The sequence below is a fragment of the Sphingomonas sp. CCH15-F11 genome (genome assembly GCF_001557005.1).
Lineage (GTDB): Bacteria > Pseudomonadota > Alphaproteobacteria > Sphingomonadales > Sphingomonadaceae > Sphingomonas.
In genome coordinates, this window is the sequence record NZ_LSKG01000013.1 from 1 (window position 1) to 43,551 (window position 43,551).

The following is a 43,551-nucleotide window of genomic DNA, read 5'->3' on the forward strand; positions in this document are numbered from 1 at the left end:
GGCCTGGTGGCTCGGCGGGGTCGAGCCGATGTGCGGCGTGACGATATTGCCGAGGCGACGTCCCGAACGCGCGCCGGAAGCGGGTGGAGAAATAATAGGGACTCGCGAAACCGGATCGTGCCGCGACGACCGCAAGCGGCGCGCGGGTGGATTGCAGCAGTCCGGCCGCGTGCATCAGGCGGGCGCGCTCGACAAAGGCCTGCGGGGTCGTGCCAAGCTGCGCCTGGAACATCGCGCTCAGCCGCGACCGCGACAGCCCCGCCAGCGCGGCCAGTGCCGGGCCGTCGAGCCGCGCGGCCGGGCTGGCCTGGACATGGTCGATGACGCGGCGCAGCCGCGGATCGACCGTCGCCTCGGCCGTGCGATCGGCGGCGTCGATCAGGACGCGTTCGAGCCGGTTCATCGCGTCGAGCCGGCCAAGCGCCGTGCCGTCGAGCGCGCGCGCCAGCCCCGACAGCTGCGGCCGCAGCCGCGCGAGCAGATCAGGCCGCCGCAGCCGCATGATTCCGGGGGCAAGCGCCGGCCAGGCCAGCCAGCGCAACCAATCCTCGCGCGGCTGGAAATGAACCCACACGTTGCGCCACGTTCCGGAATCGTCGCGATGGCCGTAATCCTGCGGGGACCCCGGACGGAAAAGCAGAAGATCCCCCGGTTCCAGGGTATGGCGCACCCCGTCTGCGCGGACGAAGCCAGCGCCCGCCAGCGTCGCCACGAGCAACCAGTCGCGGGTGCCCGTCGGCCGCACCGCGCGCGAGACGACACCGGGGCGCTGGCGCTGATCCCCCGCCAGGATCGGCGCGGCGGGCGGATCCGTCGGCTCTGCCGTCACACGCAGGCACTCATTCGGCGGCGACCGCGCGCGTCTCGCCATAGCCAGGGGTCACGCCCGGAATGCGCGGCGGGATCGGCTGAAGGATACGGCGCCGCGCCGGCGTCAATCGCGCGAGCAGGTCGTCGCTGTATCGGAAGCCGTGCCGCGTCGCGCCCCAGGCCGGGCCGTAGCGATAAATGACCACACGGCGATCGCCAGCATTGGTGCGCCGCGCCGCGCCATGCGCGATCGCATCGACGAACAGCAGCGCGTCGCCAGCATTCAGATGGACCTCGATCGCGCCCTCAACCGTCTCGTCCTCGTCCTCGCGACGCGAATCGAACGTGCGGGCGAAGACGGGGTGGGCGATATTGCTCTTGTGGCTGCCCGGCAGCACGCGGGTCGCGCCGTCGCCCGGCCCGATGTCGGTCAATGCCAGCAGGATATTGACCTGTGCACAACGGAACTGCCCGTTCACGAAGCGGAACTGGTTGCGCACCACGCCGTCCTGTCCGCCCGAATGCAGCGGAAAGTAGCCGCCGGTCCGCCGGACCGATGCGAAACATTCGTCGATGAACAGCCCTTCGACATAGCTGCCCTGTTCCCCGCAATAGCGCGCGACCCGGTCGATCCAGGCGGGGTGATCGATCAGCGCCTCGAACGGCGACCCGGCTTCGACGATATTGTGCAGCTCGACCCCGGCATGGCCCGAATTGTCGAGCCGCTGGACATTGCCCCACCAGTCGCCGCTGGCCAGCTGCGGAAACGCGTCGAACGCGCGGTTCAGCTCGCCCAGCAGATCCGGCGCGATCGCGTTGCGCAGCACGAGATAGCCCTGCAGGTCGAACGCGAAATCCTGGGCATCGTGCGCGGTCGGTATCATCGGAGCATCCTTATCGATTGTCGCCAGTCTAAACCGGCGCGGTCCCGGCGAAAATCGGGCGTTGACGCAAAGACCTTCGATATCGTCGCATGACTCAGCGGATGTGGAATGCGGCCTGTACGAGCCGGGCGGTATAATCGGTCGAGGGTCGCTCCAGCACGTCGCGTGTCGTCCCCTCCTCGACGATCCGGCCGTCGCGCATCACGATCACCCGCTGGCACAGCGCGCGTACCACCCGAAGGTCGTGCGAGATGAAGAGGTAGCTCAGCCCGCGTTCGCGCTGGAGCGTCCGCAGCGTGTCCAGAATCTGGGCCTGGACCGACAGGTCGAGCGCCGATGTCGGCTCGTCGAGCACGAGCAGTTCGGGCTCGACCGCGATCGCGCGCGCGATCGACAGCCGCTGGCGCTGGCCGCCCGAAAATTCGTGGGGGAAGCGGTTGAGGATATCGGTCGGCAACCCGGCGGCGACCAGCGCGGCCCTGACCCGATCGAGCCGATCGGCGGCACTGTTGCCGATCCGGTTGACGATCAGCCCCTCCTCGACCAGCGCGCGCACCGACATGCGCGGGTTGAGCGAGGCGAACGGGTCCTGCAGCACGATCTGCATCCGGGTGCGCAGCGGCCGCATCCGCCGGCGGTCGTGCCGGTGGATCGCTTCGCCCGCAAAACGGATTTCGCCGCCGCTGGCCTCGATCAGGCGGGTCAGCGCCAATGCCAGCGTCGTCTTGCCGGACCCCGATTCCCCGACGATACCGACCGCCTCGCCACGCGCGACCCGAAGGTCGGCGCCATGGACCGCGATCGTGGGTTCGGACTTGCCCCGGCCGGGAAAGGCGATGCGCACCGCCGCCGCCTCGATCAACGGCGCCCCGGGGGCGACGGGGTCGGCAGAGCCGGTCGGCTCGGCTGCGAGCAGCTGGCGCGTATAGGGGTGCTGCGGGTTGGCGAACAGCGTGGCGGTGTGTCCCTGCTCGACCAGCGCGCCGCGCTGCATCACCGCCACGCGGTCGGCATAGTTGCGCACCACGGTCAGGTCGTGAGTGATGAGGAGTACCGCAATGTCGTGTTCGACCTGAAGCGCGCGGATCAGCTCGAGAATCTCGGCCTGGACGCGGACGTCCAGCGCAGTGGTCGGCTCATCGGCGATCAGCAGGCGCGGATGATTGGCCAGCGCCATCGCGATCATCACGCGCTGGCGCTGGCCGCCCGACAGTTCGTGGGGATAGCGGCGCAGCATCGCGGACGGATCGGGCAGCTGCACCTGCGCCAGCAGCTCGGCGGCGCGCGCCAGGGCGGCGGCTTTGCGCAGCGGCTGATGCGCACGGATCGCTTCGACGATCTGGTCGCCGACCCGATAGACCGGGTTGAGCGAGCTCATCGGTTCCTGAAACACCATCGCGATCGATCGCCCGCGCTCACGGCGCATCCGGCGATCGTCGGCGATGTCGAGCGGCTGGCCCTCCAGCATGATGCGCGTGTCGGGCGAGATGCGCGCATTGCGGCCCAGCAGGCCCATCAGCACGCGGGCGGTCACCGACTTGCCCGACCCCGATTCGCCGACCAGCGCCAGCATCTCGCCGCGGCGGATGTCGAGGTCGACACCGCGCACCGCCGCCACCTCGCCCCCTTCGACCCGAAAGGTCACGCCGATGTCGCGCGCGCTCAGCAGCGGCGGGGGATCAATAGGGATCGACGGCATCGCGCAGCGCATCCCCGACAGCGTTGAAGGCAAAGACGGCGACGAAGACGAACACCACCGGAAACAGGATGAAGGGGTATGAGCCGATCGCGGCATAGCCGCTGACATCCTGGAGCATCAGTCCCCAGGAGATCATCGGCGGCTTCACCGCCAGGCCCAGAAAGCCCAGGAAGCTCTCCAGCAGGACGACCGCAGGCAGGGTGAGCGTGAAGCTGACCAGCAGATGCGACATCAGATTGGGCGCGATGTGGCGCAGGATGATCCGCCGGTCGCCGGCCCCGAGCGCGACCGCGGCGCGGACATAGTCCATCCGCGCCAGGGTGAGCGTCTTGCCACGGATCTCGCGGCTCAACCCCGCCCAGCCGAGCACCGACAAGGTCAGGATGAGGATGGCGACGAACAGCCCGGACGATACGGTCACCGGGATGAGTGCCCCGAGCGTGAGGTAGAGCGGCAGCTGGGGGAAGGCGAGCAGGAAGTCGACGCCGCGCTGGATCCAGCGATCGACCGCGCCGCCGATATAGCCGGAGGTCGCGCCGACGATCAGCCCGGCGAGCGTGGTCAGCCCGCCGACCGCCAGCGCGATGAGCATCGAGACACGCGCGGCGACCAGTCCGCGCGAGAAGATGTCGCGCCCGAAGCGGTCCGCCCCCATCAGGTGAAGGCGCCCGCCCGGGGCGATCGGGGCGACCAGTCGCCGGTTCGCCATGACCGGCCCGATCAGCCGGTAGCGTGGGACCCGAACAAACAGGCCCAGGCGCTCGCGCGGCGCGCCGTCGCGGCTCAGCACCGGCTGGAACGTGACCGGATCGATCGCACCGGTCGGCCGCGCATTGACCGCGTAGAGCCCCGACGAATCGATTCCGATCCGGCTCGGCGGTTGATAGGAGGCGAAACGCTGGTCCGGGTCATGCGGCGCAAGGAACGGCCCGATCAGCAGCACCACGCCGATCAGCGCGAGCGCGATCAGCCCCGCCATCCCCAGCCGCGACCGGCGAAAGCGCCGCCAGACCAGCCGGGCATAGCTGTCACCGCCGGCAGCGGGCGCGCCGCTCACGATTTGCGCCCTTCCAGCCGGATGCGCGGATCGAGCAGCGCCAGCCCGAGATCGGCGAGGATATTGCCAATGATCAGCGTCACCGCCAGCACCAGCATGAAGGTCGCAGCGACGAACACGTCGCCGACCGCCATCGCGCCGACGATCGCGGGTCCGACCGTCGCCAGCCCGAACACGATCGCCACCTCGATCTCGCCCGTCACCATATAGGGCAGCGCCACGCCCTGGTGCGCGACCAGCGGGTGCAGTGCATTGGGGACGGCATGACGCCAGATCACCCGGGCGGGGGACAGCCCCTTGGCACGCGCGGTCTCGACATATTGCGCGTTGAGCACGTCGAGCAAATTGCCGCGCATCACCCGCATCGAATAGGCGATGCCGCCCCATGCCGCGATCAGGATCGCGGGCCATACGTGCGCGACCAGGTCGGCGAATTTGCCCCACGACCACGGCGCGCCGACATAGGCCGCCGACTGGAAACTGCCGACCTGAGCCAGGTCGAACTGGAATACGAGGACGTAGAGCGCGATCAACGCCAACAGGAAGCGCGGCGTCGTCATGCCGACAAAGGCGAACAGGTTGAGCGCGGCGTCGGTCCAGCGCCCCGCGCGCGTCGCCGCCAGCACGCCGAGCGCGATGCCGATCGCGGTCGCCAGCAGGTGACTGGTCAGCGCGAGCAGCAGCGTCGGCCACAAGCGCTCGCCGACGATGTCGGCAACCGGCCGGTTGGCCGCGTAGGAGAAGCCGAAATCGCCGCGGGTCACGATCCCGCCCGCCCAGCGCGCATATTGGACCAGCAGCGGGTCGTTGAGGCCGTTCTCGGCACGAAACCGCGCGGCTTGGGCCTCGGCCTCCGCGGCCGATGCGCCGCCCTGATTGATCAGCTGAGTGCGCAGCGAATCGGCGTAGTCACCGGGCGGTGCCTGAATGATCAGGAAGGTGACGAGGCTGAGCAGCACCACCGTCGGGATCGCCGCCGCCAGCCGGCGGATCAGGAACCAGATCACCGTCACCGCCGCGCCCCGCCGCAATCGAAGCAGCCCGGCAGCGTGCCGGGACGCAATTCATACCTGCTGCGGCGCGCGCGCGGCACCCACAGCCGTTCGCGCATGATCGCATCCTCCGCCCAGTTGAACATGATGACGGGGGTGCCCGCGGGCACGTTGGCGAACCGCTTGTCGATCAGCACCCCGCCCGAATATTGGATCAGCCCGAGCGCGTTGACGTTGGCGGTCGACACGCGTTGATACAGCCGCATCAGCCGCCGCCGTTCGGCCGCGTCGGGACTCGCGATGAACGCGCGGACAAGGGCTACGAGCTGCCGTTCGTGCGGCAGCAGGTCGAGCCGGCCGTCGGGGCCGGCGCGGTGAAAGGCATGGGTGTAGGGCCCGGTGGGCGCAAGCGCGTCCGCGCCCTGGACCACGGTGTTGAGCTCGGTCGTCTCGTTGCGCTGGAGCACCCAGTCGAACTGGCCGCTCGCGCGCAGCGCGTCGCGCTGCGGCCCGCTGGCAAAGCGCAGCACCACGCGCAGACCGGCGTCGCGGGCAAACATCTGAATCCCCTCGGCAAAAGAGCGTTCGATCACGCTGTCGGGGCTGGCGGTCAGCACGATCGTGACGTTGGCACCGTCCTGCGTGTCGCGGGGATAATTGACGAACCCGTCGCCGTCGCGGTCGACCAGCCCGATCGAGGCGAGCAGCGCGCGCGCGGTCGCGGGATCGTGCGGATATTCGATCGTGTCGCGCGCATCGTAAAGGGGCGCACTTTCAAGCAGGCCTCCGGGATAGGGATGGATGAACGGCCCGCGTGTCTGAGTCTCGCCCAGCCGCACGCGATCGATCGCCATGCTGACCGCCTGGCGGAAACGGGTGTTGCGGTTGAGGCGCCGGACCGCCCGGCCGCGCGCGTCGGGTTCGCCCCAGCCATTGCCGGACAGGTTGAAATGCACGGAATAGGCGATGGTGCGCGGGCCGAAGATCGCACGAAAGCTCGCCTGCGGCCGGGCAGCACTGCGCAGCACCTCAACGAAGCTTGCCGGGCCTTCGATATTCGCCATGTCGCTGCCGCCGGCGATCGCCTGCACCTCGCGGTCGCCCCAGGACAGCAGGCGATATTGCACTTCGTCCAGATAGGGCAGCTGGCGGCCGCGCGCATCGACCTTCCAGTAATAGGGGTTGCGGCGCAGGATCAGGATATCGTCGGGGCGATATTCGGTGACGACCCACGCCCCCATCACCGGAAAGTTCACCCGGCTGGCGGGAAAGGCGAGCTTGTACGCCTGGTAGCTGCTGCGCGGATTGTAGCGCGGATGGTGGGGACGCAGCACATGCGCGGGCCCCGGGCAGAATTTGCCGTACGCCATCTGGTACAGATAATCGCGCGGGAACGGCCGCCGGAACGTCCAGCGGATCGTGTAGGGGCCGAGCGCCTCCAGCCGCGTTCCCGGCCCGAAGCTGTCGGGTGAGGCGCCGTTGAGCGGGCTGACATTGGGGTCGAGGACATTGTCGTTCCAGTAGAACATCACGTCCGCGCTGCTGAACGGGTGGCCGTCCGACCATTTCGCCCCATCGATCAGCTGCATGGTCAATTGCCGCCCGTCCGCCGACCAGCGCCAGCTTTTCGCCAGATTCGGCAGCGGTTCGAGCCGCGCCGGATCGACCAGAAACAACGGGCCGGTGCGGGTAAGGCATTCCATCGTCGCCAGGTCGATCCCGCCCCAGCCCTGCGATTGCCCGGCGCTGTAGTTCCAGCCCTCGGGCCGGCCGCCGGTCACCTGACGCAGTGCATCGCCATAGGCCCCCGGCCCGTCGGGCATGGCGGCCGGACCATAGACCAAAGGCTCGCGCGGCAGGCGGCGTTCGACCGGCGGCAGCTTGCCCCTGCGGACGAAATCGCGCGTGACCCAGGCGGGCTCGGCATAGGCGGGCAGTCGACGATAGCTGACAAGGTCCGCGGGCCCGACGCCAGCGCCGGCGCCGATTTCGCCCGGGCCTGGCGTGGCGATGGCGGGGGACGACACCGGGGCGGCGGGCTGACCGCAACTGCCCGACACGAGCATGCCGGCCGCCACCGCCAGCATCGGGGCGGTACGGCGCGATGCGCGTGATCGCCAGCATGTATCAGCCTTGTCGACGGCGCTGTCCTCTCGGCCATGAAGGCTAACCATCGCCGGGCGCGAGTTCAATCATCATATTAATCGCTCATGACGCGAGCGTGCGTTACCCGCCTCCGCCGGTTTGACACCATCGCATTGATAAGATAATTAAGAGAATAACCGGGAAGATGTCCGGGAGCCGGATCGATTGCGATCCTTTAGGGAGGTATGAGGCCGATGCGCACTCATGAATCACGTTTTCGCACGCGTCTGCTCGCCGGCGCGTGCGCCGCGGTCGCGGCAGCCACGCCATTTTCAGCTTATGCCCAGGACGCCACGCCCGCCGCGGCCCCGGCGGACGACGACATCGTCGTCACCGGCATCCGCGCCAGCCTTGAGCGCGCGATCGACATCAAGCGAAATGCCGACGTCATCGTCGATTCGATCGCGTCGGAAGACCTCGGCAAGTTCCCCGATTCAAACGTTGCGGAATCGCTCCAGCGCATCACCGGCGTCTCGATCGACCGCAACGCGGGCGAGGGCCAGTTCGTCACCGTGCGCGGCTTCGGCCCGTCGTTCAACACCGTGCTGCTGAACGGCCGGACGCTCGCGACCGAGAACGACAATCGCGCATTCAGCTTCGACCTGCTCGCCGCCGAGCTGATCTCCGGCGCGGATGTCTACAAAAGCAGCAACGCCAAGCTGCAGGACGGCGGCATCGGCGCGACGATCAACGTCAAGACGCTGCGCCCGTTCGATCTGGGCGGCCAGAAGATCGTCGTGTCGGGCAAGGCGAATTACGAAGACCTCGCCGACAAGTTCGCCGGCTCGGCATTCGGCCTGTTCAGCACGACCACCGCCGACGACCGGCTCGGCGCGCTGGTGTCCGTGTCGTATCAGCGGCGCAAGGCGCTGGTGAACACGCTGGCGACCAACGGCTATTTCCTGACCCGCGACGTGCCGAGCGCCCCGGGCGGCGTGTTGTTCCCGCAGAATTACGACCAGATTTCCGACCAGCAGGACCGCGAGCGCATCGGCGTAACCGGCACCGTCCAGTTCCGCGCGACCGACAAGCTGACGCTGTCCTTCGACGGCCTGTACAACAAATTTACCGTCGACAGCGAAGCGGCCAGCATCGGCCACTTCTTTTCGCCGAGCCAGGCGCGCAACCTGACCGTCAACGGCGATAACCAGATCACGGCGATGACCGTGAGCGGCAACACCGACTATATCGGCCGCACCTTCAACCGGCCGACCGAAGTGCTGGCGTTCGGCTTCAATGCCGAATGGAATCCGACCGACCTGATCACGGTCACCTCGGACAGCAGCTATTCGCGCGCCGAATCCAACAATGGCGGCAACGAAGTCTTTGCGGTGGTCGGCTTCAACAACATCATCACCTTCGACAACCGCACCGGCAGCGTGCCGAGCGTCGCGGGCCAGCGCAGCTTCACCGAAAATGTCGTCGGTCGCGCGCACTTCGCCACGCGCGAGGGGTTCAACATCGCCGAGGATGTGTACGAACAGCGGCTCGACGCCACGTTCCGTACCGAGAGCGGCATCCTCAAGGCGTTCAAGGTCGGCGGCTATTTCCTCGATCGCACCAAGTCGAACGAGCTGCTGCGCAGCCAGAACGACGTCGGCTGCGCCTATTGCGGCTATGCGATCGACGTGCCGGCCGGGTTGCTCACGCCCTATAACCCGCCCAATTTCTTTTCGGGCACATCGGGCAACTTCCCGCGCCAGTGGCTCGCGTTCGATCAGGAGGAATATTTCGCGTTCCTCGAATCCACCGCTGCCGCCAATGCACAGGATGCAGCGGTCGGGCGCCCGATCGGCTCGCTGGCCGCATTCCTGGCCGCCAACAACGGTTATGCGCCGATCCGCTATCCGGTCAGCTATCGCATCGGCGAACGGATTATCGGCGGCTATGTCCAGACCGATTTCGAGGGCACGCTGGCCGGGCTGAACTGGTCGGGCACGCTGGGCTTCCGCTATGTCCATACCGACGTCACGTCGGACGGGTCGCAGCAGGCGCTGCTCGACCTGTTGACCATCCCGAGCGATCCGACCTCCTACACCACGGTGTTCGAGCCCGGATCGACCGCGATCTCGCGGAAGAACTCCTATGACGACTTCCTCCCCAGCCTGAACCTCAAGGTCGACTTCACCGACGACATCGTCGGGCGGTTCGCGGCGTCGCGGACGGTGACCCGGCCCGACCTGCCGCTGCTGGCACCGCGCGTGACGGTGACCAATGCCCGTCCCGGCAACCTTCAGGCGTCGGGCGGCAACCCGGATCTGCGGCCGTACAAGTCGACCAATTTCGACGTGTCGTTCGAATGGTATTACGAGCGTGGCGGCTATTTCACCGTCGCCGCCTTCTACAAGCGCGTCGACGACTTCATCGCGACCAACGGCGCGATCGAGCCGTTCCCGATCGCGAATGCCAGCAACGCGCCCGAATTTGCCGGCGGGGTGGCCAATTTCAACGTCCAGCGTCCCCGCAACCTCGATGCGATCGACGTCTACGGGCTCGAAATCGGCCTGCAGCACACCTTCACCTATCTGCCGTCGCCGCTCGACGGGCTGGGCATCACCGCCAACGCGACCTTTGTCGGCAGCAGCGGTGAATTCGACGCCAGCGATCCGACGCAGAACGTCGCGCTGACCGGGCTCGGCGACAGCCAGAACGTGACCGTCTTCTACGAAAAGGGTCCGGTTCAGTCGCGCATCGCGTACAACCGGCGCGACGAGTTCCTTCAGGCGCTGTCGGCCGCCCCGGGCAACCGGCCGGTGTTCGTCCGCCCGCTGGGACAGTTCGACGCGCAGGCGAGCTATCAGGTCACGAAGAATGTCCGCGTGTTCGCGGAAGGGGTCAACCTGACCGGCGCCAAGACCCGCCGCCAGGGCGTGCTCGAACGCGAATTCATCGCACTGGTCGACACCGGTCCCCGCTACGCGCTGGGTGCCCGGCTCGACTTCTAGCCTCCGGCGCGGGCGATCACCCTCGCCGCCCGCGCTTTTCCTCCCCCGACCGGAGGTCAACTGGGCGCGGCGTCATCGCCGCGCCCTTTTTGTCAGGCGGCGGTGAGATGCAGGACGAAACCCGTCTGGGGATGCGCGCGCGGCGGCTGGAGACCGTGCAGCATCAGCGCCTCGCCGGTCACCTCAATTCCCTCGATCAGCGCCGCTGTCAGCGCCGAGCGCGCGGGGATCGCTTGCGGCCAGACCAGCTGCACGCGATAGCGCCGGGTGGGGTCGAGCCCGGCGAGGCGGAGCGGATCGGGATAATAGCCGGTCGCCTCGGTGATCCGGGTGACGCTGAACAGCGCCTCCGCGCGATCGGCGGCGACGATGCCGAACGCATTGACCCCGCGGCCCGCATCCAGCCGGACGAGGTCGCCGTGATGGATGAGCGCACGGTGCCGCTTGTGCAGCGCGATCCCCGCCTGAAGCTCGGCGAACGCCGCGTCGTCGAGCGTCCGCAGGTCGAGCTCCATCCCCATATGCCCGAACATCGCGGTCTGGATGCGCAGCGCGAGCGACAGGGTGCGGCCGGTGATGTGGCATGGATCGGGCCCGACATGCGCCCCCATCAGTTCGGCGGGAAAGAAGTGCGAGAAGCCGCGCTGGATCGCCAGCCGGTCGATCGCGTCGTTGCTGTCCGACGTCCAGATCCGGTCGGTGCGCGCCAGGATGCCGTAGTCCGCGCGCCCGCCACCCGAGGCGCAGCTCTCGATCTCCACATGCGGCCACGCCGCGCGCAGCCGGTCGAGCACGTCATACACGCCGCGCACATGCGCGTCGGCGGCCGGCCTGCCATCGCCGCCGCCGGGCTGAGGCAGGTCGCTGTTCATGTCCCATTTGAGGTAGCCGATGCGATATTCGCGCAGCAGCGCGTCGATGCAGCCGAACAAATGGTCGCGTACCTCCGCTCGCCCGAAATCGAGGACGAGCTGGTTGCGATAGGTGACAACGGGCGCGGGCGGCGTGGCGAGCACCCAGTCGGGATGCGCGCGATAGAGGTCGCTGTCGGGATTGACCATTTCGGGCTCGACCCACAGGCCGAATTCCATGCCGCGCGCCGCGACCCGGTCGATCAGCGGCGCAAGACCGTCGGGATAAACCGCCGGATCGACCCGCCAGTCGCCCAGCCCCGCCCGATCGCTGCGCCGGCCCATGAACCAGCCATCGTCGAGCACGAAACGTTCCGCCCCGACCGCTGCCGCGCGATCCGCGAGCGCCAGCAGGGTGTCGAGCCGGTGGTCGAAATAGATCGCCTCCCAGCAATTATAGTGCACCGGCCGCGGCCGTTCACGCAGCCGCTGATGCTCGGGGCGCGCACGGAGATAGCGGTGAAAGGCGCGCGACAACGCCGACAGGCCATGGCGCGTCACGCTGGCAAACAGGGGCGGGGTTGCATAGCGGTCGCCGGGTGCCAACCGGATTTCGCCGGGAAACAGCAGCGCCTCCATCATCACCTGACCGCGCGCATCCGCGGTCGTCTCCACGACGCTGCGGTGATTGCCGCTCCAGCCCAGATGCAAGCCATAGGCCAGCCCGTCGGCCTCGCCAGTGCCGGGATCGGTCAGGATCAGTGCGGGAAACGCGTCATGGCTGGTCCGCCCGCGTCGATTCTCGCGCAGCCAGCTGCCGACGCCGCGCGCGCGCGAATGAAGCTGGAACTCGTTGGACCAGCGACCCTCAAAACCCAGGATCCGGGTCGCCTGCGCGGGGATGGGCAGGACCGGTGCCGACAGATGCGCGAGGTCGATCGCTGCGTCACCTTCGTTTACCAGCGCGGTCGTGGCGGTCAGGACATCGCCGTCGATCGCCAGCGCATGCTCGATCGCCATCCCGCACGCCGGATCACGGCTGGTCAGCCGGATCGCCCGCGCATCGGCATCGACCGCGACGACCCGCGCCATCACTGCCCAGTCGCGGCCGTCGCGATGGATGGCAACGCCGGGACGGCCGACATGCCCCTGGCCCGGCATCGGCGTCAGCGCGACCGGAATCTGCTGCGCGGGCGATGCCGGTGCTTCCTCGCGCAGCGCGAGTCGGGCGAGCATCGCGCCGTCCGTCTCCGCCGACAGCCGCTCGCCCCAGTAGAGGACGTGCGGCACGCCATCGGTGATCGCCAGGATCAAGGTGACGGCGTCGCCGTCGAGACGGAGGTAGCGGTCAGGGTAAAGGTGCGACATGATGGTCCCGAAGCTGGTGATCTGGCGGCGGTAATGCTGCTGGCGGATTGACCGGCATTGTTTGTCTGATAAATATGTTCAGTATCCAAGTCTAATCCTCCCCGCGCCGATCGTCGACGGGGCGGCTGGTTTTTCGGGAGGATGAAGCACAGCGTGCTGGGTGTCTGCTACTATCCCGAACATTGGCCCGAATCGTGGTGGGCCGACGACGCCCGCCGCATGAAGGGGCTCGGCCTCACCTATGTCCGCATCGGCGAGTTCGCCTGGTCACGGTTCGAGCCCGATCCGGGCCGTTACAGCTTCGACTGGTTCGATCGCGCGATCGATACGCTGGCGGCCGCCGGCCTGCACGTCGTGCTGTGCACGCCGACAGCGACCCCGCCCAAATGGTTGATCGATCGTCATCCCGATATCCTGCCCGTCGACCCCGACACCGGCCGGACCCGCGGTTTCGGGTCGCGGCGGCATTATGACTTTTCGAGCGCGACCTATCGCCGCGAAGCGATGCGGATCACGCGCGCACTCGCCGCGCGCTATGGCCGCAACGACGCGGTCGCCGGGTGGCAGACCGACAACGAGATCAGCTGTCACGACACGACGCTCAGCGCGTCGCCGGTCGCGCGCGATGCCTTTCGTCAGTGGTGCGCGGAGCGCTACGGCACGATCGACGCGCTCAACACGGCATGGGGCAATGTCTTCTGGTCGATGGAATATCGCAGCTTCGACGAGATCGAGGTCCCGTTTGGCGCGGTGACGGAGACCAGCCCGGCGCATCGCATGGCGTTCAAACGCTTCGCCTCCGACCAGGTCGTCGCCTTTCACGACGAAATGGTCGCGATCCTGCGCGAACATTCGCCCGGGCGGTTCATCACCCACAATTTTATCCCGATGGACGAAACCGGGGTCGACAATCACGCGCTCGCCCGCCCGCTCGATTTCGCAAGCTATGACAATTATCCGCTCGGGCGCACCGACCTGACCATGCGCCGCGCGGCGGCGGAAGAATTCCGCCCGTTCATGCGCACCGGGCACCCCGATTTCGGCGCCTTCTATTTCGACCAGACGCGCTGCCTGACCGGCACGTCGTTCTGGGTGATGGAGCAGCAGCCCGGACCGGTAAACTGGGCGGGCCACAACCCGCGCCCGGCCCCCGGCATGGTCCGGCTGTGGAGCTGGGAAGCGTTCGCGCATGGTGCCGATGTCGTCAGCTATTTCCGCTGGCGCCAGGTGCCGTTCGCGCAGGAACAGATGCATGCCGGGCTGCTGCGCCCCGACAGCAGCGAGGCCGAGGCCTGGCCGGAGGTCGAGCGGGTCGCCGCCGAACTGGCGCGGACCGGGATCGCGCAGGCCGCGGCCGCGCGCGCGCCCGTCGCGCTGATGGTCGATATCGACGCGCAGTGGCTGGCCGAGGTCGAGCGCCAAGGCGACAGCTATGATTACACCGGCGTGCTGCTCGAATGGTATCAGGCGCTGCGCACATTGGGCCTCGACGTCGATTTCGTAGCGCCCCACGCGGACCTGTCGGGTTACCGGCTGATCGCCGCACCCTGCCTGGCGATGCCCGATGCGGAGGTCGTCGGCCGGATGCGCGCGAGCGGCGCGACGCTGGTGTTCGGCCCGCGATCGGGGGCCAAGACGCGCGACGTCACGATCGTGACCGGACTGCCGCCCGGGGAATTGCGCGAACTGGTCCCGGTCCGCATGCTCGCGACCGAAACGATCCGGCCGGATTGTCCGGGCGAACTGCATTTCGCCGGGCGCAGCTATGCGAGCGACCGGTGGCGCGAGACGATCGATCCTGGCAACGCCGAGGTGGTTGCGACCTATGAGGACGGCGCCCCCGCGCTCGTCCGCGCCGGCAGCGCACATTATCTCGCGACGCTGACCGACGCGGCGTTTCTCACCGATTTCTTCGCATCGCTCTGCGCCGATGCCGGGATCGCGACGATGCGATTGGCGACGACGCTGCGCCTGCGCCGGCGCGGAACGGTGACCTTCGCCTTCAACTATGGCGCTGACCCGGTCGCCTGCCCGGCACCGGCGGACGCCGAATTCCTGATCGGCGGGCCGCAGATCGGTCCGCGCGACCTGGCGGCTTGGAGGATTCCCGAATGATGCGTATGCTCGCCCTGTCGCTGTTGATTGCCGCCCCGGTCGCGGCGCGCGCGGACACCCCGATTTCCATCGCGGCCGACGCGCCGGAACTGGCGCCGCGCGGCGCGTTTCAGGCCGGCACTCGCCAGATTACCGTCACCCTGCCCGACCGCCCCGACCTGCGGGCGAGCAATTTCGTCACCGGGGCGATGGCGCGCGGGCCGCGCGAGCTGCCGGTCGTGCTGTGGTATCCTGCGCCGGCCACGGCCAGGCCCGCCGCGACCGACTATGAAATGCCGACCCCGATCGTCGGGGGCGACGGACCCGCCGTACCCGCGACGGTCAGCTTTGCAGGTGCTGCGGTCAGGGACGCCGCGCCCGCGCCAGGCCGATTTCCATTGGTCGTCCTGTCGCACGGCTTCGGCAACCGCGCGGTGATGTTCAGCGAGCTCGCGGAAAATCTGGCGTCCAAGGGGTATATCGTCGCCGCGATCGAGCATGGCGATGCGACGCTGCAAGGTGACCGCACCCCGCGCGAGCTCGCCGCGCTCGAGGCCATCGTCCAGCGTGGCGCCGACCAGCGCGGCGTGATCGCCGAGCTGATCGCACGCGCCGCCGCCGGCCGCGACCCGGTATTGGCGCATGCCGATCCCGATCGAATGGCGCTCGGCGGCTTTTCGATGGGCGCGTTCGGTGCGCTGTCGACTGCGGGCGCGGGCTATGACCCCAAATCGCCGCTGGCCAGCCGGATCCCGGGGGGACTGCTGACCCCGCTGACCGAGGGCAATGCCCGGCCGATCCCCGGCATCAAGGCGCTGATCCTGTTCGGGCCATGGGGCGGGGGGCCGGGCGTGCGGATGTGGACGCCCGCATCGCTCGGCAGCGTGCAGGCACCCACGCTGATCGTCGACGGCGATCAGGACGATGTCGCCGATTTCGCCGGCGGCGTGCGCTGGATGTTCGACACGCTGGTCAACAGCGAACGCTACCTGCTCGTCTATCGCGAGGCGCGCCACAATATCGCGATGAACGCCGCCCCCGCGACGCTGCGTGGCGATCACCGCTTTCTTGACCGCTATGACGAACCAGCATGGCGCAAGGACCGGATCCTGGCGGTCAACGCCCATTTCGTCACTGCGTTTCTCGACTGGAAGCTGAAGGGCGAAGCGGACCGCGCGGGCTATCTGAACGTGCCGACCCCGGTGTCGGACGCGGGCGAATGGCTGCTCGCGCCCAACGAAGCGACCGGCGGGCGCGTCGCAAGCGGCGCGGGCGCGTCGGCCAGCTATTGGCGCGGGTTCCAGCGCCGCTGGGCGGTCGGGCTGGAACTGCATCGCCGCGCGCCGCAGGATTGATCGACGCGCGCAACGACCATCGGGAGAGACGTTGATGGAGCTGGGTAACAGCCAGGTCTGGATCGCGGTGCTGCTGACCCTGGGGGTAGCGGCAGCGACGGTGTGGCAGGTCCGGCGCGAGGGCGGACGCCGCGCGAACACCAGTCGCGACTATTTCCTGGCGGACAAGGGGCTGAGCTGGTTCTTCGTCGCCGGGTCGATCACCATCACCAACCTGTCGACCGAACAGCTGGTCGGCATGAACGGCAACCAGATGGCACTGCTCGCCTGGTGGGAACTCTCCGCGGTGGCGGGGCTGCTGATGCTCGCCTTCGTCTTCCTGCCCATCTATTACCGCTATGACTGCACGACCGTCACCGAGCTGCTGGAGAAGCGCTATCGCAACGTGCATGTCCGTGCCGCGATCGGCGGTCTGTTCCTGGTCGGCAATTGCCTGATCTACCAGCCAATCATGCTCTATACCGGCGCGCTGTTGATGAAGACGCTGTTCGGGCTGGACGCGCCGATCCTGCTGATCGCCGCGCTGCTGGGCGTGGCGGGGGCGGCCTATGCCATTCTGGGCGGCTTGCGCGCGGTGGCGATCACCGACACCTATAGCGGCGTGCTGCTGCTCGGCATGGGCACGCTGGTCGTCTATCTCTCGCTCGCCGCGATCGGCTTCGATTTCAGCGGCATCCCCCCCGAGCGGCTGTCGCTGATCGGCGGGCCCGACAGCCCGATCCCGTGGCCGACGCTGTTCACCGGCATGATCTTCATCCAGATGTTCTACTGGTCGACCAACCAGACCATCACCCAGAAGGCGATGGGATCGCCGTCGCTGCGCGAGGCGCAGAAGGGGCTGCTCGCGGCCACGCTCGTGCGGGTGCTGATCATCCCGCCGATGGTCGTGATCCCGGGCATCGTGTCGTACAAGCTGTTCGGGCCGATCGGCGATGCCGCCTATGGCCGGGTGGTCGCAGCCGTCCTGCCGAACTGGCTGACCGGTGTGTTCGCCGCTGCGATCGCGTCGGCGGTGCTCGCGCATTTCGCCAGCATCATCAATTCGTCCGCAGCGCTCTATGTCTGCGACCTGCATGAACCCTATGTCGACCGCAATCCCAATGTCGTACGGCTGGGCGCGGCGATCAGCGCCGCCTTCGTCGTCCTCGCGGTCGCGCTGGTACCGGTCTATGACGGCGCGGACAGCATCATCAACCTGGTCCAGCAGCTTAACGGGCTGACCAGCATGCCGGTCCTGTCGGTATTCGTCGTCGGGCTGCTGTTCCGCGGCGTCGACTGGCGCGCGGCGATCGCGGGCTTCCTGTTCGGGATCGGGCTCTACGCGATCTTCACCTTCGCGTGGACCCCGACCCATTACATCCACCTGATGCCGGTCACGCTGTTCAGCTCGATCCTTGTCGCCTTGGCGGTCAACCGCTTCGTTCTGGGCGCGACCGCCACGCCGATCTGGCGACGCGACCGGACGCGCGACTGGCTGGCGCAGGAAGCGGGCTGAGACGCCGCAGCATCGAAATGCTGCACGCCGGCCGCATCAATGGCTGTCGCGCGGCAAGCCCCGTTGCGCGACGCGCTGGAACGCGTCGGCGCCGCCCAGGATCGCACCGTCGCCCAGCTGGGTGACGCAGGCGCGCTGGATCGCCTGCCACGGCGTCTGCGATGCGGGGTAGCGATAGCCCCCGTCCGCCTCCAGCGCGGCGCGCCGCCGGTCCAGTTCGGCATCGTCGACCATGATGTCGACGCGGCGGCGGCGCAGGTCGACGCGCAGCCGATCGCCCGTGCGCAGGATGGCAAGGTTGCCGCCCGCCGCCGCTTCGGGCGAGGCATTGAGGATCGACGGGCTGCCGCTGGTGCCCGACTGGCGGCCGTCGCCGATGCACGGCAGTTCGGTCACGCCCTGCTGAATCAGGTAGGCGGGCGGGCGCATGTTCACGACCTCGGCGGCGCCGGGATAGCCGATCGGCCCCGCGCCGCGGATCACGAGGACGCAGCGGTCATCGATGGCCAGTGCGGGATCGTCGATCCGCGCGTGATAATCCTCCGGCCCGTCGAACACGATCGCGCGCCCCTCGAACGCGTCGGGATCGGCGGGATCGGACAGATAGCGCGCGCGAAACGCGTCGGAGATCACGCTCGTCTTCATGATCGCGGTGTCGAACAGGTTGCCGGTCAGCACCGCAAAGCCCGCCTGCGCCATCAGCGGCCGGTCGATCGGGCGGATGACGGCTTCGTCCGCGATTGCCGCGTCGCGGCAATTGTCGCCGATGCTGCGGCCATTGACGGTCAGCGCGCCCTCGCGGATCAGCCCGTGGCGCATCAGCTGGGCGACCACGGCCGGCACGCCGCCGGCGCGATAATAGTCCTCGCCCAGATATTCCCCGGCGGGCTGCAGGTTGACGAGCAACGGCACGTCGTGACCGACCTGCTCCCAGTCGGCGAGCGACAGCTCCACCCCCATGTGCCGGGCGATTGCGGCAAGGTGGATCGGCGCATTGGTCGACCCGCCGATCGCCGAATTGACGACGATCGCGTTGAGGAACGCGTCACGCGTCATGATGTCCGATGGCTTCACGTCCTCGCGCACGAGTTCGACGATGCGCAGGCCGGTGCGATACGCCATTTCCTGGCGGTCGCGATAGGGTGCCGGGATCGCCGCCGAACCCGGCAGTTGCATGCCCAGTGCCTCTGCCAGGCTGTTCATCGTCGTGGCGGTGCCCATCGTGTTGCAATAGCCCGTCGAGGGCGCGGAGCTGGCGACCAGTTTGATGAACCCCGCTGCGTCGATCTCGCCTGCCGCCATCAGCTCGCGGGCCTTCCACACGATCGTCCCCGATCCCGTCCGCTTGCCCTCGTGCCAGCCGTTGAGCATCGGCCCGACCGACAGCGCGATCGCCGGGATGTTGACCGTCGCCGCCGCCATCAGGCACGCCGGTGTCGTCTTGTCGCAACCGATGGTCAGCACCACCGCATCGATCGGATAGCCGTGCAGCACCTCGACCAGCGACAGATAGGCGAGGTTGCGGTCCAGCCCCGGCGTCGGGCGCTTGCCCGTTTCCTGGATGGGATGGACGGGAAATTCGATCGCAACGCCACCGGCATCGCGAATCCCCTCGCGCACGCGTTCGGCAAGGACCAGATGATGGCGGTTGCAGGGGCTGAGGTCGCTGCCGGTCTGTGCGATGCCGATGATCGGCCGGTTGCCCTGCAGTTCAGACTGGCTCAGCCCGAAATTCAGGTAGCGTTCGATATAGAGCGCGGTCATGTCGACATTCTCGGGATTGTCGAACCACGCGCGCGATCGAAATTTCCGGCCGGTGTCGTCGGCTCCGCTCATTTGATATCCCGTTCTCCCGACCAGGCGGGTCAGGTCACCATCTTGCGTGTGATATATATTACTAATAAGTTCGCGGAAACAACATTGGACGTGAGATGATAAGGTTGGCGATCATCGGTCTGGGCAAAATCGCCCGCGACCAGCATTTGCCGGCGGTTGCCGCCAATCCCGGCTTCGAGCTTGCCGCAATCGTCAGCCGCAGCGCAAGTATGTCCAATGTCCCGGTCTTCGACACCATCGATGCGATGATCGCGGCGGGGGCGGATGTGGACGCGGTCGCGATCTGCACCCCGCCCCAGGTGCGCGGACCGATCGCGCGCGCGGCGATCGACGCGGGGATGGCCGTCATGCTCGAAAAGCCGCCGGCCGCGACGCTGGCCGAGTTCGAGGACCTGCGCCGGCGCGCCGAGCAAGCCGGCACCGTCCTGTTCGCCACCTGGCACAGCCGCCATGCGGCGATGGTCTCGGCGGCGCGCGACTGGATCGCGGCGAACCCCGTTGCCGACGTAACGGTGCGATGGCGCGAGGACGTGCGCAAATGGCATCCCGGCCAGCAATGGCTGTGGCAACCGGGCGGGCTGGGCGTGTTCGATCCCGGCATCAACGCGCTGTCGATCCTGACCGCGATCCTGCCCGATCCGGTGTGGGTCGAGGGCGCGGTGCTGAGCCGACCCGAAAACTGCCAGACGCCGATCGCGGCCGCGCTCGATCTGCGTAGCGGCGCGACGCGCATCTCGGCCGATTTCGACTTTCGCGAACAGGGCGACGAATGCTGGTCGATCACGGCGTACACCGCCCATGGCGGCCGCATGGTGCTCGACCAGGGCGGCGCGCGGCTGGCCATCGATGGCGGGGCACCGCGCTCCGGGTCGGAGGCCGAATATCCCGGGCTCTACGAACGCTTTGCCGAGCTGGTCGCGAACGGCGTGAGCGACGCCGACCCCGCACCGCTAAGGCTGGTGGCGGATGCGTTCATGGTCGCCCGCACCGAGCGCGTCGAGGCGTTCATCGAATGACCGACCTCGCGGCACCCGCGCTCGCGTGGCGGCTCGATGCGGAACTGGGCGAAGGTCCGGTCTGGATCGAGGCGGACCGCGCGCTGTGGTTCGTCGACATCGTACGGGGGCGGCTGCATCGCTACGACCCGGCGACCGGGGACAAAAGGATCATCGAGACGGGCGGCTCGCCCAGCTTCGTCGCCGCGCTGGCGGACGGCGACCTGCTGGTCGGCGACGGTCACCGCCTGATGCGCTTTGCCGACGGCGCCTTTGGCGAGGCCATCGCGACGCTGAAGATGGCGGCCAACAACCGCACCAACGACGCGACCGTCGATGCCGGGGGCCGCCTGTGGTTCGGCACGATGGACCGCGACACCCATCGCCCGACCGGACATTTCCATTGCTTCGACGGCGGCTCCATCCGCGATTTCGGCGAGGCCATCGCGATCACCAACGGTCCGGCGGTCAGCCCCGACGGGCAATGGCTCTACACCGTCGATACGCTGGGGCGCATCATCCGCCGCCACCGGCTGAACGACGACGGCATCGACGCGGGCACGACCTTCGTGACGATCGATCCCGCGAAGGGCACGCCCGATGGCGTCAGCACCGATGCCGAGGGTTGCGTGTGGCTGGCCGTCTGGGGCGGCGGCTGCATCCAGCGTTATTCGCCCGACGGCGTGCTGCTCCTGGAACTGCCCCTGCCATGCACCAACGTGACCAAGGTCGCGTTCGGCGGGCCGGACCTGCGCACCGGCTTCGTCACCACCGCCCGGATCGAGCTCGACCCCGCGACGCTCGCGCGCGAGCCGCTGGCCGGGTCGCTGTTCACCTTTGCCGCGCCTGCACCCGGACATCCCGTCCCTCCCGTTCGGCTGGCGCGATGACCGTGGCGACACGCGAACGGCTGGTCGGTGACTGGGGGACGACGCGGCTGCGGCTGTTCCACCTGCGCGGCGAGGCGATCGTCGACCGGGTCGAAGGGCCCGGCATCGGGGTGGCGGACGCCCCGCCGGCGGACGTGCTCGCCACCGTGTTGGCACACTGGCGCGGCGCGGAACGTGCGAGGGATGTGACCCTGTGCGGCATGGTCGGGTCGCGCAACGGATTGGTGGAAACCGGCTATGCCGACGCGCCCGCCGGCACCGCGGACTGGGCGGCGGCGGCGCAGCGGATCGTGCTTGACGGTTTTCGCATCACCATCGCGCCCGGTGTCGCCTGCCGCCGCGACGATGGCGCCGCCGACGTGATGCGCGGCGAGGAGACGCAGATCTTCGGCGCGATGGCGCTCGATCCGGCGCTGTCGCGCGGACGCCATCTGATCGCGCTGCCCGGCACGCATGGCAAATGGGCGCGGGTGGCGGACGGCCGTATCGTGTCGTTTCGCACCTATCTGACCGGCGAATTGTTCGCGCTGCTGCGCGATCGGTCGACGCTGTTGCGGGTCGGCGACGATCCTGCCGACGAAGCGGAAGGCTTTGCCGCCGGCCTGGCGCGGATCGGCGGCGGCGACTTGGCGGGGTCGTTGTTCGAAACGCGCGCCGCGCAGCTGCGCGATGGGCGCAGCGCCGGATGGGCCGCGGGATTCCTGTCCGGGCTGCTGATCGGCACGGAGGTGCAGGGCGGCGTCGGCGATGCGCGTGCGGTCGTGCTGGTCGGGGCGCCCGCGCTGGTCGCGCGGTATCGCAGCGTCCTGGACGGCATGGCGATCGCGACGACGGTACTGGACGGCGATGCCTGTGCGATTGCCGGACTTGCGCGGCTGGGCGCGCTGGATGAGGAACGGGCACGATGATGAGCGTCGACAGCATCCTGGCGGCGGGCGCGCCGCCGATCGTCGCGATCCTGCGCGGCATCACGCCCGCAGAGGCGGTCGCCACCGCTGCCGTCCTGGTCGAAGCGGGCATCCGCCTGATCGAGGTGCCGTTCAACTCGCCCGACCCCGCGGCCAGCATCGCCGCAATCCAGGCCGAGTTCGGCGACCGCGCGCTGATCGGCGGCGGCACGGTGGTGACGGCAGACCTGGTCGATCAGCTCGCCGCGACGGGCGCGCGGCTGATGGTCACGCCCAACACCGATCCGCAGCTGATCGCGCGTGGCATGGGCCTCGGATTGGAGCCGATGCCGGGTTTCGTCACGCCCACCGAGGCTTTTGCCGCCATCGCAGCTGGCGCGCGTCACCTGAAGCTGTTTCCGGCGAGTGCCCTGGCCTCGGGCTATGCGCGCGCGCTGGTCGAGGTGCTGCCGCGCGACGTGCACCTCTGGGCGGTCGGCGGCACCGGGCCGGACACGCTGGCACAATGGCTCAGCGGACCGTTCGCGGGGATCGGGGTCGGCGGCGCGCTCTATCGGCCCGGGCAGCCGGCGGCAACGACCCGCGCCAATGCCGACGCGCTCGTCGACGCTTGGCGTTCGGCCGGTTTCGCGCCATCACGTTGACCCGGGGGAACGAATGGCGCGACTCATGATGGACGGGGACAACGGACTTGACCGGCGGATGTCGCTCGGCCGCAACCTGACGCATGGCATGCTCGACCGGCTGGGGCGCGAAATCGTGACCGGCGCATTCGACGACGCACCCTTTCCGACCGAATCCGACCTCGCGAAACGCTACGGTGTCAGCCGCTCGGTCACGCGCGAGGCGGTCAAGATGCTGACGGCGAAGGGGCTTTTGTCCGCGCGCCCGCGCCAGGGCACCGTGATCCGGCCAAGCTCGGCGTGGAACCTGCTCGATCCCGACGTGCTCGACTGGCTGCTCGATCGCAAATTGTCGCTGACGCTGTTGCGCCAGTTCAGCGAGCTGCGCGTCGCGATCGAGCCGGCGGCGGCGGCGCTGGCGGCGCAGGCGGCGGGCGCGGCCGAGCTTGAGCGGATCAACCGGGGAATCGCACGGATGGAAGCCGCCGAACGCGGCGAGGACGATACGCTCGATGCCGACATCGCCTTTCACATCGCGGTGCTGAACGCGTCGGGCAATCCGTTTTTCGCGCAGTTCCGCCGGCTGGTCGAGACCGCGCTGCGCACCTCGATCCGCTTCACCAACCGGATCAAGGGGCGCACCGCCAGCGTGCCCGCGCATGCCGCGGTGCGCGACGCCATCGTCGCGCGCGACCCGCGGGAGGCGGCGGAACGGATGCGCACGATCATCACCGACGTCGTCGACCTGATCGACGGCGCGCCGGCCTGACGGGCAACCCCGACCGAGCCCAATCCGGCATTGATCGACGCGATCGACTCCGATAATACCACCCTAATACCAATTTGGCGATTTGGCCGGTTTGGTCGGGCAGCGGAGTGACCTGCATGAAGCCATTCTATCTGGGCATCGACGCGGGCGGCACGCGCTGTCGCGCCCGGCTGTGCGACGCCGATGGCCGGGTGCTGGGCAATGGCACGGGCGGACCAGCCAACACGCATGTCGGGATCGACCGGCTGTTCGCCGCGATCAGCGACGCGACCGGACAGGCGATCGCCGAAGCGGGGCTGGACGGTGCCGCGGTTGCCGCGATCCGCGCCGGCATGGGCATCGCCGGCATCACGCGCGCGGGCATGAAGCCGCGCATCCAGGCGCTCGACTGGCCGTTCGCCAACGTCGCGCTGACCAGCGATTCGGTGATCGCCAATCTGGGCGCGCATCGCGGCGGCGACGGGGCCATCCTGATCCTGGGCACGGGCAGCGTGGCGATGATCCGTCGGGGCGAGGACATGTATTCGATCGGCGGCTACGGCTTCCCGATCTCCGACGAGGGCAGCGGTGCCGCGCTGGGGCTGAGCGCGATCCGCCACGCGCTGCGCGCGCTCGACGGGCGCACCCGCCCCACCCCGCTCAGCCAGGCGGTGACCCAGCAGTTCGGCAATGCCATTCCCAACGTGATCGCCTGGATGGACGATGCGACGCCGGGCGATTACGCGCAGCTGGCACCGATGGTGTTCGACTTCGCCGAAAATGGCGACGAGATCGCGCTGTCGATCATTCGCGATGCTGCGCAGCATGTCGAACGCTTCATCGAGACGATCGTCGCCGAAGGCGCGATCCGCTGCGCGCTGATGGGCGGCGTTGCCCAGCGGATCAAGCCGTGGCTGCGCGCGCGCGTCGTCGACCGGCTGGTCGAACCGATGGGCGATGCGGTGGACGGCGCGATCATCTTTGCCGGCGGACCCGTCGCGCTGCACGCCTGAAGCCCGCTGCGCCGACGCAGCATCGACACCGTTTTCCCGCCCCGCGCCTCAGTCCGTGCCGGTCTCGCCGCCGATCCATGTCGCGCGGACGGTCAGCTCCTCGTCGAGATGCACCAGGTCGGCGACCATTCCCGGCGCGATCCGGCCATGGCTGCGGCCCAGCCCGATCAGCTCGGCGGGCGTCGCCGATGCCATCGCACAGGCATCCGCCAGCGGCACGCCGAGCATCGCGGCTGCATTGCGCACCGCCCCCGCCATGTCGAGATGCGATCCCGCCAATGTCCCGGCGGCGTCGCGCAGCGCGCCGTTGCGCGCGATGATCTCGGTTTCGCCCAGCCGGAAGCGGTCGCGGTCCCACCCGACCGTCGGCATCGCGTCGGTGACGAGCAGCATCCGTTCGCAGCCCAGCACCCGATGCGCGACGCGCAGCGCGGCGGGGTGGACATGGTGGCCGTCGGCGATCACCCCGGCGTGGAGCCCGAGGTCGAGCGTCGCGCCGACGATCCCGGGCTCGCGCGACTGAAGCTGGCTCATTGCGTTGAACAGATGCGTGACACCGCGCAGCCCGGCCTGCTTCGCCGCCTGCATCGTCGCATAGTCGGCGGCGCTGTGCCCCGCCATGACGATCACGGCGCGTTCGCAAAGTGCCGCGATCGCGCCCGGCGGGGCGCGTTCGGGCGCGATTGTGACCATCGTCACCCCGCGTTCGAGCGAGGCGAGCAACGCGATCGCATCAGCATCGAGGGTACGGAAATGCGCGGGGTCGTGAATTCCGTGCCGCTCGGGGTTGAGGAACGGGCCTTCGATATGGATGCCGAGTACGCCCGGCACCCCCCGCGCCATCGCGGCATCGACCGCGGCAATCGCGCGCGCGACGGTATCCAGCGTATCGCTGATCAGCGTCGGCAGGAACCCGGTCGTGCCGAAGGCGCGATGCGCCGCGCCGATCGCCGCCACACCCTCGACCGTTGGCTGGTCGTTGAACAGGACCCCGCCGCCGCCATTGACCTGGACATCGATGAAGCCCGGCACGAGCAGGCCACCGTCGAGCCGTACCTCCCGCCCGTCCCGCGCCACCGTCGCGGGCAGCAGCGCGGTGATCCGGCCACCATCGATCACCACCGCATGATCGTCCAGCCAGCCGCGCGGCGTCAGGATGCGCGCGCCGGTCAGTCGCGTCCGCCCGTTCATCGCGTCAGCGTCACCTTGTTGAGCAGCGGCGGCTGATCGGGGTTGCGCCCGCGCGCCAGTGCGACGGCATTAGCCAGCCGGTAAAAGCTCTGGATCATCACGATCGGGGCAAGCGCGGGATGCGGATCGCCCGTCATCGGCAGCGCGCCCTCGCCCGCGATCAGCAGCCGCGCCCCCGCCGCCTCGAGCGTGTCGAGCACCGGACGGATCAGCGCACGGTCGACATCGTGCGGGGGAAAGACCAGCACGGGAAAGCCCGGCTCGACCAGCGTCATCGGGCCGTGCGCAACCTCCGCGATGCTGAACGCCTCGGCATGGAGGGCACAGGTCTCCTTGAGCTTGAGCGCGGCTTCCTGCGCGATGGCGAGCGTCGAGCCGCGGCCGAGCACGAACAGGCTGCGTGCGCCCGCGAGCGGGGCCAGCGCCTCGCTCCAGTCGGCCTGCCACGCGACGGCCAGCGCGTCGGGCAGCGCCGCGAGCGCATCCGTCAGCGCGCGGTCCGCCGTCCACGCCGCGACCAGTCGCGCGATGAGCGCCAGCGTGGCGATATAGCTCTTGGTTGCGGCGACGCTGCGCTCCGGCCCGGCAGTGAGCGGCATCACGCTGTCCGCTTCGTCGGCGAGCGGCGCGGTGGAATCATTGACCAAAGCGGTCACCAGCGCACCCGCGCGGTGCGCCGCGCGCGTCGCCGCGATCAGGTCGGGACTGCGCCCCGATTGCGAGATCGCAAAAAAGGCAGCGCCACGCGCGCCCCTCGCCGGATCGCCGTAGACCGACGCCAGCGAGGGGTGCTGCGACACCGTCGGCAATCCCAGCCGGGTTTCGAACATGAACTTGGCATAGGTGGCGGCATGGTCCGAACTGCCGCGCGCGCAGGTGAAGGCCAGCGGCGGATCGAGCGCGCGCAGCCGGTCGACCAGCACGGCCAGTGCCGGCTCAACCGCCTCGCCCTGGCGCGCAACGGCCGCACCGGCGGCGGCGGCTTCGGCGAACATCAGGGTCTCGGCAGGCAGGGGCATGTGAAACTCGCGGGGAGGGTACGGAGGCAATACCTGTTTAATACCAGTTTCGGCAAGCGCGATTCACACCCGCAGCGTCCAGCCGCGCTGCGCCAGCGCCGCGGTGATTGCGAGGCTCAGGATCGTGCCGGCCAGCGCGAAGACCAGCGAGGCGTTGGGCGCGCCGAGGCCGGTGCCGACCAGCGCGTCGCCGGCCAGCTCCCACAGCCGCGCCTCCCCCGCCAGGCGGCGCACGAGCAGCGCGATCAGCAGGGTGTGGACGACATAGACGGTCAGCGCAGCGCGGCCGGCGAGCGCCAGCATGCGGCCAACCCCCGTGTTACCGATCCAGCGCCATCCCGCCTGCAACGCGCGCCAGACCAAGAGGCCCAGTCCGGCAGTGACCAGCACGAAAGCGGGGGTCCAGAGCGGCTTGTTGACTGGCTGGCCGCTCAGCCATGCGACTGCACCGCCCGCAAGCAGCATCAACACGCCGATCGTCGCCGCCCGGCCCGTCCGCGACGCCAGCCCCGGCCCCCGCATCACTGCCGCGCCGATCAGCCCGGTCGCGATCGCGCCCAGCGTCGACAGCACGCCTTCGGGATCGAAGCCGGGGGGATAGAGCCGGCCCGGCAGAACGGCGCGATCGAGCCACCCGGCCATTCCCATCCCGCGCGCGAGCGATGCCGCGCCGCCCGGCGGCGGCAGACCCAGCAGCACCGCGTGCCCGATCAGGCACAGCGCCGCGACGATCGCCGGCGCGCGCCATCCGGCCGTGCCGCGGACGATCAGCGCGCAGACGAGATAGACGATCGCGATGCGCTGCAGCACCCCCATCCAGCGAAACTGCGCGGGATCGAGGGTCGGCCGGATCAGCCAGGCGAGCGCCAGCCCGATCACGAACAACAGCAGCGCACGCCGCCCGATCGCGCCGGACCCCACCGCGCGACCATCGAGCGCGAGCGGCAGCGACATCCCCACGATCAGCAGGAACCAGGGAAAGACGAGGTCGGCAAAGGTCAGCCCATGCCAGGGCGCGTGGACGAGCAGCGGCCAGGCACCCATCCCCGGTACCTGCAGGTTGACGAGGATCATGAGCAGGACGGTCAGGCCGCGGAACGCGTCGATCGACGGATCGCGCGGCCGGGGCTGCGCATCGGTCACAGCAGCGCGTAGGGTCCGCGCAGCTCGCTAACGAACTCGTAGCGGTCGCCGCGATAGGCGGAGCGGGTGAATTCGACCGCGCGGCCATCGGCCAGCCGCGTCAGCCGCTCGATCCTCAGGATCTCGGCGCCCTCCTGCATCGACAGCAGCCCCGCTTCGGTCGAGGTGGCGAGCGATGCGCGGATGCGCTGGGTCCCGCTGACCGGGCGGAAACCGCCGCGTTCGAGCGTTTCATAAAGCGAATCGCCCAGCTGCTCGAGGTCGGGCAGGAACAGCGCCGGGACGATCGCATTCTCGATCGCCAGCGGCTCGCCCCCAGCCAGACGGACGCGCCCCAGCCGGATCACCGCCGCGCCCGCCGCGACCTCCAGTATCGCGGCTTCCTCCGCCGACGCGCTGGCGCGCGTCTTCATCATCCAGATGGTCTGCGTCTTCTCGCCCCGCGCGCGGGCGTCCTGGCTGAAGCTGCTGAGATAGGAATTGGGGGCCTGGATGCGCGGGGCGACATAAGTTCCCGAACCCTGGCGGCGGACGATCAGCCCCTCGTCGATCAGCGTCTCGATCGCCCGGCGCACGGTCACGCGCGATGCGCCCATCAGGTCGCACAGGTCGCGTTCGGACGGGAGCGCATCGCCGATCGCGATCTCGCCGGTGACGATGCGGTCGCGCAGGTCGGCGGCGAGCCGCAGATAGATGGGGGTGTTGGCCGGCGCGGAGAAATCGGCGCGCGCGCTCACCGCCCCGGCTCCATGTCGAGCAACGCCATCGCGTCGCGCAACCGGCCGCCGGCGCGGGCGAGCAATGCGCGCGCGGCATCGGTGTCCAGCCCGCGCGCGACGAGCACGCCGAGCTTGATGTCGTTGTCCGCCCTGTCGAGCGCGGCGGCCGCGCGATCGACAGGTACATCGGCCAAGTCGCCGACCATGCGCTCGGCACGATCGCGCAGCTTGGCGTTGGAGATCACCATGTCGACCATCCGGCCGCGATAGACCCGGCCGAGCCGGAGCATGATCGCGGTCGATAGCAGGTTGAGCGCAATCTTCTGCGCGGTCCCGGCCTTCATCCGCGTCGACCCCGCGATCGTCTCCGCGCCGGTATCGAGCGTGATGGCAAGCTCGGCAGCGGCCAGCAGCGGTGTCGCCGGATTGTTGGCGATCGCGATCGTCAGCGCGCCGGCCGTGCGCGCCGCCTCGATCGCGGCGATGGTGAAGGGGGTACGCCCGCTCGCGGCGACGCCGACCATCACGTCGTTCGCGCCGATGCGGTGCGCGGCGACATCGGCGCGTGCCCGGGGGCCATCGTCCTCCGCGCCCTCCGCGCTTTGCGCCAGCGCATCCATCCCCCCGGCGAGCAGGAAGACCGTGCGCGCGGCCGGCCAGCCAAAGGTCGGGCCGAGCTCCACCCCGTCCTGCACCGCGATGCGGCCGGAGGTCCCCGCGCCGGCGAAAACCAGCCGGCCGTCACTGCCCAGCCGTTCGGCGGCGCGGTCGGCGGCGGCGGCGATCGCGCCGACCTGCCCCTGCACGGCCGCCGCCGCGCTCAGCTGGCCCTCCAGCATCGCCTCCACCGCGGTCGCGGTCGGCCAGCTGTCGAGTTCGACGAAACGGGGATCGATGCCTTCGGTCTTACGCATGAACGGTCGTTTCCCTGGTCGTGGCGACAGCAGGGCTGCCGCACAGACAGACGATGAACGCGACGCCGGTACCGATCAGAAGCTGCCACGGAAACGCGATCTGCGCGAGTGCGACGGGCAGGCCGATCGACTCAGCGATCGCCGGCTGGAGCGCGAGCACGGTGACGAACCCGGCGACCAGCGCGAGCCGGACCGACAGGCTGGACCCGCGCGTGGTGAATACCGCGGTGAAATAGACGCCGAGCAGCCCGGCATAGGCGAACGCCATCACCCCCAGCACGAATTCGAGCAGCGGCGCATCGGTGGCGCGCTGCCAGTAGGAGCACGCGATCGCGGTCACGAACAGCGCGAAGCCGAGCAGCACGGTCGTCCAGCGCCCGGCGCGGACGAAATGCGCCTCGTCCGCCCGCCCGCTTCGCTCGACCCAGGGGCGGTAGAAATCGTTGATCGCGACCGACGACATGCTGATCAGCCCCGAATTGATCGCGGCGGCGGCGATCACCCCCACCGTCACCAGCCCGCGTACGCCGGGCGGGATTTCGCTGAGGATGAACGCCATGAAGACGGTGATCCGCTCGCCCTGAAAGGTCCCGGCCAGCGCACCGGCGGGCGCGCCCATCAAGTCCGGTCGCTCGTAGAAGACATGGAGCAGCGCGCCGATCGCCAGGAACAGCGCGATGACCGGCACCGAGGCATAGATCGACCCATAGAGCGCGCGCGCGCCCTCGCCCGAATTGCGGCAGGCAAGCAGCCGCTGGGTCGTATCCTGGTCGAGCCCCGAATTGCCGATGTTGAGCAGCACCAGGCCAGTGAGGATCGCCCAGATCGAGAAGGGCGCCGAAAGATCGAACCGCCAGTCGACCAGCCGCAGCTTGTCGACCCCGCCGGGCGCGTCGTGGAGCGCGGCGACGATCTGGTCGATCGGGGCCGGGATCTTGATCAGCAGGATGACGAGGACCGTGATCGCCGCGCCGATATAGAGCACGACCTGGACAAGGTCGCTCCAGATGACCGCGTTGAGCCCACCGAAAAAGGTGAAGACCAGCCCGAAGACCAGCAGCACGAACGCCGCGATCACGATGTGGTGCGGCGCGATATCGAGGAACATGATCATCGAGACCGCGATCGCGGCGAGATAGAGCCGCGCGCCGCTCGCCAGCGTGCGCCCGACCAGATACATCGCCGCCGCCGCCCGCCGCGCCGCCGCGTCGTAGCGACGCTCCAGCAACTCGTAGACCGTCGCCACGTCGAGCCGGTAGAAGCGCGGGATCAGCACCCGGCCGACGAACACCGCCGCCAGCCACGCCGCGATCGTCACCGCCAGATAGGCGAAATCCCCGCGAAAGCTGTAGTCCGGCACCCCCAGAAAGGTCGCGGCGGACTGGACCGTCGACAACACCGACACCGCGACCAGCCACACCGGCGCCGAATGCCCCGCCAGGAAATAGTCGTCCGCCGTGCCGACGCCCCGCCGCGTGCCGAGATAGCCGGCCAGCGCGAGCAGGCCGACATATCCCCCCAGGATCGCCCAGTCGATCGGCGCAAACTGCAACGGCATGTCAGTCACTCCGGCCTTGGCGATCGATTGGCGTTCCGGCGTGACCGGACGATTACAGCGTCAGCGTCAGCGACCCGCCGACGGTGCGGCCCAGAATGTCGTAGGTGTCGGGATAGGTGTTGAACGCACCTGCGTTGCGCGGCGTCGGCGGCCGCTTGTCGAACAGGTTGTCGACACCGATCGTGATCGTCAGCCCAGTGGTCGGAGGCCGGATCGCGACGTTCAGGTCGAAATAGTCGAACGCATCGATCGTGTCCGTGCTGCCGACGGTGCTGTCGCGCACCTCGCCGATCCGTTTCCACCCGAACTGGACGGTCAATGGCTTGGCATCCCAGGTCACCGTCGCGCGGTGGCGATAATCGGGCGAAACGAGCGTGACCAGGTCGGATGAGCAGCGCGCGCCATAGCTGCCCTTGCAATTCACCGGGGTCAGCGCGGCGTTGCGCTGGATGCTGTATGACGTGACGAAATTGGCCTGATAGCCGAACGCCAGCTGGCGGCCCGGCAGGCTGGCCGGAAGCGCAAGGGCATAGCGGAAATCGACGTCGACGCCCTGCTGCTTGATCCGCGCCAGGTTGCGGTCATCGACGAACGCATCGCGCAGAAAGCCGGTGACCGGATCGCGCGACACCGCCTGACACAACGGATTGTCGGCGCTCGGATCGGTGATGTAGCAGCTGGTCAGCGCATCGACTGGCTGGATCTGGCCGACCGCATCGCGAATCGAGATGCTGTAATAATCGACCGCAAGTGACAGGCCAGGCAGGAAGCGCGGGGTCAGCACGCCGCCGACCGTATAGGTCCGGCCGGTTTCCGCGCGGATATTGGCGTTGCCGCCAAAGAAATAGCCGCCGGTCAGATTGGCCGCCGCCCGTGAGTCATATGGCCCGCGATAGCCCTGGCGCGTGCACTGTTCGACATTGCCGGTGCCCAGCGCGCACGGATCGCCGCCATAGCGCGGGAACAGGCGCGCGACGGTGACCAGGCTGGAAAACGGGATCGAGAAGACCGGATTGGCGAACTCGCCGATATTCGCGTCGCGGATGACCGTCTGGCGCGTTCCGCGCAGACGCAGATCGTCGCTGACCACCCAGTTCAGGCCGAGCTTGTCGGTGTCGTAGGACCGGTCCTCGCCGACCGATCGGGTATACCACGACCGGCGATAGGCCCCCTCGACCGTCAGCGACTTGACCAGCGGGAAGTCGCGCAAGAGCGGCACGACCAGTTCACCGAACAGCTCATGCACCCGGATGAAGGGCGGCACCGGCGGCGCCGATTCCGCACCTTGGTTGAACGACTGGCTGAGGTCGGGCGAATAGCTGAAGCGCCCCTTTTCGTGCCGATATTCATAGCCGGCGGTGAAGCCGAACGGACCGGCCCAGCCGTTGAAGAAATCGCCGGTGTCGCCCGAGATATAGGCCGACCCGACCTGTTGGCGGCGCACGCGCGAGCCATAGTCGAAGTCGCGCAGCACCGAGGTGAAGTCACCCCCCGGCCCGAAAATATCGGTCGTGTTGACCAGCCCGGCAAAGCTGGCACGCAGGCCGTCGCCGACGACGGTGATGTTCTCGCGCGTCTCGCCGATCTGGTAGTAGGCGTCCCAGCGGATGGCGGGGGTCAGGTCGCCGCGCAGCCCGATCTGGCCCTGCCACGTATCGCGGTCGTTGATTGCCGCTGTGGTGCCGAGCTCGCCCAGCGAACGCTGGACGTTGACCGTCGCAAAGCCGTTGACGAAGGTCAGCTGCGACCGGATCTGCGGGGTCAGGAACGGATTGTTCTGTGCGATCTGGACGTTGACGCCCGCGCCGCCGATCGTCGCGGGATTCTGGCCGGTGCGCGTGCCGCCGCGCGTGTCGACGCCCGAATAAAGGAAGCGGCCATAGGCCTGGATCGCGTCGGTCAGATCGTATTTGAAGAACGCGCTGGCGTTGATCCGCTCCAGCGGCTGCACCAGCAGGAATTGCGAGGTGTAGTCGGTCGTCTGCGGGGTCAGCGTGAAATTGCCCGCGGCGTCGAACGAAAAGGTCCGGCCGCTGGCGACATCGCGGAAATTGCCGCCGATCGGCGCGGTCGCAGGGCCGGTGCGGGTTTCCAGCCGCTCACCGGCGAGCAGCGGATCGCGATCGGTATATTCGAAATAGGCGACGATGCTGCCGCGCCCGCCCAGGTCGAGCCCGCCGCTCACATAGACGCTGGCCTGCGACGCGCCGTCGCTGACTGCGCGGTAATTGCCGCTCGCCTGAAGCCCGCGGATATCGTCATTGATGATAAAGTTGACGACGCCGGCCACCGCGTCGGCGCCGTAGACGGCGGCAGCGCCGCCGGTCAGGACGTCGACCCGCTTGAGCAAAGGTGCGGGAATCGCGTTCACATCGACCGCATTGCGGAACGAGAACGGCACCGCGCGCGTGCCGTTGATCAGCACCAGCGTGCGGTTCTGGCCCAGGCTGCGCAGATCGAGCGTCTGTGCGCCGAACGCGTCGCTGCCGACCGAGGTCGAGTTCACGCCGCCGGCGAGCTGGGGCAGCTTGGTCGAGAAATCCTCGATCGTCACCGCACGCAGCAGTTGGATCTGTTCGGCGTCGACCGTGTTGATCGGACTGGTCGATGCCAGCCCGGCGCTGCGGATGCGGGTGCCGGTGACGACGATGTCGCCGTCGCGATCATCGGCTTCGGCAGCGGGCGCCGCCGGGTCCGGCGCGTCCTGCGCCATGGCCGAGGATGCGCTGAACAGGGCGATGCCGATCGCGCCGACAGCGGCGGACAGACGGAGTGCGGGCCGGGCTTTGGTCATATGTTCCTCCCCTAGTGGTTACATACCACCTTAGTACCATTTGCCTGTCAAGGGGGAATGCACGCGCGGTCTCATTGCGGCAGCAGCGCGCGTACGAGCGGGTTCGGAAAGCGCCGCGCTGCCGTCACCGCGTAAAAGCTTTCGTTGATCCCGGGCAGCGCGTCGGCCTCGACCAGCATGCCCGCGTCCAGCTCGTCGCGCACGGCGATCGGCGGCAGCACGGCGAGTGCGAAGCCTTCGCGCGCGAGCAGACGCATCATCGCGATATCGTCGACTTCGGCCGCAATCTGGAGCCGCAACCCGAGCCGGTCGGCGAGCGCGTCGACATGGCTGCGCACCGCGCTGTCGAGCGTCGGCAGGATGACGGGATGGCGGCGCAGCAGCCGTTCGACGACGCGCTCGCCACCCAGCAGCGCAGGCGCACCGACGAGGCTCACCGGCTGCTCGGCGACCTTGTGCGCGATGAAGGGGGTCAGCGCGTCCGATGCCGGCGGCAGGTTGGTCAGCACCATGTCGAGATTGAGCGATTGCAGCGCCACGAGCAGCTCGGACATGCTGCCCGATCGCAACACGACTTCGATGTCGCTGCGCCCCAGCAGCGGCTTCAGGAAACTGATCTGGAAATTGCGCGACAAGGTGGCGAGCGCGCCGACCCGCAGCGCGTGGCGGGTGCGCCCGGCTTCGCGCAGCGTCCCCACCAGCTCCTCGCCCGTCGCAAAGATCGCGTCGGCATGGTCGAGCGCGATCCGCCCCGCCTCGGTCAGGACGAGCTGGCGCCCGCGCCGCTCGAACAGCGCATGACCCAGCCGCGCCTCGAGCTTGCGAATCTGCACCGACAATGCGGACTGCGACACGTTCAGCCGCTCGGCCGACCGCGTCAGGTTCCCGTCGCGCGCCACAGCCCAGAAATAGCGCAGATGGTTGTAGTTCAGCTCCGCCATATCGTTCGCTTTTATCGAACGATATGGCGCGCACAATGAATTTTTGTCATCGGCACGCTGGCGCTAGGTCGCCGCCAGCAATTTGTCGGAGACGATCATGGCGGCATCTTCCTTCCTCCTTCTCGGCGCACCGCTGCTGACCCTCGCTGCGGCGGCGTTCGGCTTCGCGGCGCGCGGGCGGCCCTCGCGGCTGGTGCTGGGGATGATCGAAGCCGCCGCGCTGGCGACGATCGCGATCGCCGCCGCGGCCATTTTCATGCTGGCACGCGACGGCGCAACGACCGGCACGCTCGGCGCGCTGACCGGCGCTCAGGGCATCGGCCTGTCGGTGCGGCTCGACGTAGTCAGCGCGACGATGCTGATGCTGGTCAGCTTCATCGGCTGGGTCGTGCTGCGTTATGCGGCGACCTATCTCGACGGCGAGTCCGGGCATGGCCGCTTCATGGGCTGGCTGGGCGTCACGCTGGCGATGGTCATGCTGCTCGTGACCGCGGGCAACCTGGTCCAGCTCGTGCTCGCGTGGATCGCGACCAGCCTGGCGCTGCATCGCCTGTTGCTGTTCTACCCCGGTCGCATCGCCGCGCGCCGCGCGGCGCGCAAGAAGTTCGTGACCGCGCGCGCCGCCGACGTCGCACTGATCGGCGCGGCGGTGCTGCTCATCCGCGCCTATGCCGAAACCGACATCGGCGCGATCGCGGCGGCCGCGGCGCGCGGCGAAGGCGGCGGCTGGGCGATCGCGGCCGCCGGGCTGATCGCGCTCGCCGCGATGCTCAAATCGGCGCAGTTCCCGTTGCACGGCTGGCTGACCGAAGTGATGGAGGCGCCGACGCCGGTTTCCGCGCTGCTCCACGCCGGCGTGATCAATGCTGGCGGCTTCCTGCTGATCCGCTTCGCCGACGTCATGCTGCTGGCCCCCGGCGTGCTTGCCATTCTGGTCATGGTCGGCGGCTTCACCGCGCTGTTCGGCGGGCTGGTGATGCTCACCCAGCCGGCGGTCAAGACGTCGCTGGCCTGGTCGACCGTCGCGCAAATGGGTTTCATGATCATGCAATGCGGCCTGGCGCTGTTCCCGCTCGCGCTGCTGCACATCGTCGCGCATTCGCTGTACAAGGCGCATTCGTTCCTGGCGTCCGGCGGCGCGGTCGACCGGATTGCGGCGGCGCGCCGACCCGGCCCGGTGGCGGTCCCGCGCCCGCGCGCGGTCGGCCGCGCCTTTCTGGTCGCGCTCGCCATCTATGCCGCGATCGGCGCGCTCTTCGGCTTTGCCGACAAATCTCCCCAGGCGCTGGCGCTCGGCGCAATCCTGATCTTCGGCGTCGCCTATCTGCTCGCACAGGGGCTGGCCGATACGGCACCGCGTCCGCTGACCCGCCGGATGATCGGCTATGCGCTGATCGCCTCGCTCGCCTATTTCGGGCTGCACGCGCTGGCGCTCGACCTGACGGCGGGCACCCTGCCCGCCGCCCCGCCGCCCGGCGCGCTCGAATGGACGCTGATCGTGCTCGCGGTGGCGAGCTTCGGGCTGGTCGCGGTCGCCCAGGCGATGTTCCCGCTCTGGGCGCATCACCCGGCCGCTGCGGGGCTGCGCGTGCACCTGGCCAACGGGCTTTACGCCAATGCGGTCCACGACCGGCTGCTCGGCGGCTGGCGGCTGCGCATGCGCGCCGCCGAATGACGATGGAGGATAAGGAGATGTCGATGTCGATCGCCGATCAGGTGCACGATCTGGACCGGCTGTTCGCCAGTGCGGATGCGGCCGCGCGCGCCATCCCGCCGGCCTGGCCGCTGGCCGCCAGCGTCGCGGTGAACCCGTTTCTGGGTCAGGCCGACCGGTCGCTGGCGGACACGGCGGCGCTGCTGGCGCGGGTCGCCGGTGCGCGAATCACGATGCCGCGCGCCTGGTATCGCGCGCGCATCGCCAGCGGCGCGATCCGCGAGGTCGATCTGGCGGCCGCGATCAACGCCGCCGCGGCCGGCGACAGCCCGCCGCCGACGCTCGCGCGGCTCCGGGCCGCCGTCGCCGTCGACACGCCCGCACCCGCGGCCTTGCCCACCGTCGCCGACCTGGCGGCGCGGGCGTCGGGTATCGACTGGCCCGCGGTGATTGCGGAGCGGTTCGGGGCATGGGCCGGCGCCTATTTCGACGAAGGCCAGGCGCTGTGGGCGGCCCCGCGCGGCAAGAGCGCCTATGCCGCCTGGCGCGCCGTTGCGACCCACGATCTGACGCCGGAGATCGTCGGCTTGCGCGGCTTCGCGGCCTTCGTCGCCGACCTGCCCGACGCGTCGACCGACGCGATGATCAGCGCCGCCGCCCGCCTGGGCCTGGGGGGCGCGGCGATGCCGACCTATTTCCACCGTCTGCTGACGACGCTCGGCGGCTGGGCGCACACCGCGCGCTACCGATTGTGGCAGGCGCAGCTCGCGGGCAGCGGCGACGATACGATCACCGACTTCCTGTGCATCCGTATGCTGTGGGAGGACGCGCTGCTCGAACATTATGCGCCACGGATCGCGGCCGACTGGACGGCCGCACTGGCGGACTATGCGCGCCCGGTCGCGCCCGACATGGATCAGCGGATCGACGCCATTCTTCAGGACGCCAGCGAACGTGCGGCGCAGCGCCGGCTGGCCGAAACGCTGGCGGCGCCGGCGGCACCGCGCACCGCGGTCGCACCCGCGATGCAGGCGGCGTTCTGCATCGACGTGCGATCGGAGGTGTTTCGCCGCGCGCTCGAATCGATTGACCCGGCGATCCGCACGCTGGGCTTTGCCGGCTTTTTCGGGCTGACCGCATCGCATCGCCGCTTCGGCTCCGATGTCGCCGAACATCGCCTGCCGGTGCTGCTCAACCCGGGGCTGGCATCGACCACCACCGACACCGCGCTGATCGACGCGGACCGGACGGCCCGCTTCCGTCACCGGGCGGCGCGCGCCTGGGGCCGGTTCAAGCTCGCCGCGGTCTCGTCCTTCGCCTTTGTCGAAGCCGCGGGCCCGGCCTATGTCGTCAAGCTGGTCCGCGACGCGATCGGCGTTCGGGGCGGTGCTGGCGTGGATGCGCCCGCGCCCCGGCTCGACCCCATGCCCGATCCGGCCGACCGCGTCACCATGGCGGCGACGGTGCTGCGCGCGATGTCGTTGACCGACGGCTTTGCCCCGCTGGTGCTGCTGGTCGGGCATGGTGCGAATGTCGTCAACAATCCGCACGCAAGCGCGCTGCATTGCGGGGCGTGCGGGGGCTATCCCGGCGACGTGAATGCGCGTTTGCTGGCGGCGCTGCTCAACGACCCGGTGGTCCGCGACGGACTGGCCGAACAGGGGATCGCGATCCCGGCGGACACGCGCTTCGTCGCCGCATTGCACGACACGACGACCGATGCGGTGCAGCTGTTCGCCGACGACGAGCCGGCAACCGCGCATTCCGACCGGATCGACCAGGCGCGCGCCTGGTTCGCTCGCGCGGGCGCGCTGGCGCGTGGCGAGCGTGCGCTGCGCTTGCCCGGCGCACGCCATGCCGATGCGGTCAGCCGCCGCAGCCGCGACTGGGCACAGACGCGACCCGAATGGGCGCTGGCCGGGTGCCAGGCGTTCATCGCCGCCCCGCGCGAGCGCACCGCCGGCCGCGACCTTGCCGGCCGGGCCTTTCTCCACGACTATGACTGGCACCGGGATACCGGCTTCAAGGTGCTGGAGCTGATCCTGACCGCGCCGGTCGTGGTCGCCAGCTGGATCAGCCTGCAATATTACGGGTCGGCGGTTGCGCCCGCCCTGTTCGGCGGCGGAAACAAGCTGCTGCACAATGTGATCGGCGGCATGGGCGTGGTCGAGGGCAATGGCGGCGTGCTACGCGCCGGGCTGCCCTGGCAGTCGGTGCATGACGGCACCGCGTTGATGCACGAGCCGCTGCGGCTCACCGTCTGCATCGCCGCGCCCATCGACGCGATCACCGCGGTCCTCGAGCGCCATCCCGATGTCCGCGCCCTGTTTGACAATGGCTGGCTGCATCTGTTCGCGCTCGACGACCAGGGGCGGATGACCGCGCGCTATCGCCCCGGACTGGCATGGGAGGCAGCAGTTGATGCCCCCGCAACCCCCGCGCGCGAAACGGAGCTCGCCTGACATGGCCGGTCATGATGCGATCGGGCGGCGGCCGCACCTCGCCCAGCTCCGCCCCGAGCCCGAGCTGGCGCTCGCCCGCGCGGACGCACATATTGGCTGGGCGCTGGCGCAGCCGCAGGTGAGCGACTGGCTGAAGGCAGCGCTGCATTCCGCGCGCGGGCACGATCCGGTGGCGCTGGAAAACGATGTCGAGCTGCTGCGCCAGCTGATCCTGCCGCGCACCCGCGCCGCGCTTGCGCTCGCAATGGCCCCGGCAACCCCGATCGACGACGCGTAGGACGCCGCTTCGCGACGTCAGACGGCGCGGATCTGCTCGGCGAAATGCGCGCTTTCGGCCGCGAGCTGGCGGGCACCAGCAAAGACGCGCTTGGCGATCAACAGCATCGCCTGCGCTTTTTCCGCCGCGCTGCGGGCGGTCGCGTTGATCGCCTCGGCGTCGTTGCCGATGGCGCGGCTGGCATCGTTGGTCTGGTCGGCGTTGAACGCGATCGTGCGGGTGGCGGCCCGTTGCTGTTCGACCGCCTGCTCGATCTCGATCGAGTGGCCGGCGATCTGTCCGATCGCGGTCTCGAAGCGGGCATGGCTTTTGGCGACTTCGTCCACTGCGCGCGTGATCTCGGCGATATAGCTGCCGACCCGTTCGGCGGCGATCGCGGTCTGGTTGGACAGCGATTTCACCTCGTTCGCCACGACGGTGAAGCCCCGCCCGGCCTCGCCCGCGCGCGCGGCCTCGATCGTTGCGTTGAGTGCAAGCAGGTTCACCTGGCGGGAAATCTCGCCGATCAGCAGGATCACCGAGCCGATCGACTGGGCGGACACCCTGAGTTCCGCGGTCTGCGCGCTGCCTGCGGCGACCAGCGCCACCGCCTCGCCGGCGGTCCGCCGTGCCTCGCCCGTCCGCGCCGCGATCGATTCGAGCGCCTGCGCAAGGTCGTGGCCGCGCCCGGCAATTTCCTCCATATGGACGCTGGTCTGCGCGGCGGCGGCGGCGACCGCGGCCGCGCGCGTGCTGGCGGTTGCGGCGCCGTCCGCCACGCGTGCGGCCTCGCGCTCGAGCATTTCGGACTGCATATCCATCGTGTCGCCCAGCGCCGCGACCTCGCGGTCGAAACGGTCGGCCGCAGCCTCGATCTGCTCTGCCCTTGCGATCCGCCCTGCGGCGCGGTGGACTTCCCACTCCGCGGCGAGCAGCGCGAGCCGGCGATTGGTGAGGATGCCGAACAGCCGGTCGCCGCGCAGGATCACCATCCCTTCGCTGCCGCGCCCGACGCGATATTGCTCCAGCGCTTCGCCGATCGACACGTCATGCTGGACCGCCGGGCAATCGCGGACGTGCGGCGTGAGATCGCCGCCATAGGCCGGATTGCGCAGCAGCGCGTGGCCAAAGGGGTTGAGCAGCAGGCGGCGGACATCGCGCTCGAAAATCGCGCCGCGCGGCCGCCCCAGCGGGTCGAGCACGGGCAGCAGCCGCAGGTCGGGATTGGCCTGGAACCGGTCGATGACGCTGATCAGCGTATCCGCGGTCGTCGCGTGCGCCGGGCTGCGCTCGGCCGAAGACATCCAGTCGGAAATCCGGTCGGATCGCGATGGTGCCGGGGGGATCCGGGCGGGGGCGGGAAGCGTCGACATGCGCGGCAGGCTTAGGGTTTGGATCGTAAACGACAGCTTAGGATTATGTTACGGTTCAGGGACAAACGGCAGTTTCTTGCGGGTTTTTGCGCTTCATTCGCGGGGCGTGCCCGAACGGGACTCGATTAACCCTCCTTCGCGCTTTCGCGGCACCCGCGCGCGAGGGATGGGTGACGGCGAAGGAGCGAAGATGCGACACGCCTTGATCCCGATGCTGGCCGTGATGCTGGCCGCCCCCGGCATCGCGCAACCGCGCGCCGCCGGTCCGTTCACCATCGCGGAAACGGGCGAATCCTTCCGCACGCTCGACGATGCGGTCGGCGCGGTCCGCGACGGGCGCGCGACGATCCTGATCGCGCCCGGCGTCTATCGCGAGTGCACCGTCCAGAGCGGCGGGCACATCACCTATCGCGCGGTCGAGCCGGGCACCGCGATCTTCGATGGCGTGGCGTGCGAGGACAAGGCCGCGTTCGTCCTGCGCGGTCGCGGGTCGGTCGTCGACGGCATCGTCTTTCGCAACCTGCGCGTGCCCGACGGCAACGGCGCGGGCATCCGGACCGAGATCGGCGACCTGACCGTCGTCAATTCGATGTTTCTCGACAGCCAGGAAGGCATTCTCGGCGGGCATCCGAGCGGCCAGAAGATCGTGATCGACCAGTCGACCTTTGCCGGACTGGGCCAGTGCCACGAAACCGAGGACTGCGCCCATTCGATCTATCTCGGCAACGAAGGCAGCGTCACGATCACGCGGTCGCGGTTCGAGCGCGGACGCGGCGGCCATTACGTCAAGATGCGCGTGCCCAACGTCACGATCCGCGATTCGAGCTTCGACGACAGCCGCGGGCGCGCGACCAATTACGCGATCGACCTGTCCGAGGGCGCGCGCGGCATCATCGCGGGCAATCATTTCGTCCAGGGCCGCAACAAGGAAAACTGGACCGGCTTCATCGTCGTCGGTGCAGAAAAGCACACGCATTCGTCCGCGGGCCTGCGCGTCGAGGGCAATGTCGCGACGCTCGCCCCCGGCGAGACGCGCAGCCCGGCCTTCGTCGCGGTCTATGGCAATGAACCGGTGGTGCTGGCCAACAACCGGCTGGCACCCGGCATCCGCGCGCTGGAACGACGCTAGCGCCGCGCGTCGGCCCGGTCCGGCTAGCGCACGGCCGGTGCGAACGCGGCGATCAATTGCGCCGCCGCACGTTCGTCCCGACGGGGCCTGCCGTTCATCGCCACCACCGCCACCCGGTCCCCGTCGCGGACGACAAGGGCGAAGGCGCCCTCGATCGCACCGAAATGACTGAGCACGCCGCCGCGCCACACGCGCCAGCCCAGCCCGTAATAGCTGGCATCGCCCGGTGCGGCATAGGCCGGACGGGTCCGGACATAGGGATCGACCGGCCCGGCGGCGAACCGCCAATAGTCGCCCGCGCTGCCGCTCCAGCCACCCCCCGGACCCAGTGCCCGAAAATTTGCCGCGGTCCAGGACGAGGGATGCCTGACGCTCGGCACGCCGCCATAGCGAAGCGCCGCCCCGCGCGGCGCAAGCACCGTGCGATGCACCTGGTCGGCATAGGACCGTCCCGAAACGCGCGCGATCACCTGGCCGAGCCGGCAATAGCCCAGATTGGAATAGGCGTAGCGCGTGCCCGGCGCGAACTGCGCGGGCGGCATCCGGTCGGCGATGGCTTCGCAGCGGTCCGCAGCGGTCAGGCCGAGGCGCGCCGACGACGCGGGATCGCCGATCGGGTCGAAGGTCGCCACGCGGTCCCATCCGCCGCTGTGCTGGAGCAGATGGCGCACCGTGATGCCGGGGCCCGCCTCCGCAACCGGAGTGTCGAGGGTGAGGCGGCCTGCGCGCACCAGCCCCAACACCGCCGCCGCGGTGAGCGGCTTCGCGAGGCTGGCGAGGCGAAACTGGTCATCGGGGCGCATCGGCCGATCGGGCGTCGCCATGCCAATCGCGGTCAGTTCGGGCTGTCCGCCGACCCGACCGGTCGCCACCACCGCCCCGGCAATGCCCTCGCGCGCGAGCAACCCGCGTACCTCCGCGATCAGCGCGCGCTCGGGGCTCCGGGTCATCCCATGCCTGGTCAACGCCCCGATCAGGGCGAGGATCGCCAGCAGGACGACCAATCCGGCGCGCCGCCGCAGGCCGAACGAAAGGATGGAGGATGTGCGTGCCACTCCGCCGGTCTAGCGCCGAACGGCTAAGGTCCGGTGAAAGCGCCGACCCAAGTCAGGGACAGGTGCTCGCCGTCGTCACGTCGAGGTCGCGGCACTGACCGTCGATCTCGTTCGCAGGCAGCGGCAGCTTCAGCATGCCGGCCAGTGTCGGCGCGATGTCGGTCGTGTCGATCGCCAGCGGCTGTTCAAAGCCGGCCATCCCCTTGCGCCAGAACAGGATGGGCACGCGGCGGTCATAGTCCCAGATGCTGCCATGCGTGGCGACATAGCCGCGCGAGGCGTCGGGGATCGGCGTCACCCGCTGCTTGAGCACGACGACGAAATCGCCCGCCCGGGCCGGATCGAACGCGGCGCGCGCCCGCTCGATCAGTGTCCAGGCGTCGGGCGAACGCTGGCGGGGCAGCGCGGTCGCCAGAATCTGGGCGCGGGTGAACACGGTCTCGACCTGTTCGTGCGCGGCATAGCGACGCACGGCGGCATCGACGACACGGCGGCGGTCGGCCGGGCTCAGCGCGGGGTCGACCCAGACATCGCCGCCCGCGCCGCCCCACATCAACTGGCCGGTCAGGCCCAGCTCGCCGGCAATCGCCTTGCCCATCGTCGCCGGCGCCAGCGCCGGCGACGATGGGCAAGGC

Annotated in this window: 32 protein-coding genes and 1 pseudogene; 14 read left to right on the plus strand and 19 right to left on the minus strand. The window is 69.0% G+C overall.

Annotated elements, in window-relative coordinates:
• From AX709_RS01385 to AX709_RS01410, 6 genes are all read right to left on the minus strand, one after another.
• A partial coding sequence (locus tag AX709_RS01385; RefSeq protein WP_197432003.1) for a helix-turn-helix domain-containing protein occupies window positions 1-829 on the minus strand: 829 nt, incomplete at its 3' end.
• A 10-nt stretch (window positions 830-839) separates the two neighbouring features.
• Entirely contained in the window at window positions 840-1,694 is an 855-nt protein-coding gene (locus AX709_RS01390; protein WP_066545960.1) for a phytanoyl-CoA dioxygenase family protein, read from the minus strand.
• 94 nt (window positions 1,695-1,788) lie between these two features.
• Entirely contained in the window at window positions 1,789-3,393 is a 1,605-nt protein-coding gene (locus AX709_RS01395; RefSeq protein WP_197419045.1) for an ABC transporter ATP-binding protein, read from the minus strand.
• Window positions 3,374-4,450, minus strand: coding sequence for an ABC transporter permease (locus AX709_RS01400; RefSeq protein ID WP_197417161.1), 1,077 nt, complete (start codon window positions 4,448-4,450; stop codon window positions 3,374-3,376). Before AX709_RS01400 ends, AX709_RS01395 begins: the two co-directional genes overlap by 20 nt.
• Window positions 4,447-5,481: an ABC transporter permease gene (locus AX709_RS18805; protein WP_197432004.1), complete on the minus strand. Its 1,035-nt coding sequence runs from the start codon at window positions 5,479-5,481 to the stop codon at window positions 4,447-4,449. The genes AX709_RS01400 and AX709_RS18805 overlap by 4 nt, the downstream gene beginning before the upstream one ends.
• The gene (locus tag AX709_RS01410; RefSeq protein WP_066545965.1) at window positions 5,460-7,529 is read right to left on the minus strand and encodes an ABC transporter substrate-binding protein; all 2,070 of its coding nucleotides are present in this window, start codon (window positions 7,527-7,529) and stop codon (window positions 5,460-5,462) included. The genes AX709_RS18805 and AX709_RS01410 overlap by 22 nt, the downstream gene beginning before the upstream one ends.
• Before the next feature lie 252 nt (window positions 7,530-7,781).
• Between AX709_RS01410 and AX709_RS01415 the strand changes: the two genes are divergently transcribed.
• Window positions 7,782-10,532: a TonB-dependent receptor gene (locus tag AX709_RS01415; RefSeq protein WP_066545969.1), complete on the plus strand. Its 2,751-nt coding sequence runs from the start codon at window positions 7,782-7,784 to the stop codon at window positions 10,530-10,532.
• A gap of 92 nt (window positions 10,533-10,624) precedes the next feature.
• Here the strand turns inward: AX709_RS01415 and AX709_RS01420 are convergent, their stop codons facing one another.
• Window positions 10,625-12,751 carry an alpha-galactosidase gene (locus tag AX709_RS01420; protein ID WP_066545972.1) on the minus strand — a complete coding sequence of 709 codons (2,127 nt, stop codon included), beginning with the start codon at window positions 12,749-12,751 and terminating at the stop codon, window positions 10,625-10,627.
• Window positions 12,752-12,892: 141 nt separating this feature from the next.
• On the opposite strand from AX709_RS01420, the gene AX709_RS01425 reads away from it, so the two are divergent.
• Genes AX709_RS01425 through AX709_RS01435 form a run of 3 tightly spaced genes read left to right on the plus strand, consistent with a single transcriptional unit; the run spans window position 12,893 to window position 17,695 of the window.
• Entirely contained in the window at window positions 12,893-14,866 is a 1,974-nt protein-coding gene (locus AX709_RS01425; RefSeq protein WP_066545974.1) for a beta-galactosidase, read from the plus strand.
• Window positions 14,863-16,200 (plus strand): alpha/beta hydrolase family protein, encoded by a 1,338-nt coding sequence (locus AX709_RS01430; RefSeq protein ID WP_066545976.1) that lies wholly within the window; start codon window positions 14,863-14,865, stop codon window positions 16,198-16,200. Before AX709_RS01425 ends, AX709_RS01430 begins: the two co-directional genes overlap by 4 nt.
• Window positions 16,201-16,234: 34 nt before the next feature.
• Complete coding sequence (locus tag AX709_RS01435; RefSeq protein WP_066482925.1) at window positions 16,235-17,695, plus strand: sodium:solute symporter family transporter; 1,461 nt, start codon at window positions 16,235-16,237, stop codon at window positions 17,693-17,695.
• 36 nt (window positions 17,696-17,731) lie between these two features.
• Here AX709_RS01435 and AX709_RS01440 read toward each other — a convergent pair whose 3' ends face one another.
• On the minus strand, window positions 17,732-19,531 hold the full coding sequence (locus AX709_RS01440) for an IlvD/Edd family dehydratase (RefSeq protein WP_066545981.1): 1,800 nt from the start codon (window positions 19,529-19,531) through the stop codon (window positions 17,732-17,734).
• Window positions 19,532-19,626: 95 nt separating this feature from the next.
• Here AX709_RS01440 and AX709_RS01445 point away from each other — a divergent pair, with 95 nt between their 5' ends.
• The 6 genes from AX709_RS01445 (at window position 19,627) to AX709_RS01470 (ending at window position 24,708) form a co-directional block, all read left to right on the plus strand.
• Complete coding sequence (locus AX709_RS01445) at window positions 19,627-20,547, plus strand: Gfo/Idh/MocA family protein (RefSeq protein ID WP_066545984.1); 921 nt, start codon at window positions 19,627-19,629, stop codon at window positions 20,545-20,547.
• Window positions 20,544-21,416: an SMP-30/gluconolactonase/LRE family protein gene (locus AX709_RS01450; RefSeq protein WP_066545987.1), complete on the plus strand. Its 873-nt coding sequence runs from the start codon at window positions 20,544-20,546 to the stop codon at window positions 21,414-21,416. The genes AX709_RS01445 and AX709_RS01450 overlap by 4 nt, the downstream gene beginning before the upstream one ends.
• Window positions 21,413-22,324: a 2-dehydro-3-deoxygalactonokinase gene (locus AX709_RS01455; RefSeq protein ID WP_066545990.1), complete on the plus strand. Its 912-nt coding sequence runs from the start codon at window positions 21,413-21,415 to the stop codon at window positions 22,322-22,324. Before AX709_RS01450 ends, AX709_RS01455 begins: the two co-directional genes overlap by 4 nt.
• A complete protein-coding gene (locus AX709_RS01460) occupies window positions 22,324-22,968 on the plus strand; it encodes a 2-dehydro-3-deoxy-6-phosphogalactonate aldolase (RefSeq protein ID WP_066546035.1) in 645 nt (214 codons plus the stop codon). The genes AX709_RS01455 and AX709_RS01460 overlap by 1 nt, the downstream gene beginning before the upstream one ends.
• A gap of 28 nt (window positions 22,969-22,996) precedes the next feature.
• A complete protein-coding gene (locus AX709_RS01465) occupies window positions 22,997-23,716 on the plus strand; it encodes a FadR/GntR family transcriptional regulator (protein WP_066483068.1) in 720 nt (239 codons plus the stop codon).
• A gap of 116 nt (window positions 23,717-23,832) precedes the next feature.
• The gene (locus AX709_RS01470; protein WP_066545993.1) at window positions 23,833-24,708 is read left to right on the plus strand and encodes a BadF/BadG/BcrA/BcrD ATPase family protein; all 876 of its coding nucleotides are present in this window, start codon (window positions 23,833-23,835) and stop codon (window positions 24,706-24,708) included.
• A 48-nt stretch (window positions 24,709-24,756) separates the two neighbouring features.
• On the opposite strand, the gene nagA is transcribed toward AX709_RS01470, so the two are convergent.
• The 8 genes from nagA to AX709_RS01510 form a co-directional block, all read right to left on the minus strand.
• The gene (nagA, locus tag AX709_RS01475; RefSeq protein WP_066545996.1) at window positions 24,757-25,899 is read right to left on the minus strand and encodes an N-acetylglucosamine-6-phosphate deacetylase; all 1,143 of its coding nucleotides are present in this window, start codon (window positions 25,897-25,899) and stop codon (window positions 24,757-24,759) included.
• Window positions 25,896-26,918: an SIS domain-containing protein gene (locus AX709_RS01480; protein ID WP_066545999.1), complete on the minus strand. Its 1,023-nt coding sequence runs from the start codon at window positions 26,916-26,918 to the stop codon at window positions 25,896-25,898. Before AX709_RS01480 ends, nagA begins: the two co-directional genes overlap by 4 nt.
• A gap of 63 nt (window positions 26,919-26,981) precedes the next feature.
• Window positions 26,982-28,061 carry an acyltransferase family protein gene (locus AX709_RS01485; RefSeq protein WP_066546001.1) on the minus strand — a complete coding sequence of 360 codons (1,080 nt, stop codon included), beginning with the start codon at window positions 28,059-28,061 and terminating at the stop codon, window positions 26,982-26,984.
• Window positions 28,058-28,798, minus strand: a complete 741-nt coding sequence (locus AX709_RS01490) for a GntR family transcriptional regulator (protein ID WP_066546010.1) — start codon at window positions 28,796-28,798, stop codon at window positions 28,058-28,060. Before AX709_RS01490 ends, AX709_RS01485 begins: the two co-directional genes overlap by 4 nt.
• Window positions 28,795-29,694 carry an N-acetylmuramic acid 6-phosphate etherase gene (locus AX709_RS01495; RefSeq protein ID WP_066546012.1) on the minus strand — a complete coding sequence of 300 codons (900 nt, stop codon included), beginning with the start codon at window positions 29,692-29,694 and terminating at the stop codon, window positions 28,795-28,797. Before AX709_RS01495 ends, AX709_RS01490 begins: the two co-directional genes overlap by 4 nt.
• The gene (locus tag AX709_RS01500; RefSeq protein WP_066546019.1) at window positions 29,687-31,252 is read right to left on the minus strand and encodes a sodium:solute symporter; all 1,566 of its coding nucleotides are present in this window, start codon (window positions 31,250-31,252) and stop codon (window positions 29,687-29,689) included. Before AX709_RS01500 ends, AX709_RS01495 begins: the two co-directional genes overlap by 8 nt.
• A gap of 52 nt (window positions 31,253-31,304) precedes the next feature.
• The gene (locus tag AX709_RS01505) at window positions 31,305-34,046 is read right to left on the minus strand and encodes a TonB-dependent receptor plug domain-containing protein (protein ID WP_066546022.1); all 2,742 of its coding nucleotides are present in this window, start codon (window positions 34,044-34,046) and stop codon (window positions 31,305-31,307) included.
• A gap of 71 nt (window positions 34,047-34,117) precedes the next feature.
• A complete protein-coding gene (locus AX709_RS01510; RefSeq protein ID WP_066546025.1) occupies window positions 34,118-34,987 on the minus strand; it encodes a LysR family transcriptional regulator in 870 nt (289 codons plus the stop codon).
• A 97-nt stretch (window positions 34,988-35,084) separates the two neighbouring features.
• Between AX709_RS01510 and AX709_RS01515 the strand changes: the two genes are divergently transcribed.
• The 3 genes from AX709_RS01515 to AX709_RS01525 are packed head-to-tail and all read left to right on the plus strand — an operon-like array spanning window position 35,085 to window position 39,380.
• Entirely contained in the window at window positions 35,085-36,662 is a 1,578-nt protein-coding gene (locus AX709_RS01515) for a proton-conducting transporter transmembrane domain-containing protein (RefSeq protein WP_066546038.1), read from the plus strand.
• Between the two features lie 23 nt (window positions 36,663-36,685).
• On the plus strand, window positions 36,686-39,103 hold the full coding sequence (locus AX709_RS01520; RefSeq protein WP_066546040.1) for a YbcC family protein: 2,418 nt from the start codon (window positions 36,686-36,688) through the stop codon (window positions 39,101-39,103).
• Window position 39,104: 1 nt separating this feature from the next.
• Window positions 39,105-39,380, plus strand: a complete 276-nt coding sequence (locus AX709_RS01525; protein WP_066482963.1) for a hypothetical protein — start codon at window positions 39,105-39,107, stop codon at window positions 39,378-39,380.
• A 17-nt stretch (window positions 39,381-39,397) separates the two neighbouring features.
• Here AX709_RS01525 and AX709_RS01530 read toward each other — a convergent pair whose 3' ends face one another.
• On the minus strand, window positions 39,398-40,732 hold the full coding sequence (locus AX709_RS01530; RefSeq protein WP_156454102.1) for a methyl-accepting chemotaxis protein: 1,335 nt from the start codon (window positions 40,730-40,732) through the stop codon (window positions 39,398-39,400).
• Between the two features lie 190 nt (window positions 40,733-40,922).
• Here AX709_RS01530 and AX709_RS01535 point away from each other — a divergent pair, with 190 nt between their 5' ends.
• Window positions 40,923-41,861, plus strand: a complete 939-nt coding sequence (locus AX709_RS01535; protein ID WP_066546042.1) for a right-handed parallel beta-helix repeat-containing protein — start codon at window positions 40,923-40,925, stop codon at window positions 41,859-41,861.
• A gap of 23 nt (window positions 41,862-41,884) precedes the next feature.
• Here AX709_RS01535 and AX709_RS01540 read toward each other — a convergent pair whose 3' ends face one another.
• Window positions 41,885-42,916 (minus strand): serine hydrolase domain-containing protein, encoded by a 1,032-nt coding sequence (locus AX709_RS01540; RefSeq protein WP_066546030.1) that lies wholly within the window; start codon window positions 42,914-42,916, stop codon window positions 41,885-41,887.
• 52 nt (window positions 42,917-42,968) lie between these two features.
• Window positions 42,969-43,551 (minus strand): annotated as a pseudogene (locus AX709_RS18810) (alkaline phosphatase family protein); the annotation flags it as partial.

Bases quoted from the DNA above. Each gene is read 5' to 3' on its own strand.
- AX709_RS01465 (WP_066483068.1), top strand. From the start codon at position 22,997: ATGGACGGGGACAACGGACTTGACCGGCGGATGTCGCTCGGCCGCAAC.
- nagA (WP_066545996.1), bottom strand. From the start codon at position 25,899: ATGAACGGGCGGACGCGACTGACCGGCGCGCGCATCCTGACGCCGCGC.
- AX709_RS01395 (WP_197419045.1), bottom strand. From the start codon at position 3,393: ATGCCGTCGATCCCTATTGATCCCCCGCCGCTGCTGAGCGCGCGCGAC.
- AX709_RS01530 (WP_156454102.1), bottom strand. From the start codon at position 40,732: ATGTCGACGCTTCCCGCCCCCGCCCGGATCCCCCCGGCACCATCGCGA.
- AX709_RS01450 (WP_066545987.1), top strand. From the start codon at position 20,544: ATGACCGACCTCGCGGCACCCGCGCTCGCGTGGCGGCTCGATGCGGAA.
- AX709_RS01390 (WP_066545960.1), bottom strand. From the start codon at position 1,694: ATGATACCGACCGCGCACGATGCCCAGGATTTCGCGTTCGACCTGCAG.
- AX709_RS01455 (WP_066545990.1), top strand. From the start codon at position 21,413: ATGACCGTGGCGACACGCGAACGGCTGGTCGGTGACTGGGGGACGACG.
- AX709_RS01515 (WP_066546038.1), top strand. From the start codon at position 35,085: ATGGCGGCATCTTCCTTCCTCCTTCTCGGCGCACCGCTGCTGACCCTC.
- AX709_RS01430 (WP_066545976.1), top strand. From the start codon at position 14,863: ATGATGCGTATGCTCGCCCTGTCGCTGTTGATTGCCGCCCCGGTCGCG.
- AX709_RS01460 (WP_066546035.1), top strand. From the start codon at position 22,324: ATGAGCGTCGACAGCATCCTGGCGGCGGGCGCGCCGCCGATCGTCGCG.
- AX709_RS01510 (WP_066546025.1), bottom strand. From the start codon at position 34,987: ATGGCGGAGCTGAACTACAACCATCTGCGCTATTTCTGGGCTGTGGCG.
- AX709_RS01505 (WP_066546022.1), bottom strand. From the start codon at position 34,046: ATGACCAAAGCCCGGCCCGCACTCCGTCTGTCCGCCGCTGTCGGCGCG.
- AX709_RS01525 (WP_066482963.1), top strand. From the start codon at position 39,105: ATGGCCGGTCATGATGCGATCGGGCGGCGGCCGCACCTCGCCCAGCTC.
- AX709_RS01440 (WP_066545981.1), bottom strand. From the start codon at position 19,531: ATGAGCGGAGCCGACGACACCGGCCGGAAATTTCGATCGCGCGCGTGG.
- AX709_RS01410 (WP_066545965.1), bottom strand. From the start codon at position 7,529: ATGCTGGCGGTGGCGGCCGGCATGCTCGTGTCGGGCAGTTGCGGTCAG.
- AX709_RS01445 (WP_066545984.1), top strand. From the start codon at position 19,627: ATGATAAGGTTGGCGATCATCGGTCTGGGCAAAATCGCCCGCGACCAG.
- AX709_RS01520 (WP_066546040.1), top strand. From the start codon at position 36,686: ATGTCGATCGCCGATCAGGTGCACGATCTGGACCGGCTGTTCGCCAGT.
- AX709_RS01480 (WP_066545999.1), bottom strand. From the start codon at position 26,918: ATGCCCCTGCCTGCCGAGACCCTGATGTTCGCCGAAGCCGCCGCCGCC.
- AX709_RS01495 (WP_066546012.1), bottom strand. From the start codon at position 29,694: ATGCGTAAGACCGAAGGCATCGATCCCCGTTTCGTCGAACTCGACAGC.
- AX709_RS01435 (WP_066482925.1), top strand. From the start codon at position 16,235: ATGGAGCTGGGTAACAGCCAGGTCTGGATCGCGGTGCTGCTGACCCTG.
- AX709_RS01535 (WP_066546042.1), top strand. From the start codon at position 40,923: ATGCGACACGCCTTGATCCCGATGCTGGCCGTGATGCTGGCCGCCCCC.
- AX709_RS01425 (WP_066545974.1), top strand. From the start codon at position 12,893: ATGAAGCACAGCGTGCTGGGTGTCTGCTACTATCCCGAACATTGGCCC.
- AX709_RS01415 (WP_066545969.1), top strand. From the start codon at position 7,782: ATGCGCACTCATGAATCACGTTTTCGCACGCGTCTGCTCGCCGGCGCG.
- AX709_RS01420 (WP_066545972.1), bottom strand. From the start codon at position 12,751: ATGTCGCACCTTTACCCTGACCGCTACCTCCGTCTCGACGGCGACGCC.
- AX709_RS01500 (WP_066546019.1), bottom strand. From the start codon at position 31,252: ATGCCGTTGCAGTTTGCGCCGATCGACTGGGCGATCCTGGGGGGATAT.
- AX709_RS01470 (WP_066545993.1), top strand. From the start codon at position 23,833: ATGAAGCCATTCTATCTGGGCATCGACGCGGGCGGCACGCGCTGTCGC.